At 71.0% G+C, this 56,607-nt stretch carries 55 protein-coding genes (2 of these 55 only partly in view); 31 read left to right on the forward strand and 24 right to left on the reverse strand.

Features of this window, described 5'->3' with window-relative positions; all coding sequences use genetic code 11:
- From OG538_RS20930 to OG538_RS20940, 3 genes are all read right to left on the reverse strand, one after another.
- Nucleotides 1–801, reverse strand: the 5' portion of a protein-coding gene (locus OG538_RS20930) for an NAD(P)H-binding protein (protein ID WP_406095771.1). It extends 39 nt beyond the left edge of the window; 801 of the gene's 840 nt are visible here — the first part of the coding sequence; it begins with the start codon at nt 799–801; its stop codon lies off the left edge, out of view.
- A gap of 256 nt (nt 802–1,057) precedes the next feature.
- On the reverse strand, nt 1,058–1,588 hold the full coding sequence (locus OG538_RS20935) for a GNAT family N-acetyltransferase (protein ID WP_406095773.1): 531 nt from the start codon (nt 1,586–1,588) through the stop codon (nt 1,058–1,060).
- A gap of 29 nt (nt 1,589–1,617) precedes the next feature.
- A complete protein-coding gene (locus OG538_RS20940) occupies nt 1,618–2,439 on the reverse strand; it encodes a DUF6597 domain-containing transcriptional factor (RefSeq protein ID WP_406095775.1) in 822 nt (273 codons plus the stop codon).
- Nucleotides 2,440–2,529: 90 nt separating this feature from the next.
- Here OG538_RS20940 and OG538_RS20945 point away from each other — a divergent pair, with 90 nt between their 5' ends.
- A complete protein-coding gene (locus tag OG538_RS20945) occupies nt 2,530–3,102 on the forward strand; it encodes a TIGR03086 family metal-binding protein (RefSeq protein WP_406095777.1) in 573 nt (190 codons plus the stop codon).
- Here OG538_RS20945 and OG538_RS20950 read toward each other — a convergent pair.
- The 4 genes from OG538_RS20950 to OG538_RS20965 form a co-directional block, all read right to left on the reverse strand.
- A complete protein-coding gene (locus tag OG538_RS20950; RefSeq protein WP_406095779.1) occupies nt 3,035–3,355 on the reverse strand; it encodes a hypothetical protein in 321 nt (106 codons plus the stop codon). The genes OG538_RS20945 and OG538_RS20950 overlap by 68 nt on opposite strands.
- Nucleotides 3,356–3,599: 244 nt before the next feature.
- On the reverse strand, nt 3,600–4,064 hold the full coding sequence (locus tag OG538_RS20955) for a DUF3291 domain-containing protein (protein ID WP_406095781.1): 465 nt from the start codon (nt 4,062–4,064) through the stop codon (nt 3,600–3,602).
- 48 nt (nt 4,065–4,112) lie between these two features.
- Nucleotides 4,113–4,832 (reverse strand): helix-turn-helix transcriptional regulator, encoded by a 720-nt coding sequence (locus OG538_RS20960; RefSeq protein ID WP_406095783.1) that lies wholly within the window; start codon nt 4,830–4,832, stop codon nt 4,113–4,115.
- Between the two features lie 55 nt (nt 4,833–4,887).
- Nucleotides 4,888–5,475 carry a hypothetical protein gene (locus OG538_RS20965; protein WP_406095785.1) on the reverse strand — a complete coding sequence of 196 codons (588 nt, stop codon included), beginning with the start codon at nt 5,473–5,475 and terminating at the stop codon, nt 4,888–4,890.
- A gap of 314 nt (nt 5,476–5,789) precedes the next feature.
- Here OG538_RS20965 and hemL point away from each other — a divergent pair, with 314 nt between their 5' ends.
- From hemL to ccsB, 7 genes are all read left to right on the forward strand, one after another.
- Nucleotides 5,790–7,106: a glutamate-1-semialdehyde 2,1-aminomutase gene (gene hemL / locus OG538_RS20970; RefSeq protein WP_406095787.1), complete on the forward strand. Its 1,317-nt coding sequence runs from the start codon at nt 5,790–5,792 to the stop codon at nt 7,104–7,106.
- The gene (locus OG538_RS20975) at nt 7,103–7,801 is read left to right on the forward strand and encodes a histidine phosphatase family protein (RefSeq protein WP_406095788.1); all 699 of its coding nucleotides are present in this window, start codon (nt 7,103–7,105) and stop codon (nt 7,799–7,801) included. Before hemL ends, OG538_RS20975 begins: the two co-directional genes overlap by 4 nt.
- Before the next feature lie 353 nt (nt 7,802–8,154).
- Entirely contained in the window at nt 8,155–9,417 is a 1,263-nt protein-coding gene (locus OG538_RS20980) for a hypothetical protein (RefSeq protein ID WP_406095790.1), read from the forward strand.
- Nucleotides 9,418–9,484: 67 nt separating this feature from the next.
- Nucleotides 9,485–10,093 carry a TlpA family protein disulfide reductase gene (locus OG538_RS20985; RefSeq protein WP_406095792.1) on the forward strand — a complete coding sequence of 203 codons (609 nt, stop codon included), beginning with the start codon at nt 9,485–9,487 and terminating at the stop codon, nt 10,091–10,093.
- Nucleotides 10,094–10,097: 4 nt separating this feature from the next.
- Entirely contained in the window at nt 10,098–10,859 is a 762-nt protein-coding gene (locus tag OG538_RS20990; RefSeq protein ID WP_406095794.1) for a cytochrome c biogenesis CcdA family protein, read from the forward strand.
- Nucleotides 10,860–10,865: 6 nt separating this feature from the next.
- Nucleotides 10,866–12,653: a cytochrome c biogenesis protein ResB gene (locus tag OG538_RS20995; protein WP_406095796.1), complete on the forward strand. Its 1,788-nt coding sequence runs from the start codon at nt 10,866–10,868 to the stop codon at nt 12,651–12,653.
- Nucleotides 12,650–13,732, forward strand: a complete 1,083-nt coding sequence (gene ccsB, locus OG538_RS21000) for a c-type cytochrome biogenesis protein CcsB (RefSeq protein WP_406095798.1) — start codon at nt 12,650–12,652, stop codon at nt 13,730–13,732. The genes OG538_RS20995 and ccsB overlap by 4 nt, the downstream gene beginning before the upstream one ends.
- A gap of 67 nt (nt 13,733–13,799) precedes the next feature.
- On the opposite strand, the gene OG538_RS21005 is transcribed toward ccsB, so the two are convergent.
- The 3 genes from OG538_RS21005 to OG538_RS21015 form a co-directional block, all read right to left on the reverse strand.
- The gene (locus OG538_RS21005) at nt 13,800–15,365 is read right to left on the reverse strand and encodes an ABC transporter substrate-binding protein (protein ID WP_406095800.1); all 1,566 of its coding nucleotides are present in this window, start codon (nt 15,363–15,365) and stop codon (nt 13,800–13,802) included.
- Nucleotides 15,358–17,472 carry a hypothetical protein gene (locus OG538_RS21010; RefSeq protein WP_406095802.1) on the reverse strand — a complete coding sequence of 705 codons (2,115 nt, stop codon included), beginning with the start codon at nt 17,470–17,472 and terminating at the stop codon, nt 15,358–15,360. Before OG538_RS21010 ends, OG538_RS21005 begins: the two co-directional genes overlap by 8 nt.
- A gap of 165 nt (nt 17,473–17,637) precedes the next feature.
- Entirely contained in the window at nt 17,638–19,644 is a 2,007-nt protein-coding gene (locus tag OG538_RS21015) for an aldehyde dehydrogenase family protein (protein ID WP_406095803.1), read from the reverse strand.
- A gap of 123 nt (nt 19,645–19,767) precedes the next feature.
- Between OG538_RS21015 and OG538_RS21020 the strand changes: the two genes are divergently transcribed.
- The gene (locus OG538_RS21020) at nt 19,768–20,232 is read left to right on the forward strand and encodes a MarR family winged helix-turn-helix transcriptional regulator (RefSeq protein ID WP_406095805.1); all 465 of its coding nucleotides are present in this window, start codon (nt 19,768–19,770) and stop codon (nt 20,230–20,232) included.
- Between the two features lie 60 nt (nt 20,233–20,292).
- Here OG538_RS21020 and OG538_RS21025 read toward each other — a convergent pair whose 3' ends face one another.
- Nucleotides 20,293–20,685 (reverse strand): PLD nuclease N-terminal domain-containing protein, encoded by a 393-nt coding sequence (locus OG538_RS21025; RefSeq protein WP_406095807.1) that lies wholly within the window; start codon nt 20,683–20,685, stop codon nt 20,293–20,295.
- A 261-nt stretch (nt 20,686–20,946) separates the two neighbouring features.
- On the opposite strand from OG538_RS21025, the gene OG538_RS21030 reads away from it, so the two are divergent.
- The 3 genes from OG538_RS21030 to OG538_RS21040 all read left to right on the forward strand — a co-directional run bounded on the left by OG538_RS21030 (nt 20,947) and on the right by OG538_RS21040 (nt 24,066).
- Nucleotides 20,947–22,404: a menaquinone biosynthesis decarboxylase gene (locus OG538_RS21030; protein ID WP_406095809.1), complete on the forward strand. Its 1,458-nt coding sequence runs from the start codon at nt 20,947–20,949 to the stop codon at nt 22,402–22,404.
- Entirely contained in the window at nt 22,401–23,318 is a 918-nt protein-coding gene (gene mqnP / locus OG538_RS21035; protein ID WP_406095811.1) for a menaquinone biosynthesis prenyltransferase MqnP, read from the forward strand. The genes OG538_RS21030 and mqnP overlap by 4 nt, the downstream gene beginning before the upstream one ends.
- An 82-nt stretch (nt 23,319–23,400) precedes the next feature.
- On the forward strand, nt 23,401–24,066 hold the full coding sequence (locus OG538_RS21040; RefSeq protein ID WP_406100233.1) for a UbiX family flavin prenyltransferase: 666 nt from the start codon (nt 23,401–23,403) through the stop codon (nt 24,064–24,066).
- An 11-nt stretch (nt 24,067–24,077) separates the two neighbouring features.
- Here the strand turns inward: OG538_RS21040 and OG538_RS21045 are convergent, their stop codons facing one another.
- A complete protein-coding gene (locus OG538_RS21045; RefSeq protein WP_326736853.1) occupies nt 24,078–24,212 on the reverse strand; it encodes a hypothetical protein in 135 nt (44 codons plus the stop codon).
- 132 nt (nt 24,213–24,344) lie between these two features.
- Between OG538_RS21045 and OG538_RS21050 the strand changes: the two genes are divergently transcribed.
- The 6 genes from OG538_RS21050 to OG538_RS21075 all read left to right on the forward strand — a co-directional run bounded on the left by OG538_RS21050 (nt 24,345) and on the right by OG538_RS21075 (nt 29,876).
- The gene (locus tag OG538_RS21050; RefSeq protein ID WP_311311891.1) at nt 24,345–24,800 is read left to right on the forward strand and encodes an Lrp/AsnC family transcriptional regulator; all 456 of its coding nucleotides are present in this window, start codon (nt 24,345–24,347) and stop codon (nt 24,798–24,800) included.
- A 213-nt stretch (nt 24,801–25,013) separates the two neighbouring features.
- Complete coding sequence (gene mqnE / locus OG538_RS21055) at nt 25,014–26,177, forward strand: aminofutalosine synthase MqnE (protein WP_406100234.1); 1,164 nt, start codon at nt 25,014–25,016, stop codon at nt 26,175–26,177.
- Nucleotides 26,178–26,300: 123 nt separating this feature from the next.
- Nucleotides 26,301–26,825 carry a GNAT family N-acetyltransferase gene (locus OG538_RS21060; RefSeq protein WP_406095814.1) on the forward strand — a complete coding sequence of 175 codons (525 nt, stop codon included), beginning with the start codon at nt 26,301–26,303 and terminating at the stop codon, nt 26,823–26,825.
- 176 nt (nt 26,826–27,001) lie between these two features.
- On the forward strand, nt 27,002–27,256 hold the full coding sequence (locus tag OG538_RS21065) for a DUF4229 domain-containing protein (RefSeq protein ID WP_406100236.1): 255 nt from the start codon (nt 27,002–27,004) through the stop codon (nt 27,254–27,256).
- Between the two features lie 430 nt (nt 27,257–27,686).
- Nucleotides 27,687–29,030: a dicarboxylate/amino acid:cation symporter gene (locus tag OG538_RS21070; protein ID WP_406095816.1), complete on the forward strand. Its 1,344-nt coding sequence runs from the start codon at nt 27,687–27,689 to the stop codon at nt 29,028–29,030.
- 207 nt (nt 29,031–29,237) lie between these two features.
- Nucleotides 29,238–29,876, forward strand: a complete 639-nt coding sequence (locus OG538_RS21075; protein ID WP_406100237.1) for a TetR/AcrR family transcriptional regulator — start codon at nt 29,238–29,240, stop codon at nt 29,874–29,876.
- Here the strand turns inward: OG538_RS21075 and OG538_RS21080 are convergent.
- Together OG538_RS21080 and OG538_RS21085 are read right to left on the reverse strand one after the other, a co-directional pair.
- A complete protein-coding gene (locus OG538_RS21080) occupies nt 29,821–30,669 on the reverse strand; it encodes a MaoC/PaaZ C-terminal domain-containing protein (RefSeq protein WP_406095818.1) in 849 nt (282 codons plus the stop codon). The two genes, OG538_RS21075 and OG538_RS21080, sit on opposite strands and share 56 nt — an antisense overlap.
- A 4-nt stretch (nt 30,670–30,673) precedes the next feature.
- Nucleotides 30,674–31,993: a 3-oxoacyl-ACP reductase gene (locus tag OG538_RS21085; RefSeq protein WP_406095820.1), complete on the reverse strand. Its 1,320-nt coding sequence runs from the start codon at nt 31,991–31,993 to the stop codon at nt 30,674–30,676.
- Nucleotides 31,994–32,069: 76 nt separating this feature from the next.
- Here OG538_RS21085 and OG538_RS21090 point away from each other — a divergent pair, with 76 nt between their 5' ends.
- The 7 genes from OG538_RS21090 to OG538_RS21120 all read left to right on the forward strand — a co-directional run bounded on the left by OG538_RS21090 (nt 32,070) and on the right by OG538_RS21120 (nt 42,611).
- Nucleotides 32,070–33,347, forward strand: a complete 1,278-nt coding sequence (locus tag OG538_RS21090) for an acetyl-CoA C-acetyltransferase (protein ID WP_406095821.1) — start codon at nt 32,070–32,072, stop codon at nt 33,345–33,347.
- 95 nt (nt 33,348–33,442) lie between these two features.
- Entirely contained in the window at nt 33,443–35,356 is a 1,914-nt protein-coding gene (locus OG538_RS21095; RefSeq protein ID WP_406095823.1) for an AMP-dependent synthetase/ligase, read from the forward strand.
- Between the two features lie 853 nt (nt 35,357–36,209).
- Complete coding sequence (locus OG538_RS21100) at nt 36,210–37,163, forward strand: TIGR03619 family F420-dependent LLM class oxidoreductase (protein WP_406095825.1); 954 nt, start codon at nt 36,210–36,212, stop codon at nt 37,161–37,163.
- Nucleotides 37,164–37,173: 10 nt separating this feature from the next.
- On the forward strand, nt 37,174–37,959 hold the full coding sequence (locus OG538_RS21105; protein ID WP_406095827.1) for an SDR family NAD(P)-dependent oxidoreductase: 786 nt from the start codon (nt 37,174–37,176) through the stop codon (nt 37,957–37,959).
- A gap of 124 nt (nt 37,960–38,083) precedes the next feature.
- The gene (locus tag OG538_RS21110; protein ID WP_406095829.1) at nt 38,084–39,205 is read left to right on the forward strand and encodes an LLM class flavin-dependent oxidoreductase; all 1,122 of its coding nucleotides are present in this window, start codon (nt 38,084–38,086) and stop codon (nt 39,203–39,205) included.
- Nucleotides 39,206–39,411: 206 nt separating this feature from the next.
- The gene (locus tag OG538_RS21115; RefSeq protein WP_406095831.1) at nt 39,412–41,151 is read left to right on the forward strand and encodes an amidohydrolase family protein; all 1,740 of its coding nucleotides are present in this window, start codon (nt 39,412–39,414) and stop codon (nt 41,149–41,151) included.
- Nucleotides 41,148–42,611: an aldehyde dehydrogenase family protein gene (locus OG538_RS21120; protein ID WP_406095833.1), complete on the forward strand. Its 1,464-nt coding sequence runs from the start codon at nt 41,148–41,150 to the stop codon at nt 42,609–42,611. The genes OG538_RS21115 and OG538_RS21120 overlap by 4 nt, the downstream gene beginning before the upstream one ends.
- Before the next feature lie 6 nt (nt 42,612–42,617).
- Here OG538_RS21120 and OG538_RS21125 read toward each other — a convergent pair whose 3' ends face one another.
- The 3 genes from OG538_RS21125 to OG538_RS21135 are packed head-to-tail and all read right to left on the reverse strand — an operon-like array spanning nt 42,618 to nt 44,084.
- Nucleotides 42,618–43,106: a hypothetical protein gene (locus OG538_RS21125; RefSeq protein WP_406095835.1), complete on the reverse strand. Its 489-nt coding sequence runs from the start codon at nt 43,104–43,106 to the stop codon at nt 42,618–42,620.
- A complete protein-coding gene (locus OG538_RS21130) occupies nt 43,103–43,609 on the reverse strand; it encodes an RNA polymerase sigma factor (protein WP_406095837.1) in 507 nt (168 codons plus the stop codon). The genes OG538_RS21125 and OG538_RS21130 overlap by 4 nt, the downstream gene beginning before the upstream one ends.
- Nucleotides 43,599–44,084, reverse strand: coding sequence for a DUF3995 domain-containing protein (locus OG538_RS21135; protein WP_406095839.1), 486 nt, complete (start codon nt 44,082–44,084; stop codon nt 43,599–43,601). Before OG538_RS21135 ends, OG538_RS21130 begins: the two co-directional genes overlap by 11 nt.
- Before the next feature lie 206 nt (nt 44,085–44,290).
- Here OG538_RS21135 and OG538_RS21140 point away from each other — a divergent pair, with 206 nt between their 5' ends.
- Nucleotides 44,291–45,658: an MFS transporter gene (locus OG538_RS21140; protein ID WP_406095841.1), complete on the forward strand. Its 1,368-nt coding sequence runs from the start codon at nt 44,291–44,293 to the stop codon at nt 45,656–45,658.
- Between the two features lie 51 nt (nt 45,659–45,709).
- Here OG538_RS21140 and OG538_RS21145 read toward each other — a convergent pair whose 3' ends face one another.
- A complete protein-coding gene (locus OG538_RS21145; RefSeq protein WP_406095843.1) occupies nt 45,710–47,230 on the reverse strand; it encodes a CehA/McbA family metallohydrolase in 1,521 nt (506 codons plus the stop codon).
- 169 nt (nt 47,231–47,399) lie between these two features.
- Nucleotides 47,400–47,753 (reverse strand): hypothetical protein, encoded by a 354-nt coding sequence (locus tag OG538_RS21150; protein ID WP_406095845.1) that lies wholly within the window; start codon nt 47,751–47,753, stop codon nt 47,400–47,402.
- Between the two features lie 97 nt (nt 47,754–47,850).
- Here OG538_RS21150 and OG538_RS21155 point away from each other — a divergent pair, with 97 nt between their 5' ends.
- Entirely contained in the window at nt 47,851–48,696 is an 846-nt protein-coding gene (locus OG538_RS21155) for an LLM class F420-dependent oxidoreductase (RefSeq protein WP_406095847.1), read from the forward strand.
- Between the two features lie 129 nt (nt 48,697–48,825).
- Here OG538_RS21155 and OG538_RS21160 read toward each other — a convergent pair whose 3' ends face one another.
- Both OG538_RS21160 and OG538_RS21165 read right to left on the reverse strand, forming a co-directional pair.
- Complete coding sequence (locus OG538_RS21160) at nt 48,826–50,322, reverse strand: hypothetical protein (protein WP_406095849.1); 1,497 nt, start codon at nt 50,320–50,322, stop codon at nt 48,826–48,828.
- 63 nt (nt 50,323–50,385) lie between these two features.
- Nucleotides 50,386–50,733 carry a winged helix-turn-helix transcriptional regulator gene (locus OG538_RS21165; protein WP_406095851.1) on the reverse strand — a complete coding sequence of 116 codons (348 nt, stop codon included), beginning with the start codon at nt 50,731–50,733 and terminating at the stop codon, nt 50,386–50,388.
- Between the two features lie 76 nt (nt 50,734–50,809).
- Here OG538_RS21165 and OG538_RS21170 point away from each other — a divergent pair, with 76 nt between their 5' ends.
- Both OG538_RS21170 and OG538_RS21175 read left to right on the forward strand, forming a co-directional pair.
- Nucleotides 50,810–51,700 carry an NAD(P)-dependent oxidoreductase gene (locus tag OG538_RS21170; protein WP_406095853.1) on the forward strand — a complete coding sequence of 297 codons (891 nt, stop codon included), beginning with the start codon at nt 50,810–50,812 and terminating at the stop codon, nt 51,698–51,700.
- A gap of 106 nt (nt 51,701–51,806) precedes the next feature.
- Nucleotides 51,807–52,571 carry a MerR family transcriptional regulator gene (locus tag OG538_RS21175; protein ID WP_406100238.1) on the forward strand — a complete coding sequence of 255 codons (765 nt, stop codon included), beginning with the start codon at nt 51,807–51,809 and terminating at the stop codon, nt 52,569–52,571.
- A gap of 7 nt (nt 52,572–52,578) precedes the next feature.
- Here the strand turns inward: OG538_RS21175 and OG538_RS21180 are convergent, their stop codons facing one another.
- From OG538_RS21180 to OG538_RS21190, 3 genes are all read right to left on the reverse strand, one after another.
- A complete protein-coding gene (locus tag OG538_RS21180; RefSeq protein WP_406095855.1) occupies nt 52,579–53,463 on the reverse strand; it encodes a helix-turn-helix domain-containing protein in 885 nt (294 codons plus the stop codon).
- A 300-nt stretch (nt 53,464–53,763) separates the two neighbouring features.
- Nucleotides 53,764–54,009, reverse strand: coding sequence for a DUF397 domain-containing protein (locus OG538_RS21185; RefSeq protein ID WP_406095857.1), 246 nt, complete (start codon nt 54,007–54,009; stop codon nt 53,764–53,766).
- Nucleotides 54,006–54,872, reverse strand: a complete 867-nt coding sequence (locus tag OG538_RS21190) for a Scr1 family TA system antitoxin-like transcriptional regulator (protein WP_406095859.1) — start codon at nt 54,870–54,872, stop codon at nt 54,006–54,008. The genes OG538_RS21185 and OG538_RS21190 overlap by 4 nt, the downstream gene beginning before the upstream one ends.
- A 135-nt stretch (nt 54,873–55,007) precedes the next feature.
- On the opposite strand from OG538_RS21190, the gene OG538_RS21195 reads away from it, so the two are divergent.
- Complete coding sequence (locus OG538_RS21195) at nt 55,008–55,478, forward strand: ATP-binding protein (protein WP_406095861.1); 471 nt, start codon at nt 55,008–55,010, stop codon at nt 55,476–55,478.
- 174 nt (nt 55,479–55,652) lie between these two features.
- Nucleotides 55,653–56,607 carry the 5' portion of a serine/threonine-protein kinase gene (locus OG538_RS21200; protein WP_406100240.1) on the forward strand. The gene runs 242 nt beyond the window's last position, so only the first 955 of its 1,197 coding nucleotides appear in the window; its start codon is at nt 55,653–55,655; its stop codon lies off the right edge, out of view.

The raw sequence follows: 56,607 nt of genomic DNA on the forward strand, positions 1-56,607 counted from the left end.
CGCGAACGTCCGGGCCGGACGGCCGGTCAGCTTCACGATGTCGTCGGTGACTTCCGCGGGGGTGCCGTCCGTGGCGGCCTGGTAGTCGAGCAGCGCCTCGGCGATCGCCTCCGGCACGAAGGGGGACACAGCCTGCTTCCAGGCGGCCCGGCTCACGGCTTCGACGGTGACGCGGCTGCCCGACGCCGCGGCCAGGAGCTCGACCTGCTCGGCGACGGTGAGGGATGCGGGGCCGGTCAGGTGGTATGCCGAGCCCTGCAGGCTCGCGTCGGTCAGGACGGCGAGTGCCGCCTCGGCGATGTCGGCCTCGTCGATGGGGCTGGTCCCGCTGTGCGGGTAGGGCAGGGCCACGGGGCGGCCGGACCGGAAGGACTCCGACCACTGGTAGGCGTTGCCGGCGAAGGCGCCGGGACGCAGCAGGGTCGCGGTGAGGGGCGCATCCGTCAGGGCCTGCTCCACCGCGTGGTGGGAGGCGGCGATCGCGTTCGACCCGGCGTCCGGGGCGAGGACCGCGCTGGAGGACAGCAGGACGATGTGGGTGACGCCCGCGGTCTGCGCGGCGGCGAGGAACTCGGTGACGTGGGACGGCTCGGCGTAGAGGAAGACGGAGTCGACTCCTGCCAGGGCGGCCGCGAAGGTGCTGGGGTCGCCGAGATCGCAGGCGGTGGTCGGTACGCCGGCCGGCAGGGAGAGCTCGCCGGGGTTGCGGGAGGCGGCGCGCACGGTGTGGCCGCCGTGGTGGAGGAGCGATACGAGCGCGGAACCTACGCGGCCGCGGCTGCCGGTGACGAGGGTGAGCATGGACGGGGCTCCTTGATGGGCGGGGTCGGTCGGATCGGGGTCGGTCGGATCTGATCGGCCCCGGCAATTGGCTGCGAAACGCATAAGCTGCGTGACGCAGTTAAATATCCAGGAGGTGGCCCAGCCCGTCAAATGTTTATGCGCGTCGGAGGGGCGGGGGCCCGCCTTGGCCTGTCCGGCCCGGCCCGCCCCTGCCTGGCAGCCCCGCCCGCCCCGCCCCGCCTCGGCCTGTCCGCCGCCCCGGCCTGCTGCCCGTTCAGCGTTCCGGATGGAGGTCCAGTCGCCAGTCGTTGGTCAGCAGTGGATGTCCCGGCGGATACTCGACCTCGCACTCGCCCATCAGTGAGAACCCCGCCTTGCGGCACACCCCGTTCGACGCGCCGTTCTCCACGGACGGATAGGCGTGCAGATAGCGGTGCTTGTGCTCGGCCCGCGCCTGCTCGGCCACCGCCGCGGTCGCGGCCGACGCGATGCCCCGGCCCTGGAACTCGGCGAGAACGGCCCACCCCGTCTCGTACACCTCCTGGCCCTGCCAGGTGCGCTCCCAGAAACCGATCGTGCCCACGCCCTCGGCCTCACCGGGCAGCGTGATGCGGAACATCCTGCCGCGACCCGTCCGGTCCGCGCTCAGCGCCACGTACCGGCTGTGACGCCCTGTGAGCTGCTCATCCGACTCGGGGCCGCCCAAGTGGTTCATCAGCTCGGGCGCGTTGGCGCGGCGGAGCAGCTCCAGGTCGCTGTCCGACCAGGGCTCGATCCGTACGGATGATGCTTCGGTTCGCTCCATGCCGGAACTCTAGGACGGGCCACTGACATTCAGCGGGCGCCGAGCATCGTGGGCGGGACGCCCACCGTCGCCGTGAAGTCTCTGACCAGGTGGGCCTGGTCGCTGTAGCCGAGATCCGCGGCGAGTCCCGCCCAGTCCACCGCCGGGTCCGATTCGGCGCGTTCCAGCGCCTCGTGGATGCGGTAACGCAGGATGACCCACTTGGGACCGACACCCACGTACGTGGCGAAGAGCCGTTGCAGTGACCGCACCGACACCCCCTCGGCCCGGGCCAGTTCGCCGACGCGGCGGATCGTGCGGTCGGTGCGCACCAGGTCGACCAGGGCCATGGCCAGCTCGGCCTGCGGGTCCGGCTCCGGGCCGAGCGCCAGCAGGTACGCGTCGAGGGCCGCGACCCGTGCGTCCTCCTGCGCGGGGTCGAGCACGGCCGACGGCGGGGCGGGCGGCGCGAACACCTCGGGCGCCGGGACCCGGCGGCCCGTCCACTCCGATACCGGCCGCTCCGGTGCGAACGGATGGAACCCGCCGGGGCGGAACTGCACACCGCAGACCCGGCCCCGCCCCTCCAGCTTCTGGGTGAAGAGCTCCAGGCCGATGCCCGAGACCTCCGCGAACCCCGCGTCCTCGTCGCCACAGCCCGCGTACCGCTCGAAGACCAGGTTGACGCTGGGGTGCGGGACCAGGTGGGAGGCGTACGGCTCGCGCAGGTCCCAGTCGATCAGCCAGTAGTGCTCGAGGTAGGGGCGCAGCGCGGGGGCGGGGGCGTGGCGCCGGAAGCGTACGTGCGTGAACAGCTCGGGGGCGTCGACGATGCCCCGGGTGTCGCTTCGGGGGCCTTGGGTGCCGGGCATGGCTGCCGATCCTATGACGGGGGCGCTCCGAGTGTCCCTGATGGCGCGTTTCTTCAAGACCCGGGCCGTTGCCGGATGCATGGTCGAAGCATGAAGAAGATCAGTGAATTGCTGGATGCGGCAGCGGGCAGCGCGCTGCCGGTGGTGCGCGGCATCGATGACAGCCGGCTGGGTGACCCCACGCCGTGCGCGGAGTACGACGTCCACGCCCTGCTCAGTCACCTCTCCCAGGTGGTCGTCAACTTCACCGCGCTGGCGGCCCGACAGGACGCGGACTTCGGCGAGACCCCGGACGCGGTCACCGGGGACTGGCGGACACGCTTCGGCGAGGAGACGGCCGCGCTGGTCGAGGCGTGGGCGGCGCCGGGTGCGGAGGAGGGGACCGCGGGGTCCATGGGGTTCCCCGCGCGGACGGTCGGGCACATGGTGCTCGGTGATCTGACCGTGCACGCGTGGGACCTGGCCCGGGCCACCGGTCAGGAGTTCGTGCCGGAGGCGGACGTGGTGGACGAGATCGGGCCGGCGCTGGAGGGGATGGCTCCGAGGGCGCGGGAGGGGAAGATGTTCGGCGAGCCGTTCCCCGTCCCGGAGGGTGCTAGCCCCTTTGCGCGGGTGCTGGCGCTGACCGGTCGTGATCCTGACTGGCAGCCGCCCCGGGGCTGACGCCACCGTCGGCCGGAACGTGCGTGTGCGGTGCCGTCGGGCCGGCGTAGAGCGTGCCGAGGGTGCCGTAGGCGCCCTCCACGATCCGTTCGGCGTCCACGAGCATCGCGCGCTCGGCGAGCCGGGCCGCCTGGTGGGTGTACGGGGACGGCGGCGCCGGGTGCCGGCGCCGCCACCAGCTCGCACCTGCTGTGTAGATGCCGCTCGCGAGGACCAGCACGGGAATGGACAGAGCCGGCAGAGTGTCGCCCACGGCAGGCCTCCTTCAGAGTCGATGCCTCCTGCATCGGCAGGTTCGACAGGTCGCCTGAAGATCATTCTTCGGCCAATGAATGGCCTGATAGGGCTGGCTGGCGGACGCCCTTCGTGCAGGTGGGGGGCCGGATCGATGCCTGCTGGGCCGTGTGTTCGGCGGAGGGCCTCTCGGCGGAGTGCGTGTTCGGCGGGAGTGTGTTCACCGGGAGGCGGAGCCGTCGCGGCTGCCGTGCCCGGATCCGTCAGGGGGAGGCGGTGGGCGGCGGATGCGGGGCGCGGAAGGTGAATGCCCCGGGCCCTTCCCCGATGTCGCGGATCAGGGCGATGCGGTCCATCGCCTCGTCGACGCCGGGGCGGTGCCCTGCGGGGACCCACCACAGGGCGAGGTGGAATTCGGCGAGCCGCTCGTACCACTCCCGGCGGCGTGCCAGCACCTTGAGGTGCTCGCTGCGGTAGGTGAAGTTCCGTAGTGCTTCGACCGATTCCCAGACCGAGCAGTTGATCAGGAGCAGGTCGTCGTCGCTCTCGGGGCGCAGGTTCGTCGCGTCGCCCCCGTTCTCGTCGACCATGCGCCAGACGAAGCCCGGGGCCTGATCGGCGACGGCGTTGATCTCCGGGAGCTGGGCGACGAAGCCGGCCAACTGGGGGCTGTCGAGGGGGGCGAGGATGCGCCCGACATTGACTTGGGCAAGGTGGAATTCGCTCACGGGGGCAAGCATGCCCGGGTGAACCTTCTAAAGTCAACGAATGCTTTTTTAGACCTCGGATGCGGCTTCCGGCACGGTTGCCGGTGCGGTGTCGCACGCGGCTTCGGGAGCGGCTTCCCTCGTGGTTTCCAGGGCCACGCAGCAACCCTGCGGAAGGGGGTCCATCGCCGCGCTCCAGCCCTGACCGCCCGGCAGCCCGGCGAGGAGGCCCTCGATTCCCGCCAGGTTCATCCCGCAGACCAGGGCGGGGAACTGATCGGCCAGCGCGTGGAAGGGGCAGTTGTTCAGGCGCAGGGTCCCGCCGTCCCAGAACGGCTCGTAACCGCGCTCCCGCAGGACCGCGACCGGATCCTCCTCGCCGTCCGAGGCGCCCCCCTCGGCCTCCCCGGCCGCCCTCGCCGCCGCCTGCAGTTCCCCGTCGAGCCCGGCCTGTTCCACCACCTCGGCCAGCAGCCGGCTCGCCGTGTCGTACGACCGCGGCGGCACCGACACCGTGCGCTCGCCCTCGGCTCTCCGGTACAGCTTCGCGGGACGCCCGGCCCCCGGGCCGCTGCGCCCCGAAAGGCGCCGGAAGCACACTTCCAGGAGCCCGGCCTCGACCAGTTTGTCCAGGTGGAACGCGGCCAGCGAGCGGGAGACCCCGACCGCCTCGGCCGCGGCGTCCCGCCCCACCTCACCCGGTGTCCCGGTGACGTGCCGGTACAGTCCACGCCGCACCGGATCCCCCAGTACGACCAACGCCTCCAGGGCGGCATCCTCGCTGCTCACGGCACGATTCTATAACCAACGCCCATTGATGGCAGTGCGCCGCGGGAGTGCCGGGTCAGGGCCAGACCAGGCAGTACGCCTGATGCCCCGCGTCATGCAGCCGGTGGCTGAAGTCCTGCCACTCGTGCAGCAGTTGGTACACGTTGAACGCGTCACGCGGGCCACCGCGGTCGGGGACCGTCGACCAGATGAAGGCCGCGGCGCCCACGGACTCCTCGCTCACGTCGCGCAGCGGGTCCACGACCGTCATGGGGAGCTTGACCACCGCGTAGTCGGGGTGCAGGACGACCAGCTCCAGCGGTGGGACCTTGTGCAGGGGTATGCCCTGTATGCCGGTGAGGACCATCGCGGCCACCGTCTCGGGCTTGATCTTGGTGAACATGCCGCCCATGCCCAGTTCGTCGCCGCCGAGCTCCTCGGGGCGCATGGAAATGGGCACGCGTGCGGCAGTGGCCCCGTCGGGAGCCCCGAAGTACTTGTAGGTCACCCCCACCCGGCCACCACTCCTGCTTCCGGCTCCGACCTGCGCACCGCCGGCCTGTATGCCCTGCTTGCGCTCAGCCTCGCGCCGGTGCCGACCTCGCCGGGCAGGCTCGGGCCCCAGGTCGTCGGTCCCTTCGCCCACTTCGCCACCGCGATGCATATCTCATCCACCCGACTACTAACTAGGAGACACAGCCCCCGCCGCGCAACCCGATCATCGTGTCAGTGACCTCCCCCACGGGCGTGCGGTGAAACACCTGACCGCAAGACTGTCCGTGGCTCCGACACCATGGCATGTGTGAGCTTTCCCTATGACGCCCCAGTTTCGCAGACTTGCGGGTGTTGACGCCCGGTCGTTACGCGGATGTGCCCGCGGGGCTTTCGGCGGCGGGGATCTGCCGTCCCGTACGGCGCGGGGGCGCTGTCCTACCCTGGGGAGGTCACTACCCCCCGGAGTCGGAGAAGTCGCAGGTCATGACCGAACTGCCGTATCGATATGAAGCCCCAGTTTCGCAGACGCTTTTTGACCGCGCGTCCCTCGTGACGCCCGGTGGCGTGAACTCTCCCGTGAGGGCCTTCCGGGCCGTGGGCGGTACGCCCCGCTTCATGGTGTCCGGTACCGGTCCGTACCTCACCGATGCCGACGGCCGTGAGTACGTCGACCTCGTGTGCTCGTGGGGACCGATGATTCTCGGCCATTCCCACCCCGAGGTCATCGCCGCTGTCCAGGAGGCCGTCGCCCGCGGTACCTCGTTCGGTACGCCCGGCGAGGGTGAGGTCGCCCTCGCCGAGGAGATCGTCGCCCGGGTCGAACCCGTGGAGCAGGTGCGGCTCGTGTCGTCCGGCACCGAGGCGACCATGTCCGCGATCCGCCTCGCCCGTGGCTTCACCGGCCGGGCGAAGATCGTGAAGTTCGCCGGCTGCTACCACGGTCACGTCGACGCACTGCTGGCCGCCGCCGGGTCCGGGCTGGCGACCTTCGGCCTGCCGGACACGCCGGGGGTCACCGGCGCTCAGGCCGGCGACACGATCGTGCTGCCGTACAACGACCTGGAGGCCGTGCGGGCCGCGTTCGCCGCGCAGCCCGGCGAGATCGCCTGCGTGATCACCGAGGCGTCGCCCGGCAACATGGGCGTCGTGCCGCCGCTGGACGGTTTCAACGCGGGGCTCAAGGAGATCTGCGCCGCCAACGGCGCGCTGTACATCTCCGACGAGGTCATGACCGGCTTCCGTACGTCGAAGGCCGGCTGGTTCGGCATCGACGGGGTGCGGCCCGACCTGATGACCTTCGGCAAGGTGATGGGCGGCGGCTTCCCGGCCGCGGCGTTCGGCGGTCGTGCCGACGTGATGGCGCACCTGGCCCCCGTCGGTCCCGTCTACCAGGCGGGCACCCTCTCCGGTAATCCGGTCGCCACCGCAGCCGGTCTCGCCCAGCTGCGTCTGCTGGACGACGCGGCCTACGCGAAGGTCGACGCGGTCTCCGCGGAGATCCGCGGGCTGGTGAGCCAGGCACTGGACAAGGAGGGGGTCGCGCACACCGTGCAGGCGGCGAGCAACATGTTCTCCGTCTTCTTCACCGACCGGCCCGTCCGCGACTACGACGACGCCAAGCAGCAGGAAGCTTTCCGCTTCACCGCGTTCTTCCACTCGATGCTGGCGCAGGGCGTCTACCTCCCGCCGTCCGCGTTCGAGTCGTGGTTCGTCTCCACCGCCCACGACACCCGGGCCGTGGAGCGGATCGCCGCCGCGCTGCCCGCCGCAGCCCGCGCCGCATCGGAGGCCACCGCATGAGCGAGACCAGCAGCACCGGACGCAAGGACATCACCGTCGTCCACCTGATGCGCCACGGAGAGGTGCACAACCCGGAGGGCGTGCTCTACGGGCGCCGTCCCGGCTACCACCTCTCCGAGCTCGGCCGGCAGATGGCCGACCGCGTCGCCGAGCACCTGGACAAGCGTGACATCACGCATGTCGTCGCCTCCCCGCTGGAGCGGGCCCAGGAGACGGCGACGCCGATCGCCAAGACGCACGGCCTGGACCTCGCCACCGACGAGCGCCTCATCGAGGCCGCCAACGTCTTCGAGGGCAAGACCTTCGGCGTCGGTGACGGGGCCCTGCGCAAGCCGGACAACTGGAAGCACCTGACGAACCCGTTCCGGCCGTCGTGGGGTGAGCCGTACGTCGAGCAGGTCGTACGGATGATGGGCGCGCTGGACGCGGCGCGCGACGCGGCCCGCGGTCATGAGGCGGTGTGCGTCAGCCACCAGCTGCCGATCTGGATCGTCCGCAGCTTCGTGGAGCGGCGCCGGCTGTGGCACGACCCGCGCAAGCGGCAGTGCACGCTCGCCTCGCTGACCAGCTTCACGTACCAGGGCGACAAGATCGTGTCCGTCGGGTATTCGGAGCCCGCCCGTGACCTGGTGCCGGCGCACCTGCTGGCGGGGGCGAAGCCGGTGAAGGGGGCGTCGAAGGGGTTCGGCGCGTAGCCGGCCCCTGGGCCCGGGGTCTTCGGGTTCGGGCCCGCCCCGGTTCGGCCGGTGGGCGGGCCCGGGTGCGACCCGGTGGTCGTTTTGTCTTCAAGTGCCGGACGGGCTTGATTTGGCCGTCTCCGGCCTTTTGCTGATCCTTTGTGGGCCGAACGGGCGGAATCGTGCCGTCCGGGGTTGAGGCCTGCGGTCTTTTGGGGTGCTTCGGGGTCGATCTTGCGTTCGGTCATGGCCGGGGTCTGGTTCCGTAAAGAATTGTGTGCTAATTCGGGGAACCTTCGTGTTGCTTCACCCATCTAAGCCTTTGCCAGTTTGTATGGACTTGAGGCAAAACGACCGCAGATGGGAACGGCATGCGCGACATCAGCCGAAGGGGTTTGCTCGGAGCCGGACTTGGGGCCGCGGCCGCCATCGGGGTGGCGGGCTGCAGTTCCTCCGGCACCTCCGACACGAGTGGGGCGGGGCCGGACAAGGGCGCCAAGGGTGAGAAGGGTGCCGACGGTGCGGTCAAGGGCCACGGGCCCGCGAAGAAGGACGTCCGCGCCATCGGGGACGGTTCCACCGCCGACACCGGAAAGCAGCCGCGCCAGCCGTCCGCGCCCGTTCCGCTCGAACCCGGCCAGAAGCCGCCGCAGTTCGTGATCTTTTCCTGGGACGGCGCCGGTGAGGTCGGCAACGGGCTGTTCCCGCGTTTCCTGGAACTCGCCAAGGAACATGACGCGGCGATGACCTTCTTCCTCTCCGGTCTCTATCTGCTGCCCGAATCGAAGAAGACCCTCTACCGCCCGCCCAGCAACCCCATCGGTGCTTCCGACATCGGCTATCTCACCGATGGTCACATCAAGGAGACACTGAAGAACGTGCGCCAGGCCTGGCTGGACGGCCACGAGATCGGCACGCACTTCAACGGGCATTTCTGCGCCGGCTCCGGATCGGTGGGCAACTGGTCGCCGTCCGAGTGGCAGAGCGAAATCGATCAGTCGATCTCCTTCGTCACCGAATGGCGTACCAACACCGGCTGGACCGACCTGGATCCGCTGCCTTTCGATTACCGCAAGGAACTCGTCGGCGGCCGTACCCCCTGTCTGCTCGGACAGGACAATCTCCTGCCCACCGCGAAGAAGCTGGGCTGGCGCTACGACGCCAGTTCGCCCGGCGGCACCCAGGTGTGGCCCGCCAAGCGCATGGACGTATGGGATCTGCCGCTCCAGGGCATCCCGTTCCCCGGGCACGGTTTCGAGGTCCTCTCCATGGACTACAACATCCTGGCCAACCAGTCGCAGAATTCGACCAGGGGAATGCCCTCCCGGTATCCGGGCTGGCGCAACCAGGCCACGCAGGCGTACATCAGTGGTTTCCAGCGCGCGTACGAGACGAACCGTGCGCCGTTCTACATCGGAAACCACTTCGAGGAGTGGAACGGCGGCATCTATATGGACGCGGTCGAGGATGCGCTCAAGCACATCGCGGGCAAGCCGGATGTGCGCCTGGTCTCCTTCCGGCAGTTCGTCGACTGGCTCGACGTCCAGGACCCGGCCGTGCTCGCGAAGCTTCGTACGCTGGAGGTCGGGCAGGCACCCGAGGGCGGCTGGAACGCGTTCTTTAAACAAGCCTGACAACGGGCTTTACGGGCACCGAGGGGGGTGCCCAAGATCCGTGAATCCGCCATGCGAAACTTTTCACATGAGCTATGGCCGCGCATCCCGACGCCGCTTCACCCTGCTCGCCGCACCCGCGGCGGCCGTCGCGCTCGCACTGACGCTGAGCGCGTGCGGTCCGGGCAACACGACCGGTGGCGGCGGCGACACGAACTTCGTGACGGGCAACGGTGGAATCGCCACCGCGCCCAAGGGCGAGCGCGCCGACGCCCCGAAGCTCGACGGCGAGACCCTGGACGGCAAGCAACTCGACCTCGCCGACTACAAGGGCAAGGTCGTCGTCCTGAACGCCTGGGGCTCGTGGTGCGCCCCCTGCCGGCTGGAAGCGAAGTACTTCACCAAGGTGGCCAAGGAGACGAAGGACCAGGGCGTCCAGTTCGTCGGGATCAACACCCGCGATCCGGAGCGGGCCCAGGCCCTCAGCTTCGAGAAGGACTTCGGGGTCACCTACCCCAGCTTCTACGACCGGGCCGGCAAGCTCCTGCTGCGCTTCCCCAAGGGGACGTTCAAGTTGCAGTCCATCCCGTCGACCGTCGTCATCGACCGGGAGGGAAAGCTGGCCGCCCGAGTCGTGGGCCCGCTCGACGACACCAAGCTGCGCAAGATGCTCGACCCGCTGATCGCGGAGAAGTGATCAGGTGAACACCCTCGCCGCCGCCACGCAGAACGAGACCGTCCTGAGCGGAGCGCTGCTGGTCGCCCTGCCCATCGCCCTCCTCGGCGGACTCGTCTCCTTCTTCTCGCCGTGCGTCCTGCCTCTCGTGCCCGGCTACCTCAGTTACGTCACGGGCGTCAGCGGCGCCGACCTGGCGGAGGCCCGGCGGGGGCGCATGGTCGCGGGCGCCTCGCTCTTCGTGGCCGGTTTCACCGCCGTGTTCGTCTCCGGCGGCGCGCTCTTCGGCTACTTCGGCGACACGCTCCAGGCGAACAGCGGGCCGCTCACCAAGGTCCTCGGTGTGCTGATGATCCTCATGGGTGTCTTCTTCATGGGCCTGATGCCGTGGATGACCCAGCGCGAGTTCCGCATCCACAGGAAGCCGGTGACCGGTCTGGTCGGTGCCCCGCTGCTCGGCGCGCTCTTCGGGATCGGCTGGACACCCTGTCTGGGGCCGACGCTGAGCTCGGTGAGCATGCTGGCGATGGACCAGGGCACCGCCGGACGCGGGGCGATACTGACCGTCGCGTACTGCGTCGGGCTCGGTCTGCCCTTCGTGCTCGCCGCCGTCGCCTTCCGTAAGGCACTCGGCGCGTTCGGCTGGGTCAAGCGCCACTACGCCTGGGTCATGCGCATCGGCGGCGGCATGATGATCGTGACCGGGCTGCTCCTGCTGACCGGCGCGTGGGGCAGCATGATGCAGGAACTACAGGGCTGGTCGACCGGCTTCACGGTGGGGATCTGAGTACCGATGAGCAACACCAAGTCCAACCCTCCCCAGGAGCGCGAGCGCCCCGATGAGCGGGAGGTGCGTGCCGAGCAGGACCGGGAGACCGCCCGGGAGCTCGGCGCCGCCGGCTCCCAGCTCTCCACCGCACCGCGCGAGGAGGCACTGTCGAGCCTTCCCGCCATGGGGATCATCGGCTGGGTGCGCTGGTTCTGGCGTCAGCTGACCTCCATGCGGGTCGCGCTGATCCTGCTCTTCCTGCTGTCGCTCGGCGCCATCCCCGGCTCGCTGATCCCGCAGAACAGCGTCGACGAGCTGAAGGTGCAGACCTTCAAGGGGCTGCACACCACCGTCACGCCGATCTACGAGAAGCTCCAGTTCTTCGACGTCTACAGCTCGGTGTGGTTCTCCGCGATCTACATCCTGCTGTTCGTCTCCCTCATCGGCTGCATCGTGCCGCGCACCGGTACGTTCATCGGCCAGCTGCGCAGCCGCCCGCCGGGCGCCCCCAAGCGCCTGACCCGGTTGCCCGCGTACACCACCTGGCGCACCGAGGCCGAGCCGGAGCAGGTCCACGAGGCCGCGCTCGCGATCATGCGCAGGCGCCGCTACCGGGCCCATGTCGCCGGGGACGCCGTCGCGGCCGAGAAGGGCTATCTGCGCGAGGCCGGGAACCTGATGTTCCACATCGCGCTCATCGTGATGCTGGTGGCCTTCGCCTGGGGGCAGCTCTTCAAGTCCGAGGGCGCCAAGCTCGTCGTCGAGGGCGACGGGTTCTCCAACACGATCACCCAGTACGACGACTTCAAGTCCGGCTCGCTCTTCGACAACGACTCGCTGGCCCCCTTCAGCTTCACCCTCGACGACTTCATCGGTACGTACGAGCGCAGCGGCCCCCAGATCGGCACGCCCCGGACGTACGAGGCGCGCGTGACGTACTCGAAGGGCGCCTACGGCAAGCCGGAGAAGAAGGTCATCAAGGTCAACGAACCCCTCGTCGTCGACGGTACGAAGGTCTACCTCAACGCCCACGGCTACGCGCCCGTCGTCTCCGTCAAGGACGGCAGGGGCAAGGAGGTCTACAAGGCCGCCGTGCCGCTGCTGCCCATCGACAACAACGTCACCTCGTCCGGTGCGATCAAGGTGATGGACGGCTACCGCGACAAGAACGGCAAGAAGACCCAGCTGGGCTTCCAGGCGTTCTTCGTGCCGACCTTCGCGGGCAGCGGCAAGGGCACGATGTTCTCGCAGTTCCCAGCCGCCGACATGCCGGTCCTCGCGCTGAACGGCTTCCACGGCTCGCTCGGCGTCGACTCCGGTCTCGCGCAGAACGTGTACCAGCTCGACACGACCAAGATGAAGGAGTTCAAGGACTCCAAGGGGGAGCAGCTCAAGCAGCGGCTGCTCGTCGGCGAGACGATGAAGCTGCCCGACGGGGCCGGCTCCATCACCTTCGATGGCCTCCAGGAGTGGGCGAGCTTCCAGATCTCGGAGCAGCCCGCCAGCGGCTGGGCGCTCACCGGGGCCATCGGCGCGATCGCCGGACTGGCCGGCTCGCTGTTCATCCAGCGGCGCCGGGTCTGGATCCGTGCCGTGCGGGGCGCCGACGGCGTCACGGTCATCGAAATGGCGGGGCTCGGCCGCAGCGAGTCCGCGAAGCTTCCCGAGGAGCTGGCCGATCTCGCGGTCACGCTCAACGCCGAGGCGCCCACCGCGCCCGGCCCCGACACCGACCCCGACACCGATCCGGACCCCGGCACCCCTGTCGCCGCCGCGTCCTCCGCAGAACCTTCCGAAGGGGCTGAGAAGTGAATCTCGCCGCCGCAACCAACGAGAATCTGGCACACACCAGCAATGTGCTGATCTACTCGTCGATGGCCGTCTACACCCTGGCCTTCTTCGCGCACATCGCGGAGTGGGTGTTCGGGTCCCGCAGCAAGGTCGGCCGCACGGCAGCCCAGCTGACCGCCGAGCAGACCGTCTCAGGCACGGTGAAGGTCCAGGTCGCGCAGAAGGGCGGGAGCACCGCCGTCCTGGAGCGGCCGAAGATCGTCACCCGCTCCGCGGCCGGCTCGCGTGACGTGCCGGACGGCCCCGGCGCCGCGGGCGGCACGTTCAAGGGCGACCTCTACGGGCGGATCGCGGTCTCCATGACCGTGGTCGCGTTCCTCGTCCAGGCGGGCGGGGTCGTCGCCCGCGCGCTGTCCGTGCAGCGTGCCCCGTGGGGCAACATGTACGAGTTCTCGATCACCTTCTCCACGGTGGCGGTCGGCGCGTACCTGGCCCTGCTCGCCCTGAAGAAGAACGTCCGCTGGATGGGCCTGATCCTGGTCACGGCCATCCTGCTGGACCTCGGCCTCGCGACCACGGTGCTCTACACCTCCAGCGACCAGCTGGTGCCCGCACTGCACTCGTACTGGCTGTGGATCCACGTCTCCACCGCCATCATCTGCGGCGCCGTGTTCTTCATCGGGGGCATCGGCACCCTCATCTACCTCTTCCGCGACAGCTACGAGAGCAAGATCGCCAACGGCGGTGAGCCGGGCACGTTCGCCCATTCCGTGCTCTCCCGGATGCCGTCCGCGTCGAGCCTCGACAAGTTCTCGTACCGGATCAACGCGGCGGTCTTCCCGTTGTGGACGTTCACGATCATCGCGGGCGCGATCTGGGCCGGTGACGCCTGGGGCCGCTACTGGGGCTGGGACCCCAAGGAGGTCTGGTCGTTCATCACGTGGGTCGCGTACGCCTGCTACCTGCACGCCCGGGCCACCGCAGGATGGAAGGGCCGCAAGGCCGCCTACCTGGCGCTGATCGCCTTCGGCTGCTGGATCTTCAACTACTACGGCGTCAACATCTTCGTCACCGGCAAGCACTCCTACGCCGGCGTCTGAGCCGCTGGAACACCACGGCTGCCCGTCCCCGCACCGCGGGGCGGGCAGCCGTTCTCCGTATCCCGGGTCAGGGCGCCGACGACGGCGGCAGGCACTGCTCCTTCGGCGGCTTCCCTTCTGGCCAGGCCAGCGCCGCGAAGCGCTGATGCGGCGGGTCCGGTGCCAGCTCCACCACCGGTACCGCCTTGTTGAACGGGTTGCCGTGGTTGTCCAGGCAGATCCAGCCGCTGGCCCCCCGTACCCGCAGCGATCCCTTCACCCGGGGCCACTGGCCGCCGACGTCCTCCAGGCCCGGCAGCTCCTTTCCGTCGGCGGTCGCCCGCCGGATCCCCGCCACCGCCAGCGTCATGGCGTCATGGGCGATGATCACCTGCCCGTCGGTCAGGTCGTCGTGCGTGGTCGGCCCGACCGGGCCGACCGGCTTCTTGCCCACCTCGGCCAGGAGCTCCACGAACGCCCGGTAGTCCTCCGCCGAGCCCCCCGTCGGCCTCTTCCTCCCCGCCGCCACCGCGGGCCAGGCGTCCGGGTGCGCCAGCGAGGCGTAGCGGACCGTCACCTTGCGCCGCAGCGCGTCCCGGTCGAGCTTCTTGTCGTCGCCCAGGTACGAGCCCTCGTCACCGGTGAGCACCGTGAAGCGGCGGCTCTGACAGCCGCGCGCTCCCAGTGCGTTGACGAACTGGCGCAGTTGTACGTGACGCCCCGCGAAGAACACCGTGTCCGCGTCGGTGTCGCAGATGAGATGGGTGATCTGCTCGAAGGTGTTGGCCGTGGTGCCCTCGTCGTACGGGTCCTTCCGCGAGGTGAACAGCTCCGGCTCGTACTTCGACCCCTTCAGCAGTGTGCTGAACGCCGATTTCAGGGTGTCCGTGTAGTGGTCGCCGCTGCGGGTGTCCTGCACCAGCAGCGCCTTGTCCGCCTTCACCTCACCGAACGAGGCGAGGGCGCGGGCCTCGTCCCGGTTGGTCGGCGACACTCTGGCCAGGCCGGGGAACGGGTCGCTTCCGGGGCCGTTGGCGATGTCGTCGGCGGTGATCGTGGAGCCCACGACCGGGATCCCGGCGCCGGTCAGCTCTTTCACGGCCTCCTTGGCCTGCGTACTGCTGATGGCGACCCCGGACACCGCGCGCAGCCGGTCCGGAGCCCCCGTCATCGTCAGCAGCCGGTCCACGGCGGGGCGCCATTGCAGGCTGTTGTTCCCGGTGTTGGCGAGCACCACCCGGATCTGCGGGACCTGCCCGTTCGCGTGGTGGTTGGCCCGGTACTGCGCGGCGAACGCCCCCTGGAGCTCGTGCAGCACCTTCGTCCGCATGGACGCGTCGGTCGAGGTCAGCGGGAGCAGCAGCGCCACCGTCGCGTACCGGCCCGTCTTCAGCGAGCGGTTCTCGCGGCCGATCGCGGCGGCGACCGTCGTCAGCTGCGACTGTCCGAAGTCGTAGCCGTCACCGGACACACCGACGCACTCGTCGCTGTCCTGCGGGCGGGCGACCCCCGTGGCGCACGAACGGTCCTCCGGCTCGGTCAGCCGGCCCACTCCGTACCAGCCGGCCGTGATCAGCAGGGCGCCCACCACGACCGAGGTGACGATCTTCTGCCGGGTGGTCCACCACAGGCGGTAGCGCAGCGGGTTACGCACCCGGACCACCGCCCCCCGGGCGGTGCGGCCCGACCCGGGCGGGCGCGCCCGGCGGCATGGACAGTGCCCGCCAGTCCCGCAGATCGCGCGGCCAGTGCGTCGCCGCGTCCCAGAGCATCGCGTGCCCCGTCGGATGCCTGCCGGACAACTGCCGCAGCTCGTGCGCCATCTTGTCGATCACCTCTTCGTCGGGCAGGGCCAGCGGATCGGACAGCAGCCAGACCGCGTGGAACAACCGCCGTAGCTGCAACTGGAGTTCGGCGGCCCGCTCGTCGAGCCCGGCGAGCGCCGCCCGTTCGTCGTCGGAGGCGGCCGCCCGCCCCAGCGCGACGGCCCGCCGCGGATCGGGGCCGGTGCTGCCGGGCGGGCGGGGGCAGGGGGCCGAGGCGATGAACCGCAGCGCGTCGAGCCAGCTCAGCACGTCGGGCCGGGCGAACCGCACCCGCAGGTGGGTCACGCAGTCCTCCGCCGCGCCCAGCACCAACTCCTGGTGCAGGCGGTGTGGTTCGCTTGGGCAGCTGCCCCCGGCGGCATACGCGGAACGCAGCGTCTCGTGCACCGCCCGCCACACCGCGTAGTACGGCGGGTCGTCGTCCTGGAACCGCAGCCGGTGCAGCAGAAGCGACCGCAGCAGCGGATCGGCGACGAAGTGCTCCGGTCCCACCGGCCAGTCCTCCGCCCGCAGTGCGTCGCGCACCCGCAGCGCCACATCGCCGTCCAGCGACTCCCCGCGCAGCCGGGTCGTGGCCAGCAGCCGTGCCGAGTCCTCGCCGTGTGCGGCCGCCAGCACGCTCAGCACGTCCGGGCGCTGCCCGGGCAGCAGTCGCTCCAACAGCTCGTCGGCCACCCGGACCGGCGGCCGGTCCTCCCGCAGCTCCACCGTGCGCTCCAGTAGCGCCCCGGGCACGAGGGCGCCCGGGTCCGGCGCCTCGCCCGCCGCCTGCGCCAGCAGGGCCACCCCCAGCGGCCGTCCCCCCGTCAGCCGGTGCATGCCGCGCGCCAGGCCCGCGGGGGTGCGGCCGTGCGGATCGTGCCGGTCGAGCGCGGAGCGCACATGGGCGGCGTCCAGCGGGGTGAGGCCGATGGCCAGGATCCCGGACGTCACCTCCGTGCCCCGCACCCAGTGCGAGGCGTGCGCCACTTCGGGCAGCCGCCGGCGCACCGCGTGGCTCAGCCCCGCGTGGTCGTGGACGCGGGACGACGCGAACACCGCTATCCGGTCGTGCACCCCGCCCGCACGCTGCCGGAGCAGCGGTTCGACGAGCTGCCGGCCCAGCGGGGTGTGCGCGTTGTCGATGAGCAGGACCGGGCGGCCCCGCCGGGCACCGCGCGCCATTCCGCGGTAGGCCTGCACCAGGTCCGTGACCAGGGCCAGCACCAGATGGTCCTCGGCCCGACGGCGCAGATCGCCACCGCGCTCGAAGTCGACCGCGAGCTGCCGCAGACCGATGCGGCCGTTGCCGCCCGCGTGCGGATAGGTCCCGTACCAGTCCGCCGAGCGCCGCTGGAACCGGCTGAACGTCTCCTCCAGCACTGTCTCCACGGTCGCCTCGGCAACCATGCCGGCCATCGGCGCCACCGAGTCGAACGCCCCGGCGGCCAGCTTCGTCAGCACCTTGGTGACCCAGCCCGTGGCGGTGTCGCCCCGGGTGTCGAGGGTCGCCAGTACCGGACCGAGCGACTGCAGATCACGCTGGGCCCGCGACTCGTCCTCCCGCCGCCAGGACACCGACGCCACCGCCACCAGCCCCAGGCTGAGGCGGGGGAACTGCACCGGGCGGGCCGCGTGCACCCGCGCCGTGAGCTGGGTGGCCAGCTCCGGCAGGACCCCCGTCACCGGCGTCCAGCCGGGTCCCGGGTCCGCGGGTGCCGGCACGGCCTCGCAGTCCACCAGGGCGAGCGGGGTGATCTCCCGGTACAGATTGCGCAGTTGCTTGAGCACGGCCGTCTTGCCCATGCCGCGGCCACCGGTCAGCACGGCGACCGGGAGGTCGTCACCGTGCTCGCAAGCGACCCGCCGTGAGCCGTGCGGAGTGAGACCGGTCAGGCGTGCCGCAAGTCCGTCGTCACCGAAAATTGCCTCGCGCCCGTACAGGTCTCGCTCCACAACACCCCCAGCGCTGCAAGCCCACCCTGATCTGTCACTCCGTCAACACCAGGATATCGGCCGCGTGTTGGAGGCAGGTGAAGATTTTCGAACGATCGGTGCGGGCTGCTCGGCGGGGGTAGGGGCCTCGGGCGCCGGTGAGGCCCCCACTCCCGCCGGCCGAGCTCACGAGGGCATCGGGGTGTCCAGCACCGCCTTGCGGTGACTGAACGTCTCCAGCGAGTACCGGCCGTGGTAGCTCCCCATCCCGCTCTCGCCGACCCCGCCGAACGGCAGGTCCGACACCGTGAGATGGGCGAGCGGCAGCCCGATCCCGACCGCGCCCGACGACGTCTCGCCGATCAGCCGCTCCCGTACGGCGTCCGAATCGGTGAACGCGTACAGCGCCAGCGGCTTGTCGCGGTCGTTGATGAACGCGATGGCCTCGTCGAGGCCGGCGACCGTCACGATCGGGAGCACCGGGCCGAAGATCTCCTCCCGCATCACGGGTGAGTCCGGCGCCACGTCGGTCAGCACGGTCGGAGCGATGTACTTGCTGTCCCGGTCGTACGTCCCACCGGTCACCGTGCGACCGGAGCCGAGCAGCCCGGTGAGCCGGTCGAAGTGCCGCCGGTTCACGATCCGCCCGTACTCCGGGTGCGTCGAGGCATCCGCCCCGAACATCTCCTCGACCGCCTCCGCGAGGGCGTCCGCGAGGGCGGCGCCGGTCTCCGGGTCCGTCAGGACGTAGTCGGGGGCCACGCACGTCTGGCCCGCGTTCAGGAACTTCCCGGCCGCCAGCCGGCCCGCGACCGCCTTCGGGTCCGTGTCCCGGTCCACGAACACGGGCGACTTGCCGCCCAGTTCGAGCGTCACCGGCGTCAGGTGCTTCGCCGCGGCGGCCATCACGATGCGCCCCACCGTGCCGTTGCCGGTGTAGAAGATGTGGTCGAAGTGCTCCGCGAGCAGTGCGGTGGTCTCGGGAACCGCCCCCTCCACGACGGCGACGGCGTCCGTGTCCAGGTATCGCGGCAGGAGCCGTGCGACGGCGGCGGACGTCGCGGGCGCCATCTCGCTCGGCTTGACCACGACCGCGTTGCCCCCGGCCAGCGCGCCGACGACCGGCGCGAGGAGCAGCTGAGCCGGGTAGTTCCAGGGCGCGATGACGAGGACGACACCGAGCGGGTCCTGCACGGTGTGGGCCTTCGCGCCGCCCAGCGACGCCGGTACGGGGGCGGGCTCGGGCCGCAGCCAGTCGGCCAGGTGCTCCAGCGTGTGGTCGATCTCGCGGATCGTGAAGTCGATCTCGGTGCGGTACGCCTCCTTGCGGCTCTTGCCGAGGTCGGCGCGGAGGGCGTCGGCGAGCTCGTCACCGCGCTCGGTGAGCAGCGTGCGCAGCCGGTCGAGCTGGCCCGTACGCCAGTCGAGGCTCTTGGTGCGTCCGGTGCGGAAGGTGGCGCGCAGGCGGTCGACGGTCTCGGCCGGGGACTCGGCGGGAGCCAGTGCGGCGACGATCTCGCGGGCCAGTTGCTCCGAGGAGGCCGGATTCTGGCCGGTGTGGAGGGTCCGGTCGGTGAGGGTGTGCGGGGTGAAGGGGGCGGCGGCCGTGTAATCGGCGCCCAGCTCGATCAGCCGGTCCTCCAGCAGCCAGGGCGCCTTGTCGGCGAGGCCGCCGATGGACTCCTCGGCGTTGCTGAACCCGGTCATGCGGTAGCCGGCGAAGGGCCAGGACCCGTCCTCGCGCCGGGCGGCGAGCAGAGCGGCCGGTGCGTGGCACAGCACGCCGAGGTGCGTACCGGAGTCGAGCGCGGTGGACAGCAGCCGCCCGGAGAGCTCGCTCACGGCCAGGTCCTCCATGGGGCCGTGGCCGCCGGGGTAGAAGACGGCGTCGTAGCGGTCCGGGTGGATGTCTTCGAGCCGGGCCGGGCTGCGGAGCTCGGGGCCGATCGCGGCGAGGTACGCGGCGACGGCGTCGGCCTGCTCCTGTCCGCCGTTGGCGGCGGCCGCCAGGCTGCCCGCGTCGACGGTGGGGGTCACACCGCCCGGGGTGGCGAGGGTGATGGCGTAGCCGGCCTCGGTGAAGACCCGGTGCGGAGCGGCCAGCTCCTCGGCCCAGAACCCGGTGGGGTGGGTGGTGCCGTCGTTGAGGGTCCAGCGGTCGGCGCCGGTGATCACGAACAGTACGGAGGGCATGGGGGTACTCCCTGCGGGGTGAGCTCAAAACTTGATATGCTCAAGCAACTCACTTCATGAAACTGCCAGAAGTTGAGCAAGTCAAATAAATGTCGGCGGATGCCGATCGAAGAATGGCCGACCATGACCACCGAACCGACGCCCCGCGCCGCCACTGCTCCGGACGATCGAGCCGTCCCGACCCCGGAGGATCTCCTGGAGCCCCTGGCCGTCGTCGTCCGCGGTCACCACGACGACCTCACCGCCGTCGCCGCCCGTCATGGTCTGTCGACCTCGCAGGCCCGCGCGCTGATCGCGCTCAATGAGCCCATGCCGATGAGCGCACTCGCCGCCCACCTGGTCTGCGACGCGTCCAACGCCACCGGGCTCGTCGGCCGCATGGAGACCCGCGGCCTGGTCCGCCGGACCCCGGCCCCCGGCGACCGCCGTTCCAAGGTCGCGAGCCGCACCCCCGAGGGCACGGAGCTCGCCCGGACCATCCGCGCCGAGATGCGCGCCGTGCACCGCGCACTCGAATCGCTCACCCCCCAGGAGCGCACGGCACTGCTGCCCCTGCTCAACAAGCTGGGGCAGCAGTTGTACGCGTGATCCGCCACCGGGTGGGGAACCGGGCGGGCGCAACGGTCAGGAAGCGGGCGGCAGCGGTGTTCAGGAGGCGGGCGGGGCCTCCGGCCCGCTCTCCCGCCGCTTGAGCTCGTCCTCGCGGCGGCGCAGGTCCGCCTCCCAGTCCTTGAGAACGGCCTCGTCCTTCTTGTTCTCGTCCCTCAGTGACTTCAGGAAGTCGGGATTGTCGTCCGGCGCCACCCACTGCTGACGGTGGTTGCGGTGCCATTCGGACGGCGTACGGCCTCCGGCCGGCACTTCGCGCATCTTGCCCGCGGCCAGCCACACGATCGGGCCGACGATCCAGAACAGCAGGATGATGAAGACCCAGGCGATCTTCGGCAGGTGCTTGGCCTCGTCCTCCGGGGTGTTCAGGCAGTCGATGAACGCGTAGATCGTCAGCGCCAGAGGCAGGAGATAGATCAGAGCCCGGAACATGGTGGAAAGGCCCCCCGAGGAGAGTTGGCGGGGCAACGCCCCGCCCCGGTGACGGGCCCAGAGTAGCGGTTGTCATGTGCGCCCTACGGTGAGCGGGTCCGCGTGCGGAGGCGGCGGGGAGCCGGGCGACCGGTGGGGCGTCGGCCGGGGATGCCGGCACGCGAGACGGGGGACGCCTCTCCCGCATCCCGTGGAGAGGAACGCCTGACGCGGGGGGGAGCCCCGGCGGCCGACGCCAGGGGGGATGTCAGACTGGACGGCATGGCTTACGACGATCTTCGTTCCCTCCTCCGGGCTCTGGAGCGCGAGGGCGAGCTCAAGCGCATCAAGGCCGAGGTCGACCCCTACCTGGAGGTCGGTGAGATCGTCGACCGGGTGAACAAGGCCGGCGGACCCGCGCTGCTCTTCGAGAACGTCAAGGGGTCCTCGATGCCCCTGGCCATGAACGTCTTCGGAACGGACAAGCGCCTCCTCAAGGCGCTCGGGCTGAAGTCCTACGCCGACATCAGCGACAAGATCGGCGGACTGCTCAAGCCCGAGCTGCCGCACGGCTTCGTGGGCGTACGGGAGGCCTTCGGCAAGCTCGGCACGATGGTGCACGTTCCGCCGAAGAAGGTGAAGTCGGAGAACGCCCCGGTCCAGGAGGTCGTCCTCACCGGCGACGACGTGGACCTGGACCAGCTGCCCGCGCTGTTCACCTGGCCCAAGGACGGCGGCTCCTTCTTCAACCTGGGGCTCACCCACACCAAGCACCCCGAGACCGGCGTCCGGAACCTGGGGCTCTACCGCCTCCAGCGCCACGACCGCCGCACCATCGGGATGCACTGGCAGATCCACAAGGACAGCCGCAACCACTACCAGGTCGCCGCCAAGCGCGGTGAGCGGCTGCCGGTCGCCATCGCCTTCGGGGCGCCGCCCGCGGTCACCTACGCGTCCACCGCGCCGCTGCCGGGGGACATCGACGAGTACCTCTTCGCCGGGTTCATCCAGGGCAAGCGCATCGAGATGGTCGACTGCAAGACCGTGCCGCTCCAGGTCCCGGCCAACGCCGAGGTCGTCATCGAGGGGTGGCTGGAGCCCGGGGAGATGCTTCCCGAGGGGCCGTTCGGCGACCACACCGGCTTCTACACCCCGCAGGAACCGTTCCCCGCGCTGACCATCGACTGCGTGACCATGCGCAAGCGGCCGCTGATCCAGTCCATCGTCGTCGGCCGGCCGCCGACCGAGGACGGTCCGCTGGGGCGGGCCACCGAGCGGTTCTTCCTGCCGCTTCTCAAGATCATCGTGCCGGACATCGTGGACTACCACCTGCCCGAGTCCGGTGGCTTCCACAACTGCGCGATCGTCTCGATCGACAAGAAGTACCCGAAGCACGCCCAGAAGGTCATGAGCGCCATCTGGGGCGCGCACATGATGTCGCTGACGAAGCTGATCGTCGTCGTGGACTCCGACTGCGATGTCCACGACCTGCACGAGGTGTCCTGGCGGGCGCTCGGCAACACCGACTACGCGCGTGACCTCACCGTCGCCGAGGGGCCGGTCGATCACCTCGACCACGCCTCCTACCAGCAGTTCTGGGGCGGCAAGGCCGGCATCGACGCGACGAAGAAATGGCCCGAGGAGGGCTACACCCGGGACGGGGGCTGGCCGGACATGGTCGAGTCCGACCCGGAGACGGCGGCGAAGGTCGACCGCCGGTGGAAGGAATACGGACTGTGAGCGCCGCCGAAGCGACCGTGGGCTCCGGGCCCGCGCAACCGAACAGCAGGGTCAAGGCGTTCCTGCGGCTCGTGATGATCGAGCACTCGGTCTTCGCGCTGCCCTTCGCGTACATCGCCGCCCTGACCGCGATGTACGTCGACGACGAGTCGATCCACTGGGTCACGCTGCTGCTCGTCACCGTGGCCATGGTCGGGCTGCGGACCTTCGCGATGGCCGCGAACCGCATCATCGACCGCGAGATCGACGCCCGCAATCCGCGCACCGCGACCCGCGAGCTGGTGACCGGCGCGGTGTCGGTGAGGTCGGCGTGGACCGGCGCGCTGGTCGCCGTCGTGGCGTTCCTCGGCGCGGCGGCCCTGCTGAACCCGCTCTGCCTGGCGCTGGCGCCGCTCGCCGTGATCCCGATGGTCGTCTACCCGTACGGCAAGCGGTTCACGAACTACCCGCACGCCATCCTGGGCATCGCCCAGGCCATGGGGCCCATCGGCGCCTGGCTGGCGGTGACGGGCAGCTGGTCGTGGGACGCCGTGATCCTGGGACTGGCCGTCGGCATCTGGATCGGCGGCTTCGACCTGATCTTCGCCTGTCAGGACGTGCAGGCGGACCGTGCCCACGGGGTGCTGTCCGTCCCGGCACGCTTCGGCATCCCGGCTGCGCTGTGGGGCGCGCGGGTCTGTCACGTGGTGACGACGGGCCTGCTGGTCTGGTTCGGCCTGGCCACGGGGGCGGGGCTCTTCTACTGGATCGGCATGGTGGTCGTCGCCGTGGCCTTCGTGTACGAGCACCGAGTGGTGCGGCCCCACGATCTGTCGCGGCTCAACCGGGCGTTCTTCCAGGTCAACGGGTTCATCGGGATCGCCCTGTTCGCGTGCGCGCTGCTGGACCTGCTGGTGCGGGGTCTGGCGGTGTAGTACCCGTGACGGCCCCGAACTCCTGACACGCCGGTGAATCCGGCTGCCGGATAGGCTCGGGGGTGTGAATTCCGGGACTTCAGTGAGTCAGCAGCAGCGAAAGCCTTGGATTGTCGGGGTTTCGGGCGCTTCGGGCACCCCATTCGCGGCTGCCGTGCTGCGCGGTCTGCTGGCCGCGGGGGAGAGCGTCGACCTGGTGGTGAGCCGGGCCTCGCGGCTGACCCTGCTGGACGAGACGGGGATCTCGTTCCGCGACGCGCACTGGCAGGAGGACCTGTCCGCCTGGCTGGCCCGCGGGGCGGACGGGAAGCCGCACACCTTCGAAGTGGACGTCTCCGGCGTACGGCACTGGGCGGCCGGCGATCTGGCCGCGGGGCCGTCCTCGGGGTCGTACCCGGCGAAGGGGATGCTGATCGTGCCCGCGTCGACCGCGTGCGCGGCCGGGGTGGCGCTGGGGCTCTCGAAGGATCTGCTGCAACGGGCCGCGAGCGTGACGCTCAAGGAGCGGCGGAAGCTGGTCGTCGCCGTGCGCGAGACGCCGCTGAACGGCCAGACGCTGAAGCATCTGGTGACCCTGGACGAGGCGGGCGCGGTCGTGCTGCCCGCCTCTCCGGCGTTCTACGCGGGTGCGACGCACATCCAGGATCTGGTGGATTTCGTCGCGGGGCGGGTGCTGGACGCGGCAGGGGTGCCGCACCGGCTGTACCGCCGCTGGGAGGGAGAGCTCGGTGGCGGCTCTCGCGGCTGACCCGGCCGGGGTCAGCGCTTCTTGGGGGTGCGCGGGTTGCGGGTCTTGTCGACCCGGTGGGCCGCGGCGGGCTGGTGGGCACGCGAGCGGTTGGCCAGGTCCTGCAGCTCGCGCATCCGGGCGTAGGCCATCTCGATCGTGTACACGGTGTTCTCACTCCTGAAGATTCGAAAGTATTTTTTGGAAGTTCGGAAAGATTTGCAGGCTCTGACGCCTGCATGCCTTAGATTCTACACACAGACTCGCGATACTGCTGAACAATGGAAGGTTTCAGTCACATGGACGCGGTGGACAGGCAGCTCATTCAGGCCCTCAGGGAGAACGGCAGGGCCTCGTACGCCGAGCTGGGACGGCTCGTAGGGCTCTCCGGGCCCAGCGTCACCGACCGCATCAACCGGCTGGAAACCGCCGGTGTCATCACCGGTTACCGCGCCACCGTCGACGCGGCCTCGCTCGGCCTCGGGGTCACGGCGCTGATCGGCATCTCGCTCTCGGACGCCGCCGACCACGAGGACGTGGCCCGCAGGCTGAAGGACCTCGCGGAGATCGAGGACGCCTGGTTCATCGCGGGTGACGACTCGTACATGCTCAAGGTCCGGGTCGGCGACGTGGACGGCCTGGAGAAGACCATCCGCCGGCTCAGCGGTACCAAGGGTGTCTCGCGGACGCGGACGACGATCGTGCTCTCCACCAAGTGGGAGAACCGGGTCGGAGACCTTCCCGAAGAGGGCTGAGGGCTGTCCCGCAGTCCCTGGCGGGCGCACGACGACAGTTACGGCACCTCGCCGCGTTGTCGGAGCGTCCGAATACATCCAGTCTGCGGACGCCCCTCCGCCCTGCGATGCACCGCATCCGACGCCGCGCGCTGATCCCCCGGGGATTACGGGACAGCCCTTAGGCGTACGGTGAGCTGAAGTCTGTTACGGAGAGATATGGGAGGCGCCCTAGTGGACGCGGGACTCAAGCGCGAGCTGGAGCAGAAGGTCCGGGACGGCGAGCGGCTGTCCCGCGAGGACGGGATCGCGCTCTACGAGTCCGACGATCTGGCCTGGCTCGGCGGGCTGGCCCATGAGGTGCGTACGCGCAAGAACGGCGACGTCGTCCACTTCAACGTCAACCGTCACCTCAACATGACCAACGTGTGCACCGCCTCGTGTGCGTACTGCTCCTTCCAGCGCAAGCCGGGGGAGAAGGACGCCTACACGATGCGCATCGAGGAGGCCGTCCGCCTCGCGAAGGCGATGGAGGGCGAGAGCCTCACCGAGCTGCACATCGTCAACGGGCTGCACCCCACCCTGCCGTGGCGCTACTACCCGCGTTCGCTGAGCGCGCTCAAGGAAGCGCTGCCGGAGGTCTCCCTCAAGGCGTTCACCGCCACCGAGATCCACCACTTCGAGACCATCTCCGGGCTCACCGCCTCCGAGATCCTCGACGAGCTCATCGAGGCGGGTCTGGAGTCGCTGACCGGCGGCGGGGCGGAGATCTTCGACTGGGAGGTCCGCCAGCACATCGTCGACCACGCCACCCACTGGGAGGACTGGTCGCGCATCCACCGGCTCGCGCACGAGAAGGGTCTCAAGACCCCGGCGACGATGCTCTACGGGCACATCGAGGAGCCCCGTCACCGCGTCGACCACGTGCTGCGGCTGCGTGAGCTGCAGGACGAGACCGGCGGCTTCCAGGTCTTCATCCCGCTGCGCTACCAGCACGACTTCGTCGACATGAAGGACGGCAAGGTCCGCAACAAGCTCCAGGCGCGGACGACGATGGCGACCGGCGCCGAGGCGCTGAAGACCTTCGCGGTCTCCCGGCTGCTGTTCGACAACGTTCCGCACGTCAAGGTCTTCTGGGTGATGCACGGCGTGCAGACCGCCCAGCTGGCGCTCCAGCACGGCGCCGACGACATGGACGGCTCGGTCGTCGAGTACAAGATCACGCACGACGCGGACAACTACGGCACACCGAACAAGCTCGGCCGTGAGGATCTGCTGGACCTGATCCGCGACGCCGGTTTCCGGCCGGTGGAGCGCAACACCCGGTACGAGATCATCCGTGAGTACCCGGGCCCGGACGCGGAGCGGCGTGAGTCGCCGCAGCCGATGCGGGTCTGAACCGGCGCGCGCCCGTCGCGCGCGCTGTGCTGTACGAAAGCTCCGGCCGCCGTCCCCGGCCGGAGCTTTCTCGCGTTTCGGACGGTGGTTGAGCGTGTGTGCAGTAATGGTTAATCTGCGCCTATGGCGCTTACATTTGAGTTGGATCCCATGTTCGACCGGTCCGTAAGGGACGGCATCACCGCGCTCTGGGCCGATGTGTCGAACGCGGGTGGGGCGGTGGGCTTCGTGCCGCCCGTGACGGCCGAGGACGTGCGGCCGGAGCTGGTCAAGCACCTCGTCGCCATGGCCGAGGGCCGGACCCGGCTCCTCGTCGGCTACGACGAGGAGGGTGCCGTCGCCGCCACGGCCTTCCTGGCACACAACACGCACCGGCTGATGACGCACTGGCTCTGGCTCTACACCGTGATGGTCCACCCCCGCCACCAGGGCCGCGGTTACGGCCGTGACCTGATGGCCGCGGCCGCGGACGCCGCGCGCTCCATCGACGGCATCGAGGCGATCCGGCTCACCTGCCGCGGCGGCACGGGAGCCGACCGCTTCTACGGCACCTGCGGTTACAAGGAGGTCGGACGGGTCCCCGGGGCGATCCGGGTGGCCGAGGGCGACGACCGCGACGACATCATCATGCTGCTCCCGCTCGGCTGAACGCCCCGGCGGGCCGCGGGGGCGTCCGGACCGGGCCGGGCGGCGTGCGGAAGGCGCGGCCCTCCTGACCGACCGATTGTGGGGCATGCTTCACTGGTCGGGCAGGACTGTCGTACGTAGAGAGAAGGCCAGCTGTGTCCGCTGCCAAGCCGAGCGCAACGATCCGGTACACCGCGATGCGTCTCAGCATCTTCGTCGGCTGCCTCGTCGTCGCCGCGATCGCCGTCAACTTCGGGCTCATCCCCTCCGGCGCCGGAGGGTCCAACGTCATCTGGGTCGTCCTGCTCGCGCTGGTGCTCTCCGCGCCGCTCAGCTACGTACTCCTGCGCAAGCAGCGCGACGAGATGTCCGAGCAGATCGTGTCCTCGGTCGACCGCGCCAAGGCCCGCCTCGAAGCGAACCGGACGCGCGAGGACAGCGTCGCCCAGTAGTGGTTCGGTGAGGGTGGAGTAAGGGATTTGTAAGCTTCCTCACACCCGCCCCCTTTCCTTTCAAAACCCCAGCATCGGAGCGAGCGCTCCTGTACTGGGGTTTTCGCGTTCCTGGGGCCGGTGTGGGGTCGGAGCGCGGGCCGCCGGCCGTTTCGGAAGGCCGCCGGAGACCAAAGAAGACCTTTGAGGTTCTCAAAGTTCAAGTGTTAACGTGTTCGACATGAAGACAGCTGTGCGCCTCCGACCTGCCGCGAGCATTCCGCTCGTGGAGCGCCTTCATGTCGATCTCTGCCGCTGTATGTCCGCGGTCTGTTGCCGCAACGTCTGATACCGGCATCATGCAGCGGCGCCGCCCCTGACGCGGGCGCCGCACCCCGTCCCCCGCACACCGTCCCCGTGCGTCCCGATGCGTCACATCTGGAGTGTGTCCGTGTCCGCGAACCCCGCGTCCACCACCACCGATGAGCCCTCCGGCTCCGGTTTCCGCATACCCAAGGTCCCGTTCTGGGCCCAGATCGTCGCCGGCCTCGTGCTCGGCGTGCTCCTGGGCTGGCTGGCCCGCAGCCAGGACATCGGCTGGCTCTACACCACGCTCGACAAGGTCGGCCACATCTTCGTCCAGCTGCTGAAGCTGGCCGTCGCGCCCCTCGTCTTCTTCGCGATCCTGGTGTCGATCACCAACCTGCGCAAGGTCAACAACGCCGCCAGGCTGGCCACCCGCACGCTGCTCTGGTTCATGATCACCTCGCTCATCGCGGTCGCCATCGGCCTCGCGATCGGCCTGATCACCAACCCGGGCTCCGGCACCGGCCTCACGCCGAAGGACGGCAAGCTCCCGGAGCACTCCGGCTCCTGGCTCGACTTCCTGACCGGCATCATCCCGGACAACGTGATCACCCCGTTCACCGAGCTGAACGTCCTCCAGATCGTCTTCATGGCCGCCGTCGCCGGTATCGCCGCACTCCAGCTCGGTGAGAAGGCCCAGCCGATCCTCACCCTCAGCGAGTCGGTCCTGGAGCTCCTCCAGAAGGCCCTGTGGTGGGTCATCCGCCTCGCCCCCCTCGGCACCGTCGGCCTCATCGGCTACGCCATCGCCGACTACGGCTGGGACCTGATCGGCAAGTACGCGACGTTCACCGCCGACGTCTACATCGGCTGCGCCCTGGTGATGTTCGGCGTCTACCCGCTGCTGCTCGCCACCGTCGCCAAGGTCAGCCCGCTCCAGTTCTTCAAGGGCGCCTGGCCCGCGATCCAGCTGGCCTTCGTCTCCCGCTCCTCGGTCGGCACGATGCCGGTCACCCAGAAGGTCACCGAGCGCCTCGGCGTCCCGAAGGAGTACGCCTCCTTCGCCGTCCCGTTCGGCGCGACGACCAAGATGGACGGCTGCGCCGCGATCTACCCGGCGCTCGCCGCGATCTTCATCGCGCAGATCTTCGACGTGCAGCTGGGTGTCGGTGACTACATCCTCATCGCGTTCGTCTCGGTGATCGGTTCGGCGGCGACCGCCGGTCTGACCGGTGCCACGGTCATGCTGACCCTCACCCTGTCGACGCTGGGCCTCCCGCTGGAGGGTGTCGGTCTGCTGATGGCCATCGACCCGATCCTGGACATGATGAGGACGGCGACGAACGTCGCAGGGCAGGCGCTCGTCCCGGTGATCGTCTCGGCCCGCGAGAAGATCCTCGACCACGACGCGTACAACTCGGCCTCGGCCTCCCCGGTCGGCGACGAGGTGCCGGCGACCGAGCCGGAGCGAGTGCCGGTCGCCGCGTAGGCGGTCACGCACGATTGTCGGGAGCGCCCCCGGTCCACAGCGGACCGGGGGCGCTTTCACATGTGGGCGAAGGTGACGACTTCCGGCCGTACGGGCCGGGCGAACCCCGCTCCGTACGACGGGGAGGGGCCCCGCGCCGTACGCTTACCGAGGAGTAGGGCATCGGGGGCGGGAGGAGTCGACGTGGGTGCGGTGAAGAGCAAACGGATGCCGCGCGCGGTGCGTGAGCAGCAGATGATGGATGCCGCGGTGCAGATCTTCGGGCAGCGTGGATTCCGTGCCGCCTCGATGGACGAGATCGCCGAGCTGGCCGGGGTGTCCAAGCCGTTGGTCTACCTCTACCTGAATTCCAAGGACGAACTCTTCTCCGCGTGCATCGGGCGCGAGGCGAAAGCCCTGGTCGAAGCGGTGCAGGCGGGGGTGGAGCCCGGGCAGCCGGCGGACCGGCAACTGTGGGCGGGACTGCGGGCGTTCTTCACGCACACCGCGGAGAACCCGGACGGCTGGGCGGTGTTGTACCGCCAGGCGCGGACGCACGGGGAGCCGTTCGCCGGTGAGGTGAACGTGATGCGCGAGGAGATCGTTGCGTTCGTGACGGGTCTGATCGGGGCCGCCGCGCGCGAGGTGCACCACGATCCGGCGCTCGCGGACCGGGACGTGGCGGGGCTGGCGCAGGCGTTGGTGGGTGCGGCGGAGTCGCTCGCCGGCTGGGCGAACGAGACTCCGGGCGTCTCGGCGAAGGAGGCCGCGGCCACCTTGATGAACTTCTCCTGGGCGGGTCTGGAGAACCTTATGAACGGCCGTCCCTGGCAGCCTCCGGGGCAGTCCGCGCCGTCGTCCCGGTGAGGTGGACGCGGCCGCCGTCGCCGCGTAGTCCGAAGGTGTCGCCGTCCGAGGCGTAGGTGACGGTGCCGGGCAGCAGGACGGGGGCCCTGAAGTCGGCCCGGACCGAGCGGATCAGGTGCGGCTGCGGGGCTTCGGCGAGGCAGCGGGCGACGGTCCACATGCCGTGGGCGATGGCGCGGGGGAACCCGAACAGCCGGGCGGTCAGCGGGTACAGGTGGATCGGATTGCGGTCGCCCGACGCGGCTCCGTAACGGCGTCCGAGGTCGGCGGGCAGTCGCCACTCGGTGACGGCGGGGAGCGGCGGGCCGGGAGCGGCGGGAGCCGGGGCCGTACCCGTACCCGTCGCGTGGCGGGAGAGATAGCCGCTGCGGGACTCCCAGACCAGTTCGCCGGCCAGCCTCGCCTCCGTGACCATGGTGACCTCGGTGCCGCGTCGGTGCGGGGTCAGTGCCTCCGCGTACACCGTGAGTTCCAGGGCGTCGGTGGGCCGCAGACTCCGGTGTGCGGTGATCTCGATCCAGGTGTGGACGAGTCCGGTGACCGGCAGGGGGAAGCGGCGTCCGGTCATCAGCCGCATGGCGAGCGGGAAGGCCAGGACGTGTGGATAGGTGACCGGAAGGGCGCCCGACTCGGAAAATCCGCAGATCCTGCGGTACGCGGCCAGGGGGCCGGGTGCGGCCGGTGCGGCCGGCAGGTGCGGCCGGCCGGCCGGGAGCGTGGCGCCCGGCCTTCCCGCCCGCTTGAACGGGGAGGTGAGGGCGCCGCGTGCCAGGGAGAGGAGCAGGCTGGGCATCCGCTCACGCTCCCAGCAGGCTCTGGCCGCAGACCCGGACGATCTGGCCGTTGACGGCGCTGGAGGCGGGCTGGGCGAACCAGGCGGTCGTCTCGGCGACGTCGACCGGGAGGCCTCCCTGCGAGAGGGAGTTCATCCGGCGGCCCGCCTCCCGGATGAACAGCGGAACGGCGGCGGTCATCTTGGTCTCGATGAAACCGGGGGCCACCGCGTTGACCGTGACCCCGTGGTCGGCTGCGGCCCGCGGGGCGAGTGAGCGGACCAGGCCGATGATGCCCGCCTTGCTGGCCGCGTAGTTCGTCTGGCCGTTGTTCCCGGCGATGCCGGCGATGGAGGCGGTCGCGACGATCCGGCCCCTGCGGTTGACGGTGCCGGCCTTCAGCAGGGCGTCGGTGGTGCGCAGGACGCTGTCGAGGTTGACGTCGATGACCGAGGCCCAGCGGTCGGCGGGCATGTTGGCGAGGCGACGGTCGCGGGTGATGCCGGCGTTGTGGACGAGGATGTCGAGGCCGTCGGGGGCCGCTGCGGCGATCCGTTCGGCGGCGTCGTCCGCGGTGATGTCCAGCGGCAGGGCGGTGGCGCCGAGCCGGTCGGCGGTGCGGACCAGGTCCTCCTGGGCCTGCGGGACGTCCAGGCAGATGACGTGGGCGCCGTCCCGGGCCAGCACGGAGGCGACCGAGGCGCCGATACCGCGGGCGGCCCCGGTGACCAGTGCGGTGCGGCCGGTGAGCGGGGCGGCCCAGTCGGCGACCGGGTCGGGAGCGGTGTCGGTCACCTCGATGACCTGGCCGCTGATGTACGCGGACCGGGGCGAGAGCAGGAAGCGCAGGGTGGACTCGGCCCCGGCGACCGCGCCGGGTGTGATGCGCACCAGCTGTACCGTGGCGCCCTTGCCGATCTCCTTGCCCAGTGAGCGTACGAACCCTTCGAGCGCCTGCTGGGCGGCGGCCTGGTGGTGGTCGTCCGGGGACGGGGGCGTGCCGAGGACGACGATGCGGCCGCCCGTCGCCAGCGAGCGGACGACGGGGTGCAGCGCGGCGTGTACCGCTCCGAGCCCGGCTGCAGTGCCGACGGCCGTGGCGTCCAGGACGATTCCGGCCGGCCGGTCGGCGCGGGCCACGACCTCCGGGCCGCATACGGCGAGGACGGCGGCGAGTTCGTCCGTGACGGTCGAGTCCCCGGCCGTGAGTTGGATGACCGGGCCGGGCAGCGTCGGCGTCTCCAGCGTCCAGCGGCGCAGCCGGGCGGGCTGGGGCAGGCCGAGTCTCCGGGTCACGAATCGGCCGGTTGCTGTGCCGGTGAGGTGCAGATAGCGGTCGGCCATTGTCCTGACTCCCTGCTCGGTCGTAGATTTACTCTGGAGTAAGGTTACTCAAGAGTCAGGAGTTGGTCGAGATGAGTTGGTCGAGTTGATCCCCCTCGCACTCCCGCAGCCCCGCAGGGTCGCGGTCATCGGCGGCAGCCGCATCCCGTTCGCGCGCTCCGACGGGCCGTACGCGCAGGCCTCCAACCAGCAGATGCTCACCGCCGCGCTGGACGGACTGGTCGAGCGGTTCGGTCTCCAGGGACAGCGGGTCGGCGAGTTCGCCGCGGGCGCGGTCCTCAAACACAGCCGGGACTTCAACCTGGCCCGGGAGACCGTGCTCGGCTCGCGCCTCGACCCGCGCACCCCCGCGTACGACATCCAGCAGGCGTGCGGAACCGGCCTCCAGGCCGTGATCGCCGCCGCCAACAAGATCATGCTCGGGGCGATCGACTCCGCGATCGCGGGCGGCACGGACACCACGAGCGACGCTCCCCTCGGCGTCAACGACGAACTGCGCCGACTGCTGTTGTCGGCCCGGCGCGCGAAGTCGACGGGCGGCAGGGTCAAGGCCCTCGCGGGGGTACGCCCCCGGCACCTCGTCCCGGACATCCCGCGCAACGCCGAACCCCGCACCGGCCTCTCGATGGGCGAGCACGCGGCGGTCACCGCCCGGCAGTGGGAGATCGGCCGCGCGGAGCAGGACCTCCTCGCCGCCACCAGCCACCAGCGGCTCGCCGCCGCGTACGACCGGGGCTTCCTGGACGACCTCGTCGTCCCGTACCTCGGCCTGGACCGCGACCAGAACCTGCGTCCGGGCTCGACCGTGGAGAAACTCGCCACCCTGAAGCCGGTGTTCGGCGCGGACCACCCGGACGCGACGATGACCGCGGGCAACTCCACCCCGCTCACGGACGGCGCCGCGACCGTACTGCTGGCGAGCGACGAGTGGGCCGAGCGGCACGGCCTGGAACCGCTGGCCCACCTCTCCCTGTACGAGATGGCCGCGGTCGACTACGTGGGTGGTGAGGACGGGCTGCTCATGGCACCCGCGTACGCCGTGCCGCGGATGCTGGAGCGGGCCGGGCTCGGCGTCGAGGACTTCGACCTCTTCGAGGTCCACGAGGCCTTCGCCTCCCAGGTGCTCGCCACGCTCGCCGCCTGGGAGAAGCAGGGGCTGGCGCCGGTCGACCGGGACAGGCTCAACGTGACGGGGTCCTCCCTCGCCACGGGGCACCCCTTCGCGGCGACGGGCGCAAGGATCGTCGCGACGCTGGCCAAGCTCCTCGCGGAACGCGACGCCCCGGGCCGCGGGCTGATCTCCATCTGCGCGGCGGGCGGCCAGGGGGTCACGGCGATCCTCGAACGCGTCTGAGCCGCAGGACAGTTACGCACCGTTGGACGAGGCCCCCCGGGCCTGCCGCCGGGCGGAGCAGGTGAACCGCCCGACCCGATGCTGAGGAGCCGCACGTGCCCACGCCACCCGCCCCTTCCCCCACACCCTCCACCCCCGTCCTGGTCGAGCCGACGAAGGTCAGAGCCGCCGACGGCAGCGTCCAGCAGGTGTCCGTCCCGGCGTTCGCCCGGCCGGTGCGCCGTGGCTCGCTCGCCGAGATCCCGTTCGACAACGCCCGCGAGGCGCCGTCGGACGCCGTACTCAGCCGCAAGGAGCCGGACGGCACCTGGCAGGACGTGACCGCTGCCGACTTCGCAGCCGAGGTTCTCGCCGTCGCCAAGGGCCTGATCGCGGAGGGCCTGCGGAGCGGCGACCGCATCGCGATCATGGCGCGTACGACCTACGAGTGGACGCTGCTCGACTTCGCCTCCTGGGCCGCCGGCCTGGTCACCGTCCCCATCTACCCGACCTCGTCCGCCTTCCAGGCCCGCTGGATACTCCAGGACTCAGGCGCGGTCGCCTGTGCCGTCGAGACGGCCGAGCAGGGCCGCGTCATCAGCCAGGAACGCAAACAGCTCGGCGACCTCACGCACCTCTGGCAGTTCGACACGGGCGCACTGGGGCGGCTGAAGAAGCTCGGCAAGGACGTCCCGGACGATGTCGTCGCCGCCCGCCGCGCCGGCCTGGAACCGGAGACCCCGGCCACCCTCATCTACACCTCGGGCACGACCGGCCGTCCCAAGGGCTGCGTCCTGACGCACGGCAACTTCTTCGCCGAGGTCGACAACGCCATCGAACTGCTGCACCCGGTCTTCAAGTCCGTCAGCAAGTACCCCGCGTCCACGCTGCTGTTCCTGCCGCTGTCGCACGTCTTCGGCCGGATGGTCGCGATCGGCTGTCTGCGCGCCCGGGTCCGCCTCGGCCACGCGCCGTCCATCCGGACCGAGGACCTGCTCGCCGACCTGGCCGGCTTCAAGCCGTCGTTCCTGCTGGCGATCCCGTACGTACTGGAGAAGGTCTACAACACCGGCCGGGCCACCGCCGAGAAGATGGGCCGCGCCTCGTCCTTCGACCGGGCCGCACGGATCGCCCAGCGCTACGGCCAGGCCGTCGAGGCGGCGGAACACGGCACGGGCCCCGGCCCGGGCCTCGGCCTGCGGGCCGCCCGCGCCCTGTACGACCCGCTGGTCTACCGCCGCATCCGGGCCGCGCTCGGCGGTCACGTCCGCTACGCGATCTGCGGCGGCTCCCCCCTGGGCCACCGGCTGGCCGCCTTCTACGCGGGCGCCGGCATCGAGATCTTCGAGGGCTACGGCCTGACGGAGACCACCGCCGCCGCCACCGTCACTCCGCCCCTCAAGCCGCGCCTGGGCACGGTCGGCTGGCCGATGCCCGGCACCGCCGTACGCATCGCCGAGGACGGCGAGGTGCTGCTCAGCGGCGGCCAGGTCTTCCAGGGCTACTGGGACACCGAACGCGGCGAGGCCGTCCCGGCTCTGGACGGCGGCTGGTTCGCCACCGGCGACCTGGGCGCGCTCGACGAGGACGGCTACCTCACGATCACCGGCCGCAAGAAGGACATCATCATCACCTCGGGCGGCAAGAACGTCATCCCCGCCCCCCTGGAGGACTGGCTGCGCGCCCACCCGCTGGTCAGCCAGTGCATGGTGGTCGGCGACAACCGTTCCTTCGTCACCGCCCTGATCACCCTGGAGCCGGACGGCCTGTCCCACTGGCGGCAGATGAAGAAGAAGCAGGACGTCCCGATGCGCGAACTCGTCCACGACGAGGACCTGCGCGCGGCGCTCCAGCGCGCGGTGGACGAGGCCAACCGCCTCGTCTCGCGGGCCGAGTCGATCCGCAAGTTCACCGTGCTGACCGTGGACTTCACCGAGGAGGGCGGCCATCTGACGCCGTCCCTGAAGCTGAAGCGGGACGCGATCGCGCGGGACTTCGAGGCGGAGATCGAGGAGTTGTACGGGAAGTAGGGAGCGGGGGGTGGGGGGGTGGGGCCCTTGGCCCTTGCCCGGGTCCTCGGGTGCGGGGTTCCGTGGTGCGGGGTTCCGTGGTGCGGGGTTCCGTCCTCAATCGCCGGACGGGCGGGTGCCCGTGCGGGGCGGGGCCCTCGGCCGGGCGGGCGCGCGGGGTTCCGGGGTCCCGGGGCGGGGGGTTCCGTCCTCAATCGCCGGACGGGCTTGGTGTGGTGCGGGTGCCCCGTAGGGGCGCTTTGGCCTGGTGGTGGGGGTCCGTGGCCCCTCCGGGGCGTCTCCTCAGACGACGAACGTTCGGCCGGTACGCAGCGGACCCGGGTCGATGTTCGTCGTTCTGCGGGGACTCCCCTGCACGGCCCCGGACCCGGCCGCCCTGCGTCTGCGGCAGTCGTACGGCTGGTGTGCACTCGCGAGTGATGCAGGGTGGGGCCGTGCAGGGCAGTCCCCGCAAGAAATGGCGTACGACCCGGGTCCTCCGCGTGACCGGGTGCACACGCCATTTTTGAGGAGTCTGCCCGGAGGGGCACCACCCCCACCCACGGTGACGGCGCACCACGGAGCAACCCGCACCCGCACTCAAGCCCGTCCGGCGATTGAGGACGGAACCCCGCGCCCCGGATGGGGCGCACCCCGCGGAGCAACCCGCACCCCGGACCCCGGACAACGGCGCACCCCGCAGGGAACCCGCACCCCGCAGGCACCCGCACCCCGCAGGGGACCCGGACCAAGCGTTACAACCAGGCCCCTGGCACCCCTTGCCTGATGAGGCGTCAGGTACGACGATGGCCCCGCTTGTGAAGTGACGGGCCGTCAGGTCGGTCAGGGTCCCCCAGGGGAAGGAGGCCGTTCGGTGCCGATACTGCCCGCCGGACCGCTGTCGTACGGGATGCAGCTCCCGATCCAGTCGCAGAGCGCCATCTACGCAGAGCCGTGGGAGGCCGGGGCCACCCCGGCCGACCTCGCCGAGATCGCCCGTACCGCCGACCGCGCAGGGTTCGGCTACCTGGCGAGCTGTGACCACGTCGCGATCCCCCGCAGGCTCGCGGGGGCGATGAGCACCGTCTGGTACGACCCCGTGGCCACCCTTGCCTTCCTCGCGGGGATCACCGAGCGCGTGCTGCTCATGAGCCATGTCGCCGTCGTCGGGCTGCGGCATCCGCTGGCCACGGCCAAGCAGTACGCCACTCTCGACCACCTCAGCGGCGGACGGCTGATCCTCGGGGTGGGGGCCGGGCATGTGCGGGACGAGTTCGACGCGCTGGGGGCGGACTTCGACGGGCGGGGCGGCGTGCTCGACGAGAGCATCGACGCGCTCAAGGCCGCGCTCGGGCCCGAGGAGTACCCGGAGTTCGCCGGGGAGCGGTTCGCCTTCAGCGGGCTCGGGCAGCTGCCCCGGCCCGCCCAGGTGCGGGTGCCGGTCTGGGTGGGCGGGTCGTCGCCCGCTGCGGTGCGCCGGGCGGCCGTGCGCGGGGACGGCTGGCTGCCGCAGGGGGACCCGCGGGAGAAGCTGCCCGCGCAGATCGGCCGGCTGCACGCGCTCCGCGAGGAGGCGGGCGTCGCCCAGCCGATCGTCGTCGGGGCCATCACCGAGCCCCTGTACGTGGGGGAGCCGGGCTGGTCCGTGGGGCGGCGCACGCTCAGCGGGAAGCCCGAGGTCCTCGCCGAGTCGCTGCGGGAGTACGGCGCGATGGGGGTGCATCAGATCCAGGTGCGCTTCCGCAGCCGCAGCAGGACGGAACTGACCGATCAGATGGCGGCGTTCGCCGCCGAAGTCGCACCTCACCTCGACAAACTCGACAGGTAGGAGTCAGGCCATGGGCAAGCTGGACGGGCGGGTCGTGCTGATCAGCGGGGCGGCGCGCGGGCAGGGTGAGCAGGAGGCGCGGCTCTTCGCCGCCGAGGGTGCGCGGGTGGTGATCGCCGACGTGCTCGACGAGCAGGGCGAGGCGCTCGCGAAGGAGCTGGGGGAGGGCGTCGCGCTCTTCGTGCACCTGGACGTGAGCCAGGAGGCGGACTGGCAGGCCGCGGTCGCCGCCGCGAAGGGTGCCTTCGGGAAGATCGACGGGCTGGTCAACAACGCGGGGATCCTGCGCTTCAACGAGCTGGTGACCACGCCGCTGGAGGAGTTCCAGCAGGTGGTGCAGGTGAATCAGGTCGGGGCCTTCCTGGGGATCAGGAACGTCGCGCCGGAGATCGAGGCGGCCGGTGGCGGGACCATCGTCAACACCTCCTCGTACACCGGGCTCACCGGCATGGCGTTCGTCGGCGCGTACGCGGCGACCAAGCACGCCGTGCTGGGGCTGACCAGGGTGGCGGCGGTGGAGCTGGCCGCGAAGGGCATCCGGGTCAACGCCATGTGCCCCGGCGCAGTGGACACTCCCATGACCAACCCGGCCGCGCTGGACCCGGACGCGGACCCGGAGGAGACGGCGGCGGCCGTGGGCGAGCTGTACAGGAAGCTCGTGCCGCTCGGGCGGATCGGCCGGCCCGAGGAGGTGGCGGCGCTCGCGCTCTTCCTGACCTCGGACGACTCCTCGTACATCACCGGCCAGCCGTTCGTCATCGACGGCGGATGGCTGGCGGGGGTCAGTCTGTTCTGAGCGGGCGCCGAGAGCCGGTCAGCTGACGAAGCGTCAGCTATTGACGGGTCGGAGTGTCGGTGGAACAGTCGGACGCATCAGAATCTGACGATGTGTCAGAAACGATTGAGGACGGTGAACCACCTTGGAATTCGGGCTCTTTGTACAGGGGTACGTGCCCGCCGCGCGGGCCAAGGCCGACCCCGGGGCAGAGCACAAGGCGCTGATCGAGGAGACCGAGTACGTCATCCAGGCGGACAAGTCCGGCTTCAAGTACGCCTGGGCCTCCGAGCACCACTTCCTGGAGGAGTACTCGCATCTCTCGGCCAACGATGTGTACCTGGGCTATCTCGCCCACGCCACGGACCGCATCCACCTCGGATCCGGCATCTTCAACCCGCTCGCCCCGGTCAACCACCCGGTGAAGGTGGCCGAGAAGGTCGCCATGATGGACCACCTCTCGGAGGGACGCTTCGAGTTCGGCTCCGGCCGCGGGGCGGGCACCCACGAGATCCTCGGGTTCATGCCGGGCATCACCGACATGAACCACACGAAGGAACTCTGGGAAGAGACCATCGCCGAGTTTCCCAAGATGTGGCTCCAGGACGAGTACGTCGGCTTCCAGGGCAAGCACTGGTCGCTGCCGCCCCGCAAGATCCTGCCCAAGCCGTACGGGAAGTCGCACCCGGCGATGTGGTACGCGGCCGGCTCGCCGCCCTCGTACGCCATGGCGGGGAAGAAGGGGCTCGGGGTGCTGGGCTTCAGCGTGCAGAAGGTCTCCGACATGGAGTGGGTCGTCGAGTCCTACAAGAACGCCGTCAAGGATGCCGAGCCGGTCGGTGACTTCGTCAATGACAACGTGATGGTGACCTCGACCGCGATCTGCGCCGAGACCCACAAGAAGGCCGTCGAGATCGCGGTGGGCGGCGGGCTGAACTACCTCCAGTCGCTGCTGTTCCGCTACCACGACACCTTCCCCCGGCCGGAGGGGATCCCCGAGTGGCCGGAGCTGCTTCCGGAGTACTCCGAGGAGATCATCGAGCTCCTGATCGCCGAGGAGCTGATGATCTGCGGTGACCCGGACGAGGTGCTGGGGCAGTGCCGGCGCTGGGAGCAGGCGGGGGCGGATCAGCTGAGCTTCGGGCTGCCGATCGGGATCAGCCCCGAGGACACGATGAACTCGATCAAGCTGATCGGTGAGCACGTGATCCCGAAGATCGACACGGACCCGGTGCACCGGACGACGCGGTTCCGCGACGCGGCGTAGCCGGCCCGGGGGTGCGGGTTTTCGGGGGCGCTGCCCCCGTACCCCCGCTCCTCAATCGCCGGAGGGGCTTGATCTTGCCCGGCGGGGCTTGAAGCTCACCCACACACGGGCGGCGTCTTCCCGGACCGCCGCTCCGCGAGCCGGGGTGCGTACCGCGGCCGTACGCACCCCGGCGCAACAGACCGCCACGGAGAAAGGGACCCGTCATGCTCGACCACCTCATCCGCGGAGCGACCGTCGTGGACGGCAGCGGCGGGCCCTCCTACCCCGCGGACGTCGGCATCCGGTCCGGCCGCATCGCCGTCATCGCGGAGCCCGGCACCGTCGCCGAGGAGGCCGCGACCTCCGAGGACGCCACCGGCCTCGTCCTCGCGCCCGGCTTCGTCGACCCGCACACCCATTACGACGCGCAGCTCTTCTGGGACCCGTACGCCACCCCGTCGATGAACCACGGCGTCACCACCGTCGCCGGCGGCAACTGCGGGTTCACCCTCGCCCCGCTCCATCCGGACCGGCCGGAGGACGCCGATTACACCCGGCGCATGATGTCGCGGGTCGAGGGCATGGCGCTCAAGGCCCTGGAGGAGGGCGTCGACTGGAGCTGGTCCAGCTTCCGCGAGTACCTCGACGCGCTCGACGGGCGGATCGCCGTGAACGCCGGATTCATGGTCGGGCACTGCGCCCTCCGCCGCCACGTGATGGGAGCCGAGGCGGCGGGCGGACAGCCCACACCCGCCCAACTCGACGCCATGCTGGCGCTGTTCCACGACGCGATGGACGCCGGGGCGTGGGGCCTGTCCACCACGCAGTCCTCCACCCACTCCGACGGCGACGGGCAGCCCGTCGCCTCCCGGCACGCGCTCCCCGAAGAACTCCTCGCGCTCTCCCGGGCCGTCGGCGAGCACGAGGGCACGCAGTTGGAGGCCATCGTCGCCGGCTGCCTCGACCAGTTCTCGGACGAGGAGATCGACCTCCTCGTCGACATGACGGCCGCAGCCGGGCGCCCGCTCAACTGGAACGTGCTGACCATCGACGCCTCCGTTCCCGAACGCGTCCCGCGCCAGCTGGTCCCCAGTGAACGCGCCCGCCGCGCGGGCGGCCGGATCGTCGCGCTGACGATGCCGATCCTCACCCCGATGAACATGTCGCTCGGCACGTTCTGCGCCCTCAACCTGATCCCGGGCTGGGGCGACATCCTCGCCCTCCCCGTACCCGAGCGCATCGAGCGGCTTCGGGACGCGGACACCCGGGCCGAGATGCTGCGCCGCGCCGACAGCAAGGAGGCCGGCGTCTTCCGCCGTCTCGCGAACTTCGGCCGGTACGTCATCGGCGACACCTACAGTGCGGCGAACGAGGGCCTCAGCGGGCGGGTCGTGAAGGACATCGCGGCCGAGCGCGGCCAGGACGCCTTCCACTGCCTCGTGGAGATCTGCGCGGCCGACGAGCTGCGTACGGTCCTGTGGCCGATGCCCACGGACAACGACCCCGACTCCTGGGCACTGCGGCAGCGCACCTGGGAGCACGACGACGTGATGCTCGGCGGCTCCGACGCGGGCGCGCACCTGGACCGGATGTGCGGCGCCCCGTACACGACCCGCTTCCTCGGCGACTGTCTGCGCGGCCGCAAACTCATGCCGCTGGAACGGGCCGTCAAGATGCTGACCGACGACCCGGCCCGGCTGTTCGGTCTGCGCGAGCGCGGCCGTGTCGAGGAGGGCTTCCACGCCGACCTCGTGCTCTTCGATCCCGAACGCATCGAAGCGGGCCCCGCGATCCTCGTCCACGACCTGCCGGGTGACAGCCCCCGGCTGGACTCCAAGGCGCTGGGCATCGTGTCGGTCCGGGTCAACGGGGTGGAGACCCTGCGCGACGACAAGGTGACCGGTGCGGTCCCCGGGACGGTGCTCCGTTCCGGCCGCGACACCCGGACGGTGAGCACACTGTGACCACGTCACCCCAGCGCCTCTTCATCGGCGGCGAGTGGACCGAGCCCGCCGACGGCCACTACGAGGTGATCGACCCGGCCACCGAGGACGTCGTGGGCCTCGCCCCCGAGGCGAGCCGCGCCCAGGTGTACGAGGCGGCCGCCGCTGCCCGCGAAGCCTTCGGGCCGTGGTCCCGCACCCGCCCCGAGGAACGCGCAGCGATCCTGGACCGTGCCGCGGACCTGATGCAACGCGACTTCACGGCGAACGCGGAGCTCGCGCAGGCGGAGAGCGGCGCCACCACCGGTACGGCCCGCGGGATGCAGGTCGCCGTGGGCGCGGCCCGCTTCCGGCGGTACGCGAAGGGGGCGCTGGAACCGGCCGAGGAGGCGGTCCCGCCGCAGATCAACGAGGCCGGGCCGATGGGCCGGGCCGGGATCTTCGGGGCGCTCGCCGTGCGCCAGCCGGTCGGCGTCGTCACCTGCATCACCTCGTACAACAATCCCTGGGCCAACCCGGCCGGCAAGATCGCCCCGGCGCTCGCGATGGGCAACACGGTCCTCGTGAAGCCCGCCCCGCAGGACCCGCTCTCCGTCTACCGGATGGCCGAGGCGCTCGCTGAGGCGGGCGTGCCGGCGGGCGTCGTCAACGTGGTGAGCGGCTCGGGCCCGGACGCGGGCGAGGCGGCCGTGGACTCGCCCGACGTCGACATGGTCAGCTTCACCGGCTCCACCTCGGTCGGGCAGCGCATCGCGGAGGTCTGCGGCCGGAGCATGAAGCGGCAGCTGATGGAGCTGGGCGGGAAGGGCGCCGCTGTGGTGCTCGACGACGCCGACCTGGACTCGGCGGTCGCGGGCATCGGGACGACGTTCTCCTTCTACAGCGGTCAGATCTGTACGGCTCCGACCCGCGTCCTGGTCCAGCGGGGCGTCCACGACGCGCTGATCGGGAAGCTCACCGCGTACGCCGGGTATCTGCCGGTCGGCGACCCGAAGGCGAAGGGGACGGTCGTCGGCCCGGTCATCTCGGCGGCGCACCGGGACCGCATCGAGTCGTACGTGGAGCTGGGCCGCAAGGAGGGCGCCCGGGTCGTCACGGGCGGCGAACGCCCGGAGCCGACCGGCCGCGGCTTCTACGTCGCGCCGACGCTGCTGGCCGACTGCACCAACGACATGCGCGTGGTGCGGGAGGAGATCTTCGGTCCGGTCGTGGTGGTCGTTCCCTTCGACGACGAGGAGGAGGGCATCGCGCTGGCCAACGACAGCGACTACGGACTGATCGACTACGTCTGGTCCGGCGACGTGGCCCGCGCCTTCCGCGTCGCGCGCCGGCTGCGCGCGGGCGGGGTCGGGGTGAACACCATCGGCCGCAACATGGAGGCCCCGTTCGGCGGCTTCAAGCGGAGCGGTGTCGGGCGCGATGTCGGCTCGTACGCGCTGCACGCGTACAGCGAACTCCAGGCGATCGTCTGGCCGGGCTGAGGGGCCTCACCCCGGCGCCCCGAGGCGGGCGTCCAGTCTGCCCAGTACCTTGCGGCCCGCCCGGCCCACGCCGACCGGGACCAGGGCCGCCCGCCCCGGCACACGGACCCCACCGGTGAAGGCGACCACGGTGTGGCCGGGGGTGGTGTCGGACGGAGCGGCCGCGATGCCGATCAGGACGAAGCGGCTCTGCAGCCAGAGCCAGCCGGGACGACGCACCCCGCGGAAACGGGCGTGCATTCCGAACCGGCTGCGGGCCACCGCCTCGACCCGGTCGCCCTCGGCGCGGGTCAGCCTGAGGTGCCGCATGTCCGGTACGAGGAAGGCGAGTTCCCCGTCGATGTCGGCGAGCAGTGGCTCCACGGCTGCGCACGGTACGGGGATCTCGCGGGTGGTGACCCGGGCGCCGCGCACCCCGGCCGCGAGCGCGCGCAGCCGTCGCACGGGGTCCAGCGGTGCGGCTGCGGGCCACGGGGGGAGGGGGGTGTCGGTCATGACGTCCATGCCTTCCGGAAGGAGTCCCGCGCCCGGTGCAGGCGGGACTTGACGGTGCCCACCCGCAGGTCGAGCAGGGCGGCGGCGGTCTGTTCGTCCAGGCCCTCGACGTCGCGCAGGACCAGCACGGCCCGGTGTTCGGGGGAGAGCCGGGCCAGCACGTCACCGATGTCGGTGCCGAGTTGTGGATCGCCGCGCTGGGGCAGCGTGGTGAGGTCGACGGGCACGGACCTGGCGGTGCGCCGGGCGACCCGGACCGCCTCCCGGCAGGCGATGGACCGCACCCAGCCGTACAGGGCCGGCGGTTCCTTGAGGGTGCGCAGGCCACGGAAGACGGCGACGAGGGTCTCCTGGACGGCGTCCGGTCCGTCGGCCAGTGCGATGGGGGTGCAGATGCGGCTCGCGTACGGGGTGAGGACGTCCAGCAGTTCGTTCATCGCGAGGGTGTCTCCGCGCTGGGCGGCCACCACCAGGCGTATCGCGCGGGCGTGGTCATCGGGCACGGGCGGAGAGGTCCTCCCTGGCCGCCACCCGGAGTGCGGCGGCCGCGAGCAGCAGGCAAAGGGGCGTGTACAGGGACCGGTTGAGCAGATGGAACGAGGATCCGGCTCCGGCGTCCAGCCCCGTGCGCAGCCCCATCGCCCAGCCGAGCCCGGCCACCCCGCGCAGCGCGGTGCCGCAGGCGACCGCGAGGGTCCCGGCCTGGAGCAGTCCGCCCAGCCGGTGGGCACGGCCCAGTCGGGCGCGGGCGTTGACCAGGGCTGCGCCGCCGAACAGTGCGGCGGCCAGCGGGAGGACGACCGGTGGTGTGAACGGGGCGTCGATGCCGAGCACGGCGTACGAGAGGGAGGCGGCGTCCTCGGCGGGCCAGGTGCTGCCCGTGGACCAGAGGACGTGCAGCAGTCCGTCGGCGGTGAGCACGCCGGCGACGGCGATGGCCGCGGCGCGGCGGGTCGGCAACAGGCGGTCGGGTATCACGGGGGCTCCTCTGCGGGGCTGTGGACGGCGGTGACGTGTTGCGTCACCCCACAGAGGGGCCGGATCGCCGATTCGTTCCCTTGACCTTCTGGATGCGGAGGGCGGGCAAGTATCTCGCCATCAAGTATCTTGGCATCGAGAATAACTCCCGGCAGGCTTCCCCGGGTCTGCATGTCTCTTGATGCCGAGATAACCGGGGGTGAGCGGTGCGCCGCACGGCGGGAAGCGGAAGCCTGGGCAAGGCCCAGCGCGACGGCGGTCAGGGGCTGTTGGCCCAGTTGCGGAATCCGCCCGGTGGCCGGGATGCCCGGATCATGCTGCTCGCCCTGGCCGTCGACCGCACCGGGTCCGGCCTGTGGGCCGCCTCCTCGGTCCTCTACCTCACCTTCGTCACCCACCTGAGCCCGCAGCAGATCGGTGTGCTGCTGGGGGCGGCCGGGGTGGCGGGCATCGCCGGTTCACCCCTGGCCGGACGGCTCGCCGGATGCTTCCCGGTCCGCCCGCTGCTGATCGGCTGTCACCTGCTGCGGCTGGTGACCCTGATCCTGGTGCTGACGTGCACCGGATTCGCGGCCCTGCTCCCCGTCATCGCGGCCACCTATCTCGGCGACCGGTCGGCGAAGACGCTGGAGATGCTGTTCGCCACCCGCACGGCCGGCGAACGCCGCGCCGCCTACCAGGCGTTGTCCCGCAGCGCGGCCAACGCCGGCTACGGCGTCGGCGCGGGACTGGCGGCCATCGGGCTGGCTGTGGGCACCGCGGAGGCCTACCGCGCCATGATCCTCGCCAACGCGCTGTCCTTCGTCGTGGCCGCCCTCCTGGTGCGCCGCACCGGCGAGGCGCGCGACCCGGTGACCGGGGAAGCGGCCGGGCGCGAGGTGCCCGGTGCCGCTCCCGCGCCCTCCACCCACGGACCCGGCGAGTCCGCCCCGCCGAAGAGCCCGTGGCGGGACCGCGGCTATCTCCGCTTCGTCCTCCTCGACATCCCGATGAACCTCGACGACTCGGTCCTCGGCGTCGGTCTGCCGCTGTGGCTGGTGAGCAGCACCTCCGCGCCGCACGCCCTCGTGCCGGCCGTCCTGGTCATCAACACCGTGCTCGTCGTGACGCTCCAGCTGACCATCTCCAACAGGGCGGAGGGCCCGCACCGCGTGCTGCGGACGGTCGCCCTCAACGGAGTCCTGATGTTCGCGTGCTGCGCCCTGCTGGCTGCCGCCACCCGCTGCGGGACCTGGACGGCCGCGCTGGTCCTGCTCGCGGCGGCGGTGCTGGTCACCCTGGCGGAGCTGATGCGCTCGGTGAGCTCGTGGGAGCTGGCCGTCCTGCTCGCACCGCCCGACGCGCGGGCCGCCTACCTGGGGGTGGCGGGCATGTCCCAGTCCATCCAGAAGTCCGCCGGTCCGCCGCTGCTGACCGGGGTGGTGATGGCGGCCGGACCGGCGGGCTGGCTAGTGCTCGGTACGGCCGTCGCGGGGCTCGCGTACGTACAACGACGCTGCTGCGCCGCACGGTTGCGCAGCTTTGCGCCACCCGCCCCGGACCGTACGACGACCGCTGTCGCGGAGGCCCGCTGAGGGCTGCGGCAATCCCGTCTGCCCCGCGACGGGGCAGACGGCGCCCAGCCCTCAGCTCTCCAGGAACACCGGATTGGTGAGCGCCGCAAGGGCCCCGGGCAGACCGGGGACCGTGACGGGGTGGCGGACCTCGGCGCGGACGTAGGCGGCGTAGGCGGGCGTCGTCCGCCACTGCACCGTCCCCGTGCCGGAGTCCGGGAGCGTGGCCGTGAACAGGGTGCCCTGGTCGGTGACGAAGTGCGCGGTGCAGCCGGGCGCTCCGGTCACCTCCAGCCGTACGGTGACGGGGGTGTCGTCCCCCGCGACCCGCAGCCGCTCACCGATTCCGGCATGGTGCCCGCGTCCGCCCGAGGCGCCGAAGGCCAGGGTGAGGGCCGACGACTCGGCGATGTAGGAGCGCCCGGTCCTGAGCCCGGCAAGAACCGCGTCGCGCGACAGCTCCTCGGCGAGCACGACGGTCTGCGGGAGCCCGACCTTGTCCGGCTCCCGGTGGGCGTCGCTGCTGCCCATCGCCGGAACCCATGACTGGGACGAACGAACCGCGGCCACCAGCGAGTTGTCCCACTCGGCGAGGGCGATCTCGTCCTCCGGCGTGTATGCCCCGTTCCACACCTCCACGGCGTCCGCCTCGCCGAAGCCGAACTTCCAGTGGCAGCCGATGCAGGTGGCGTGCGGATGGGCGGGCACGACGAGACCACCGGCCCGGCGCACGGCCCTGGCGTAGTGCCCGAAGCGGTTGTCCCGGGCCCGGTAGCGCCAGTCCACCCAGGTGCCCGGATCGGTGCCGAGGGCGAGCACGTGCCCGTTGCGGGTGGTGACCTCCTCGCCCGTGAGGACGAGCAGGTCGTCGCCCCACAGCCCGCCCCAAGCGCCGTGCGCGGAGCTCGTGTTGTGCTCGCTGCTGTTGATGAAGTCGAGCCCGGCCGCACGCGCCGCGGCGGCGATCTCGGCCGGGGTCCTCCTGCCGTCCGAGTGGACGGAGTGCAGATGGCAGTCCCCGCGGTACCAGGCGCGCCCGCGCCCCTTCGCACGCTCCGGCGGGTAGACCGGCTCCGGCGTGGACCCGGCGGGGCCCGGGCGCAGGGTGACCGTCACCTCGTACGGGAGTCCCCCGGGTGCGACGGTGTACGGAGCGAGGGTGATGTGCCAGGTGCCGGCGCGTACCGGCCCCGCGAGATAACCGGGCGTCGCCGTATCGGCCCGGATGAAGAAGCTGCTGCGCGCTCCGCCGGACCACCCCCGGAACCCGGGCCCGCCCAGCTCCGTACCGCGTTCGTCGAAGATCCCGATGTCGAGCGCGTTGCCCTGCGTTCCGGCCGGGACGGACGGCTTCTCGTACGCGTACGACACCGCGATCTCGGCGACTCCCGGCGGTACCTCGACCGCCAGGTAGACGTAGTCGGGCGACCCGGGGGGCAGGACACCGCGCACGGTCCGGGTTCTCGTGGTGCCGTCCGGGGCGTCTGCGGCGTCGGCGAAGCTCACGGTCCCCCACGTCAGGGCGGTGGCGGCCGTCGTGACGAGGAGGCCGCGCCTGGCGATCGGGCGGTGCGCGGGATGCGGTGCGGGCATGCGAGGGCTCCCGGGGCGTCGTGGACCTGTACGGGTTCGTCCGTCCCCGACACCGTGCCGGGGACCCGTGAACGCCGCCTGAACGCCGGTGATCCGACGGGACGGGAGCCGGGAAGCGGGGTGAATCCGTGTCCCACGCCACCCGGCCGGGCGGCGTCGGACGCAGGCTTCAGGAGTTGCGCCGCGAACGCGAGACGAGCACGAACGCGATGATGCCGACTACGATCACGGCGAGCACGATCCCCACGATCACCCCGCCGCCGAACCCGCCGGAGCCGTGCTTCCGCCGCTTCTTGCTCTTGCTTTTGCTCTTGCTCCAGTACGTGTGCGCGGCCTCGCGCACACCGGTGTGGACGGACGCGGCCGCGCTCACGTGCCCCGCGCCCTGGACCGAGGACGCGGTGCGGGAGACGGCGGCCACGGAAGCCGGTGTGACGGCCGACGCCGCGGCGGGTACGCCGCCGACGAGCACGCCCGTCAGGAACAGAGCGGTGAGAACGGTGCGGGTGCGCGAACGGACCATGGTGAAAGACCTCCCCCGAAGTCGCCGAAGCCTCGGCTTTGCGCACCGTACGGCATACGTTTGAGCCGCCACCAGACAACGACGGAGGTGTCCTCGTATGCGGATCGCCACAACGATCTTCCTCACCGACGAAACGATCACACCGGTGCGGCTCGCCCACCAGCTTGAGCAGCGGGGATTCTCCGGGCTCTATCTTCCGGAGCACACGCACATCCCGGTGAGCAGGGAAACTCTTTACCCGGCGGGCGGCGACCTGCCGCCCGAGTACGGCCGCACCCTGGACCCGTTCGTCGCCCTCGCGCAGGCTGCCGCGGTGACCGAACGGCTGGCGCTCGGCACCGGGATCACGCTGATCGCCCAGCACGACCCGATCGATCTGGCCAAACAGATCGCCACCCTCGACCACCTCTCCGGCGGCCGGTTCACGCTGGGTCTAGGCTTCGGCTGGAACGTGGAGGAAGCCGCGGACCACGGCGTGCACTGGTCGACGCGCCGGGAGCTCGGCCGGGACCGGATGGCGCTGATGCGGGCCCTGTGGTCGGAGGAACCCACGGCGTACGAAGGCGAGTTCGGCTCGGTGCGGGCGAGCCACGCCTACCCGAAGCCGTTCCAGCAGCCCCGCGGTCCGGTGGTCGGACCGCGCACCCTGCTCGGCGGCGCGGCGGGCCCGAAGCTGTTCGCGCACATCGTGGAGTACGCGGACGGCTGGCTCCCGATCGGCGGCCGGGGCCTGACGGAGTCGGTGCCCAAGCTCCGAGCGGCCTGGGAGGCCGCGGGGCGCGACCCGAAGGACCTCCAGGTCGTCCCGTACGCGGTCCTGCCGAGCCCCGGCAAGCTGGCGCACTACGCGGACCTGGGCATCGAGGAGGTCGTCCTCCAACTGCCGTCCGCCGCCGAACCGGAGGTCCTGCGGGCGCTGGATGCGTACGCGGAGTACCTCTGAGGGCCGTCCCGCCCTGTGAAGGTGACCGCCCGCCGCACCGGACACACGAGCGGAACGGCCGTCAGCAAGGCGACGAAGGCCGTCGCGCGCTGACGCGGTGCTGCCCTGGACCGCGTCGCCGGACCCTCCTCACGGCGTCCGGCCGGCCCCGGCGATCAGCTCGTACATCGTTGCCACCGGCAGCCCCGGATTGGCCGCGGCCCGGAACGAGAGTTCCTCGTCGTCGAGGAGCGCCGCGATGCGGTCCTGGGGCAGTCGGGGGTGGCGTGCCGCGTCCGCGCGGACCTGCGCGTCGGGGTCGTGGGTGAGCCGGTCGGCGGTGTCGGGCGGCGTAGCGGCATCGAGAAGGGCCAGTCGCCGGACCGCGGGGTCCTCGTCGTCCGCGAACCGGGCGAGCCCGTCGCGGGGGAAGTTGCCGTGGCCGGTCAGGTGCCACCGGTCGCGGCCGGTGTACTCCAGGAAGCTGCGGAGCAGCAGCGCGGCCGGGGCGTCGGGATGGTTCTGGGCGAGCAGGACCCGCACACCGAGGTCGGAGTCCTCCGCCAGGAGTGCGACGAGATCGGCGGGGAGGTTCGGCAGACGAGCGGCCCGCCGCCGCAGGAGCGGGTGGGCGGACAGCGCGAGGTCGCGGGTCTCCTCCGGGTCCGGCAGCGACTCCGGGTCGTACACCGGACTGTGGCAGTACCACTCGTCCTGGTCCACCTCGTAGTCGATCGCGGCCCGTTCCGCCTCGCTCAGCGCCGGGTGCACCGAGAGGACGAGACGCACCTGCGGGTCGGGGTCCACCGCGAGCGCACGGCGCTCGGCCGGCCCCAGGCCGGGCCGTCGGGCGACGCGGGTACGCACCTCTGGGTCGGGGTGGGCGGCCAGCAGGGCCACGGTCTCCGGCGGTGTGCTGTCGTTGGCGGCGATCAGCCAAGCGTCCTGCGACATTGCCTCCGTCACGACATCCGGGGCGAGTGCTCCGTACAGCAACAGATGGGTACGCGGGTGGCAGTGGTGCGCGGGAAGGTCCGCCCGTACCGCGTCCGGGTCGCGGAGCCGTGCGTACGAGCGTCTGCTCGCGTCGGCCGCCTCGCGTGCCCCCGGGTCCGGGTCGGCCAGCAGGGCGTCCCGCACGTCGGGTGTCAGGGAAGTCCAGGAGAGGCGGCCGATCCCCATGCGGCGGACCTTCGGCGACGGATGAGTGGCCATCGCACGCTGAAGACCGGGCGAGATCAGTCGGTTGAGCTCCCAGAGGAAGTCGTCCTCGTACGTCTCGATGATCCGCACGATGGTCCGGTCCGGCAGCGGCCGGGGCATGCACACGTCGTCGGCCCGGGGCTCCCGGGACAGGTGCCCCCGCACGCGGTACTCCGGATCGTCGACCAGCCGTGCCCGCTGCTCCGGGTCGGCGTACGGGTTCCGGGCGAAGAAGCCGCGCGTGTTCCTGTCCGGATGGGCCACGACCGCATCCACCACGGGACCGGGAAGGACCCGGTCACGCGCCAGCACCATCCGCACGGCGTCCGGCCCGTCCGCGAGCAGCCGCAGCAGGACGTCGACGGGAGCGGCCGGGTTGAGGGCCACACCGGCCAGTCGCCGCTCGGCCGGACCGGCGGATTCCCACGTCTGTTCAGGGGGCACGTCGGGATGATCTCACGCTCCTCCCTGCCACGGCCGGGGCAGTCGGAGCCCACGCGCGGGCGGTCAGGGCGCGTCCTGGTGGGCGCCCCGCTCGGAGAGGAGGTGTTCCCTGCCCCAGGCACCGAGAGGGCCCAGGGCCTCGTTGAGGGAGACGCCCAGGGGGGTGAGGGCGTAGGTGACGCGGCGTACCGCCCCTTCCAGTGCCTCTTCGCGGGAGACGATGCGGTCGGCCTCCAACTCCCGCAGGTGCGAGGCGAGAACCTTCTCCGTGATGCCGGGGATACCGCGTCTCAGCTCGCCGAACCGGCCGGGCCCTGCCTCCAGTGCCCACAGGATGAGCACCTTCCACTTGCCACCGACCACGGAGATCGCCGCGTCGATACCGCACACGTAACCGCCCCGCCTGGTCATCCACTCACTTTAGGGTAACCACCCACTAAATAGTGCGTACTTGATCACGTATCGGACGTGAACAAGCCTGATGGGCATGGATTCCCACAGCACTCCCAAGACCCCCGTCACACTCCTCGGCCTCGGCGACATGGGCACCGCGCTCGCCCGCGCCTGGCTGGCCGCGGGACACCCGCTGACCGTTTGGAACCGCACCCCGGAAAAGGCGCGACCGCTGGTGGGAGAGGGCGCCCGCGCGGCGGCGACCCCGAGCGAGGCGGTGGCTTCGGCGGCCGGTCCCGTCGTTGTATGCCTGCTGGACGACGCCTCCGTGGGCGAGACCCTGAGCGGTACGGAACTGCACGGCAGGGACGTGGTCAACCTGACCACGAACACGCCCGACCAGGCCGAGCGGCGTGCCCGCTGGGCCAGGGAGCGGGGGGCCCGTTTCCTGGACGGCGGGATCATGGCCATCCCACCGATGATCGGCCGGCCGGACACCGGCGGTTACGTCTTCTACAGCGGCGACCACGAACTGTTCGAACGCCACCGCGAGGCGCTGACGGTTCCCGCAGGCGTGAAGTTCGTGGGCGAGGAGCCCGGGCACGCGGCGCTGTACGACGTCGCCCTGCTCAGCGCGATGACCGGCATGTTCGCAGGTATCACCCACGCCTTCGCCTTGATGGGCCCGGAGAAGGACATCGACCGGGCTCGGTTCGCCACGCTGCTCACGGAATGGCTCGGCGGCATGGCCGGAGCCGCCCACGGCATCGCCGCCCAGTTGGAGAGCGGCGACTACACCGAGGGCGTCGGCTCCAACCTCGCCATGATGGCGGCGGCCAACGAAACACTTCTCGCCACGGCGCAGGGCCGGTCCGTGGATCCCCGGCTCCTCACCCCCTTCATGGAGCTGATGCGCCACCGGGTCGACCAGGGTCACGGCGACGAGGGCCTGGCGGGCACCATCGGCCTGCTCCGAGCTGAGTGACGCCCCCCCGCACGCCCGCCGCGTCCGGCTTGCGCCTTCCGCTGCGTCAACTCCTACGGTCGTCCGTGTGGCCGGAGAAACCGGCCCGGTGAAGGGAGCCGCTGCCATGGCCTGGTCGATCGCGGAGGTGGCGCGGATGTCCGGCGTGACGTCCCGGACGTTGCGGCACTACGACGAGATCGGCCTGCTGCCGCCGGCGGGATTCGGGAGCAACGGGCACCGCTCCTACGACGAGGCCGGACTGCTGCGCCTGCAGCGGATTCTGCTGATGCGGGAGCTGGGCCTGGGGCTGCGTGAGATCCGGCGCGTACTGGACGAGCGCACGGACCCCGTGAGCGCGCTGCGTGAGCACCGCACGCGGCTGCGCGAGGAGCGGGACCGGCTGGACACGCTCGTCCGCACGGTCGAGCGGACCATCACCGAACTGGAGGAAGGAAAGGACGCCAACCACATGATGAAGATCAACAGGCCGGAGAACCTGTTCGAGGGTCTCCAGCACACCGCCGAGGAGGACGCCGAGGTACGAGAGCGCTGGCCGGAGGCGTGGGAGGAGGCCCGCCGGTCCAGGGAGGCGATGACCGACGCCGACCAGGAGGCCTGGCAGCGCGAGGCCACCGCGCAGATGGTCCGCCTCGCGGAGCTCATGGTGGCGGGCACACCGGCCGACGACCCCGCGGTGCAGTCGGAGATGGAAGCGCACTACCAGGGTGTCTGCCGGTTCTGGACACCGAATGCGGAGGCCTACCGCGGCCTGGGACGGACCTACGTCGACGACCCGCGGATGCGGGAGAACTTCGACCGGATCGCCGTCGGCCTGGCCGCGTACCAGCGTGACGCGATGGTGGTCTACGCCGAAGCCCGTCTGGGCTGACCGCGGACTACGTCGCCCCCTCGCACTCCTCGCAACGGCCCGGCTCGGGAGCCCTGAACCCGCGATCGCAGGCGTCGCAGTTCTGCATCGGTACGGGCCGGTAGGTGGCGGGCAGGGAGCGCCCCGACGGCAGGAGCACGGTGAGCCGGTGCCTCAGCAACTGCGCCGGGAAGCGTACGGGCCGGGGCAGGTCCTCGGTCAGGGCCTTGCGTACGGCGGCGGGTGAGGCGTCCCGCTCGAACCAGGCGGCGACGCCGGGAGCGAGGAAGTCGATCTGCGGCTCGGTCAGGGTGAGTTCGGCGTCCTGGCGCTGAAGCCCGACGAGGAGGAGCGCGGCGGCCTGGAGGAGCTGCGGCCGGGGATGGAGCGGCTCGGGGAGCGGCGGACGCGGGGGCTTCTTGGCGGTGGGGGCCGGGACGCGGGGGAGCGGGGCCGGGTCCGCGGGAGGCGCCGGGGGTGGGGGCGGAACGGGGGCGGGCTTCGGCACGGGTGCCGGTGCCGGGCGGTGATGGCGCGGACTGGCGGTGTGCGCCTTGCCGGAGGTGGCGGGGTCCGGGTGGTTGTACGACACGGTCCGCGTGTACACCTTGCCCTCCGGCGAGCGCTCGCGGGTGCGCTTCAGATAGCCGTGCTGCTCCAGCTCCCGCAGAGCCCCGGCGATGCGGTGTTCACTGTCGGCGGGCAGGCGAGCGGCGAGGGCTTTGATGCCGATCCTGGCCCCGGGCGGCAGTGACTGGATGTGCAGGGCGAGTCCCCGGGCGGCGAGCGAGAGTTCGCGGTGCTGGCTGAGGTGGTTGCCCACGACGGTGAAGCGTTCGGTGTGGCGGACGTTGACATGCTCGACGCCGGAGGGCGGGGCATAGGGGGCCGCGATATCCTGCGAGGTAGCCATCAGGAAGGTTCTTCTTCCGTGTTGGTCAGGCCCCCGTTCGGGATTCCTGTCCCGGCGGGGGCCATCAGCTGTCTGAAGTTTGGTGCGGCGAGCATATGCCAGGCAACCAGGTCGAAATCCAGCTCCGTTGGCGAACCTCACCCGTGCGGGTGACGAGGGCGCCGGGTGGGGTGGGTGGGTATTGAGTTCTCTTCCAAGAGGCTTTAAAAGCCTTTACGTCGTGGGCCACCGGAACGCGGGAATCCGCGACGTGGCGGACCGGGTCGCGGATTCCCGCGACCCGGTGGTGTGCGATCCGGGTCAGCCCCGGCAGGCGTACGCGACGAAGGCGGCCCAAGCGGCGGGGGCCACGTCGACGTGGGGCGCCTGGAGGTTCTTGGAGTCGCGGATGTGGATGGTGGCGGGGGAGGTTGCTACCTCGATGCAGTTGCCGCCTTCGCCCGTGCTGTAGCTGGACTTGCGCCAGACGTAGGCGGTCTCGATGCAGGCTCCGTCCTCGCCGCCGCTGTAGCTGCCCTTGAACCAGTGCAGTTGCTCGGTATTCATCGCTCTCCCAGCATCTTCTCGATGAACGACAGGGACTCCCTCGGGGTGAGAGCCTGCGCTCGGATGATTCCATAGCGCTCGCTGAAGACTCGGACCGCTTCCGGCTCCGTGACCAGCCTCGGATTGCCATACAGCTCGGTGTAGGCGGCCTGCGACCGGCCTTTAGGGGTGATGAGGGTGAACGTGCCGTCGATCGCGGGGTGTTCATCGCGGTCGGTAGGCATCACCTGAATCTCGACGGTGCGCAGGCGTCCCACCCGCAGGAGCTGCCGCATCTGATCTGCGTGGACAGCCCTTCCTCCGATAGGACGGCGTAGGGCAGTCTCCTCCAGTACATAGCTGAAGGTCGGTGGGGGCCAGCGTTCGAAGATCTGCTGCCGAGCCAACCGATCAGTGACGCGCTTCTCGATGGTCTCCTCGTTCAGCAGTGGCCGTCTCTGCGTGAAGACTGCCCGCGCGTAGGCCTCCGTCTGAAGCAGGCCAGGAACAACAGGCGCGCTGTACTCATGCAGCGCGACCGCCTCCGCCTCCACCCGTGCGTAGTCCCGGAACCAGTCCGGATGCCGAGTCCGCGACCGAGCCAACGCCTCCCGCGCCTCTTCGACGGCCGCCGCCAGCACCCCGCCCGCGCCGAGCACGTGGTCCACACGCTCAAGGAAGTCCGGCTGAGGCGTCCGCACACCCCGCTCGACCGCCGACACCAGGTCCTCCCCGCAGTGCGCGGCCAGCCCCAGGTCTCTCTGGCTCATGCCCGCGCGCTCGCGCAGGACCTTGATCTGTTTGCCCAGCGCCCTGAACAGGTGCGCCGTGCCGTCCGACTCGGCCGGCCTCTCCGGCCGTTCCTCGCGTCCCGCGTTCGCCATCTTCCCCGTACCGCCTCTGTCCGTCCGGTCGCGGCCCGACAAGCCCGTACAGCCGGCAGGGAGCTCCCGTACAGCTTCACGGCGTCGTGGTGTCACTCCTGGTCAGCGTACGATCACGCGGCCACGCTGAGTCACATGGAAACCGAAATCACCCTTGTGGGCGCCGAGTTCGTCCAACGTTTCACCGCCACGCGTCGTGGCGCCCGGCTCGCGCGCAGGCTCGCGGTGCATCAGCTGGACGAGTGGGGAGTTCCGTACGGGAGCGAGCTGTCCGACGACGTGGCGGTGATCGTGGCCGAGCTGGCGGCGAACGCGGTGGTGCACGGGTACGTACCGGGGCGGGACTTCGAGCTGCGGCTGACGGCGGGCGCGCACGTGCTGCGGATCGAGGTGTCGGACGCGCGAGAGGAGCGGCGGCCGGTGCTGCGCGCTCCGGAGGCCGGCGCGGTAGCGGGCCACGGCCTGCGCTTGGTGGAGGCGCTGTCGGAGAAGTGGGGCGTGGCCGAGCGCGGGGTCGGGAAGACGGTGTGGGCGGAGTGCGGGACGGGCGGCTCCGCGCCGTGGCCGGACCGTCGGGGGAGCTCCGGTCAACCGGTCAGCCCGTAAATGCCGCGACGGCCGTTGCGGAAAGGTGCCCAACCGAAGAGGTGAGCCCGGGGACGTGGCGGTACCCCGAGCCACTCCGCCCGAGGCCGCGGGTTCGGGTCTGGGTCCCGTACCTCCGCCCCCCCCGCGCCTGCGTCATACTGGGCCGCCGGAACACAGGGGGGCGTGCGGCGCATGGGGTACGGGGCGGACGGTGCGGGGCTGCCGGAACACATCGGCGGATACGCCGTCGAACGGGAGCTGGGTGCGGGCGGGATGGGCGTCGTCTATCTGGCGCGTTCCCGCGGCGGCCGTGCGGTGGCCGTGAAGGTGGCGCGCTCGGAGCTCGCGACCGACCCGCACTTCCGGGAGCGGTTCCGTGCCGAGGTCGAGGCCGCGCGCAGTGTGGGCGGCTTCCACACGGCGCCGGTGGTGGACGCGGACCCGGCAGCGGCGGCGCCCTGGCTGGCCACGGCGTACATCCCCGGGCCCACGCTCGCCGCGCTGGTCAAGAACGAGGGCCCGATGGACGAGGCGCGGCTACGGCAGCTGGGCGCGGCGCTCGCCGAGGCGCTGGCGGCGATCCACGGCTGCGGGCTGGTGCACCGGGATCTGAAGCCCGGAAACATCATCATGGCTTCGGACGGACCGAGGGTCCTGGACTTCGGCATCGCGCGGGCGCTGGAGTCGACCCGGCTCACGGCCACCGGTACGGCCTTCGGGACACCGGGGTTCCTGGCACCGGAGCAGGCGCAGGGGCAGGAAGTCAGCGGCTCTGCCGATGTGTTCGCGCTCGGCGCCGTGCTCGTCGCGGCGGCGGGCGGCAGCGCGTTCGGAGAGGGCACGCCTATGGGGCTGATGTACCGGTCGGTGCACGAGGCTCCGGATCTGGCGGTGGTACCGGACGGCCTGAGGCCGATCGTGGCGTCATGCCTGGCCAAGGAACCTGCCGCACGCCCGACGCCCGAGGGCCTGCTGGACCTCTTCGCACCGGGCAGCGTGACGCACCCCGCGACCCTCGCGGTACCGCCGCTGCCCTCCTACGCACCCGCCGGTGGCGTCCCGTTCCACGAGGCTCCGACCGCGTTCGCGTCCCCGGGCCACGCACCCTCCGGCACGGACACCGGCCTCGCCTTCGCGGCGGTTGCCC

Origin of the sequence: Streptomyces sp. NBC_01013 (assembly GCF_045162765.1) — a bacterium.
Classification (GTDB): domain Bacteria; phylum Actinomycetota; class Actinomycetes; order Streptomycetales; family Streptomycetaceae; genus Streptomyces.

Coding starts and splice junctions, on each gene's coding strand:
- OG538_RS21185 (WP_406095857.1), bottom strand. CDS start 54,009: ATGAATACCGAGCAACTGCACTGGTTCAAGGGCAGCTACAGCGGCGGC.
- OG538_RS21115 (WP_406095831.1), top strand. CDS start 39,412: ATGCTCGACCACCTCATCCGCGGAGCGACCGTCGTGGACGGCAGCGGC.
- OG538_RS21020 (WP_406095805.1), top strand. CDS start 19,768: ATGACCACCGAACCGACGCCCCGCGCCGCCACTGCTCCGGACGATCGA.
- OG538_RS20940 (WP_406095775.1), bottom strand. CDS start 2,439: ATGCCCGGCACCCAAGGCCCCCGAAGCGACACCCGGGGCATCGTCGAC.
- OG538_RS21145 (WP_406095843.1), bottom strand. CDS start 47,230: ATGCCCGCACCGCATCCCGCGCACCGCCCGATCGCCAGGCGCGGCCTC.
- OG538_RS21085 (WP_406095820.1), bottom strand. CDS start 31,993: ATGGCCGACCGCTATCTGCACCTCACCGGCACAGCAACCGGCCGATTC.
- OG538_RS21080 (WP_406095818.1), bottom strand. CDS start 30,669: ATGCCCAGCCTGCTCCTCTCCCTGGCACGCGGCGCCCTCACCTCCCCG.
- OG538_RS21170 (WP_406095853.1), top strand. CDS start 50,810: ATGGATTCCCACAGCACTCCCAAGACCCCCGTCACACTCCTCGGCCTC.
- OG538_RS21155 (WP_406095847.1), top strand. CDS start 47,851: ATGCGGATCGCCACAACGATCTTCCTCACCGACGAAACGATCACACCG.
- OG538_RS21060 (WP_406095814.1), top strand. CDS start 26,301: ATGGCGCTTACATTTGAGTTGGATCCCATGTTCGACCGGTCCGTAAGG.
- OG538_RS21015 (WP_406095803.1), bottom strand. CDS start 19,644: ATGCCCTCCGTACTGTTCGTGATCACCGGCGCCGACCGCTGGACCCTC.
- OG538_RS21175 (WP_406100238.1), top strand. CDS start 51,807: ATGGCCTGGTCGATCGCGGAGGTGGCGCGGATGTCCGGCGTGACGTCC.
- hemL (WP_406095787.1), top strand. CDS start 5,790: ATGACCGAACTGCCGTATCGATATGAAGCCCCAGTTTCGCAGACGCTT.
- OG538_RS21195 (WP_406095861.1), top strand. CDS start 55,008: ATGGAAACCGAAATCACCCTTGTGGGCGCCGAGTTCGTCCAACGTTTC.
- OG538_RS20995 (WP_406095796.1), top strand. CDS start 10,866: ATGAGCAACACCAAGTCCAACCCTCCCCAGGAGCGCGAGCGCCCCGAT.
- OG538_RS20980 (WP_406095790.1), top strand. CDS start 8,155: ATGCGCGACATCAGCCGAAGGGGTTTGCTCGGAGCCGGACTTGGGGCC.
- OG538_RS21165 (WP_406095851.1), bottom strand. CDS start 50,733: ATGACCAGGCGGGGCGGTTACGTGTGCGGTATCGACGCGGCGATCTCC.
- OG538_RS21125 (WP_406095835.1), bottom strand. CDS start 43,106: ATGACCGACACCCCCCTCCCCCCGTGGCCCGCAGCCGCACCGCTGGAC.
- OG538_RS21105 (WP_406095827.1), top strand. CDS start 37,174: ATGGGCAAGCTGGACGGGCGGGTCGTGCTGATCAGCGGGGCGGCGCGC.
- OG538_RS21180 (WP_406095855.1), bottom strand. CDS start 53,463: ATGGCTACCTCGCAGGATATCGCGGCCCCCTATGCCCCGCCCTCCGGC.
- OG538_RS21065 (WP_406100236.1), top strand. CDS start 27,002: ATGCGTCTCAGCATCTTCGTCGGCTGCCTCGTCGTCGCCGCGATCGCC.
- OG538_RS20945 (WP_406095777.1), top strand. CDS start 2,530: ATGAAGAAGATCAGTGAATTGCTGGATGCGGCAGCGGGCAGCGCGCTG.
- OG538_RS20935 (WP_406095773.1), bottom strand. CDS start 1,588: ATGGAGCGAACCGAAGCATCATCCGTACGGATCGAGCCCTGGTCGGAC.
- OG538_RS21075 (WP_406100237.1), top strand. CDS start 29,238: ATGCCGCGCGCGGTGCGTGAGCAGCAGATGATGGATGCCGCGGTGCAG.
- OG538_RS21190 (WP_406095859.1), bottom strand. CDS start 54,872: ATGGCGAACGCGGGACGCGAGGAACGGCCGGAGAGGCCGGCCGAGTCG.
- OG538_RS20975 (WP_406095788.1), top strand. CDS start 7,103: ATGAGCGAGACCAGCAGCACCGGACGCAAGGACATCACCGTCGTCCAC.
- OG538_RS20985 (WP_406095792.1), top strand. CDS start 9,485: ATGAGCTATGGCCGCGCATCCCGACGCCGCTTCACCCTGCTCGCCGCA.
- OG538_RS21150 (WP_406095845.1), bottom strand. CDS start 47,753: ATGGTCCGTTCGCGCACCCGCACCGTTCTCACCGCTCTGTTCCTGACG.
- OG538_RS20965 (WP_406095785.1), bottom strand. CDS start 5,475: ATGCATCGCGGTGGCGAAGTGGGCGAAGGGACCGACGACCTGGGGCCC.
- OG538_RS21050 (WP_311311891.1), top strand. CDS start 24,345: ATGGACGCGGTGGACAGGCAGCTCATTCAGGCCCTCAGGGAGAACGGC.
- OG538_RS21025 (WP_406095807.1), bottom strand. CDS start 20,685: ATGTTCCGGGCTCTGATCTATCTCCTGCCTCTGGCGCTGACGATCTAC.
- OG538_RS21030 (WP_406095809.1), top strand. CDS start 20,947: ATGGCTTACGACGATCTTCGTTCCCTCCTCCGGGCTCTGGAGCGCGAG.